This is a genomic window from Salinibacterium sp. SWN1162 (assembly GCF_015864675.1).
Taxonomy (GTDB): Bacteria; Actinomycetota; Actinomycetes; order Actinomycetales; family Microbacteriaceae; genus Rhodoglobus.
On record NZ_JADYWT010000004.1, the window covers coordinates 1 to 56,577 of the forward strand.

Annotated in this window: 52 protein-coding genes, 1 rRNA gene and 1 riboswitch (1 of these 54 only partly in view); of the genes, 22 read left to right on the forward strand and 31 right to left on the reverse strand. The window is 61.6% G+C overall.

Features of this window, described 5'->3' with window-relative positions; all coding sequences use genetic code 11:
* The first annotated feature begins 185 nt into the window (after positions 1–185).
* Positions 186–302: ribosomal RNA gene (gene rrf / locus I6E58_RS12890) — 5S ribosomal RNA — on the forward strand.
* Between the two features lie 161 nt (positions 303–463).
* Here the strand turns inward: rrf and I6E58_RS12895 are convergent.
* Positions 464–1,126 carry a YigZ family protein gene (locus tag I6E58_RS12895; RefSeq protein ID WP_197134435.1) on the reverse strand — a complete coding sequence of 221 codons (663 nt, stop codon included), beginning with the start codon at positions 1,124–1,126 and terminating at the stop codon, positions 464–466.
* A gap of 65 nt (positions 1,127–1,191) precedes the next feature.
* Here I6E58_RS12895 and I6E58_RS12900 point away from each other — a divergent pair, with 65 nt between their 5' ends.
* Positions 1,192–1,410, forward strand: coding sequence for an SCO4848 family membrane protein (locus tag I6E58_RS12900; RefSeq protein ID WP_129071164.1), 219 nt, complete (start codon positions 1,192–1,194; stop codon positions 1,408–1,410).
* 28 nt (positions 1,411–1,438) lie between these two features.
* Here I6E58_RS12900 and I6E58_RS12905 read toward each other — a convergent pair whose 3' ends face one another.
* Positions 1,439–1,801: a DUF488 domain-containing protein gene (locus tag I6E58_RS12905; RefSeq protein ID WP_197134437.1), complete on the reverse strand. Its 363-nt coding sequence runs from the start codon at positions 1,799–1,801 to the stop codon at positions 1,439–1,441.
* A gap of 115 nt (positions 1,802–1,916) precedes the next feature.
* Between I6E58_RS12905 and folP the strand changes: the two genes are divergently transcribed.
* Entirely contained in the window at positions 1,917–2,822 is a 906-nt protein-coding gene (gene folP / locus I6E58_RS12910) for a dihydropteroate synthase (protein WP_197134439.1), read from the forward strand.
* Positions 2,823–2,825: 3 nt separating this feature from the next.
* Complete coding sequence (locus I6E58_RS12915) at positions 2,826–3,569, forward strand: pyrimidine reductase family protein (protein ID WP_197134441.1); 744 nt, start codon at positions 2,826–2,828, stop codon at positions 3,567–3,569.
* Positions 3,570–3,681: 112 nt separating this feature from the next.
* Here I6E58_RS12915 and I6E58_RS12920 read toward each other — a convergent pair whose 3' ends face one another.
* The 7 genes from I6E58_RS12920 to aroA form a co-directional block, all read right to left on the reverse strand.
* Complete coding sequence (locus I6E58_RS12920; protein WP_374189199.1) at positions 3,682–5,130, reverse strand: L-serine ammonia-lyase; 1,449 nt, start codon at positions 5,128–5,130, stop codon at positions 3,682–3,684.
* A 147-nt stretch (positions 5,131–5,277) separates the two neighbouring features.
* Positions 5,278–5,373, reverse strand: a riboswitch (glycine riboswitch).
* A 133-nt stretch (positions 5,374–5,506) separates the two neighbouring features.
* Positions 5,507–6,334 (reverse strand): siderophore-interacting protein, encoded by an 828-nt coding sequence (locus tag I6E58_RS12925; RefSeq protein WP_197134442.1) that lies wholly within the window; start codon positions 6,332–6,334, stop codon positions 5,507–5,509.
* 72 nt (positions 6,335–6,406) lie between these two features.
* Entirely contained in the window at positions 6,407–7,735 is a 1,329-nt protein-coding gene (locus I6E58_RS12930; RefSeq protein ID WP_197134444.1) for a bifunctional alpha/beta hydrolase/OsmC family protein, read from the reverse strand.
* 159 nt (positions 7,736–7,894) lie between these two features.
* Positions 7,895–8,395 carry a septum formation family protein gene (locus I6E58_RS12935; RefSeq protein WP_197134446.1) on the reverse strand — a complete coding sequence of 167 codons (501 nt, stop codon included), beginning with the start codon at positions 8,393–8,395 and terminating at the stop codon, positions 7,895–7,897.
* 95 nt (positions 8,396–8,490) lie between these two features.
* Positions 8,491–9,282 (reverse strand): inositol monophosphatase family protein, encoded by a 792-nt coding sequence (locus I6E58_RS12940; RefSeq protein WP_197134448.1) that lies wholly within the window; start codon positions 9,280–9,282, stop codon positions 8,491–8,493.
* Positions 9,283–9,284: 2 nt separating this feature from the next.
* Positions 9,285–10,346 carry a ribosome small subunit-dependent GTPase A gene (gene rsgA / locus I6E58_RS12945; RefSeq protein ID WP_197134450.1) on the reverse strand — a complete coding sequence of 354 codons (1,062 nt, stop codon included), beginning with the start codon at positions 10,344–10,346 and terminating at the stop codon, positions 9,285–9,287.
* 2 nt (positions 10,347–10,348) lie between these two features.
* Positions 10,349–11,755 (reverse strand): 3-phosphoshikimate 1-carboxyvinyltransferase, encoded by a 1,407-nt coding sequence (aroA, locus tag I6E58_RS12950; protein ID WP_197134452.1) that lies wholly within the window; start codon positions 11,753–11,755, stop codon positions 10,349–10,351.
* Positions 11,756–11,864: 109 nt separating this feature from the next.
* Here aroA and I6E58_RS12955 point away from each other — a divergent pair, with 109 nt between their 5' ends.
* Positions 11,865–12,491: a sigma-70 family RNA polymerase sigma factor gene (locus I6E58_RS12955; protein WP_231595736.1), complete on the forward strand. Its 627-nt coding sequence runs from the start codon at positions 11,865–11,867 to the stop codon at positions 12,489–12,491.
* Positions 12,488–12,721: an anti-sigma factor gene (locus I6E58_RS12960; RefSeq protein WP_129071152.1), complete on the forward strand. Its 234-nt coding sequence runs from the start codon at positions 12,488–12,490 to the stop codon at positions 12,719–12,721. Before I6E58_RS12955 ends, I6E58_RS12960 begins: the two co-directional genes overlap by 4 nt.
* Before the next feature lie 140 nt (positions 12,722–12,861).
* On the opposite strand, the gene I6E58_RS12965 is transcribed toward I6E58_RS12960, so the two are convergent.
* Complete coding sequence (locus tag I6E58_RS12965; protein WP_197134455.1) at positions 12,862–16,716, reverse strand: multifunctional oxoglutarate decarboxylase/oxoglutarate dehydrogenase thiamine pyrophosphate-binding subunit/dihydrolipoyllysine-residue succinyltransferase subunit; 3,855 nt, start codon at positions 16,714–16,716, stop codon at positions 12,862–12,864.
* A gap of 180 nt (positions 16,717–16,896) precedes the next feature.
* Between I6E58_RS12965 and I6E58_RS12970 the strand changes: the two genes are divergently transcribed.
* From I6E58_RS12970 to I6E58_RS12995, 6 genes are all read left to right on the forward strand, one after another.
* A complete protein-coding gene (locus I6E58_RS12970; RefSeq protein ID WP_197134458.1) occupies positions 16,897–18,333 on the forward strand; it encodes a GuaB1 family IMP dehydrogenase-related protein in 1,437 nt (478 codons plus the stop codon).
* Positions 18,334–18,483: 150 nt separating this feature from the next.
* Positions 18,484–19,806: a hemolysin family protein gene (locus I6E58_RS12975; RefSeq protein WP_197134461.1), complete on the forward strand. Its 1,323-nt coding sequence runs from the start codon at positions 18,484–18,486 to the stop codon at positions 19,804–19,806.
* A complete protein-coding gene (locus I6E58_RS12980; RefSeq protein WP_197134463.1) occupies positions 19,806–20,840 on the forward strand; it encodes a hemolysin family protein in 1,035 nt (344 codons plus the stop codon). The genes I6E58_RS12975 and I6E58_RS12980 overlap by 1 nt, the downstream gene beginning before the upstream one ends.
* Before the next feature lie 27 nt (positions 20,841–20,867).
* Positions 20,868–21,725 carry an ADP/ATP-dependent (S)-NAD(P)H-hydrate dehydratase gene (locus tag I6E58_RS12985; protein WP_197134465.1) on the forward strand — a complete coding sequence of 286 codons (858 nt, stop codon included), beginning with the start codon at positions 20,868–20,870 and terminating at the stop codon, positions 21,723–21,725.
* On the forward strand, positions 21,719–23,035 hold the full coding sequence (locus I6E58_RS12990; RefSeq protein WP_197134467.1) for a glycosyltransferase 87 family protein: 1,317 nt from the start codon (positions 21,719–21,721) through the stop codon (positions 23,033–23,035). Before I6E58_RS12985 ends, I6E58_RS12990 begins: the two co-directional genes overlap by 7 nt.
* Positions 23,032–23,343, forward strand: a complete 312-nt coding sequence (locus tag I6E58_RS12995) for a thiamine-binding protein (protein WP_197134469.1) — start codon at positions 23,032–23,034, stop codon at positions 23,341–23,343. The genes I6E58_RS12990 and I6E58_RS12995 overlap by 4 nt, the downstream gene beginning before the upstream one ends.
* Positions 23,344–23,451: 108 nt before the next feature.
* Here I6E58_RS12995 and I6E58_RS13000 read toward each other — a convergent pair whose 3' ends face one another.
* From I6E58_RS13000 to I6E58_RS13025, 6 genes are all read right to left on the reverse strand, one after another.
* The gene (locus tag I6E58_RS13000) at positions 23,452–24,123 is read right to left on the reverse strand and encodes a response regulator transcription factor (RefSeq protein ID WP_129071144.1); all 672 of its coding nucleotides are present in this window, start codon (positions 24,121–24,123) and stop codon (positions 23,452–23,454) included.
* Positions 24,124–24,159: 36 nt separating this feature from the next.
* Positions 24,160–25,413 (reverse strand): hypothetical protein, encoded by a 1,254-nt coding sequence (locus I6E58_RS13005; RefSeq protein ID WP_197134471.1) that lies wholly within the window; start codon positions 25,411–25,413, stop codon positions 24,160–24,162.
* Positions 25,410–26,573 carry a sensor histidine kinase gene (locus I6E58_RS13010; protein WP_129071142.1) on the reverse strand — a complete coding sequence of 388 codons (1,164 nt, stop codon included), beginning with the start codon at positions 26,571–26,573 and terminating at the stop codon, positions 25,410–25,412. Before I6E58_RS13010 ends, I6E58_RS13005 begins: the two co-directional genes overlap by 4 nt.
* 114 nt (positions 26,574–26,687) lie before the next feature.
* Positions 26,688–27,893 (reverse strand): homoserine O-acetyltransferase, encoded by a 1,206-nt coding sequence (locus I6E58_RS13015; protein WP_197134473.1) that lies wholly within the window; start codon positions 27,891–27,893, stop codon positions 26,688–26,690.
* Between the two features lie 162 nt (positions 27,894–28,055).
* On the reverse strand, positions 28,056–29,375 hold the full coding sequence (locus I6E58_RS13020) for a bifunctional o-acetylhomoserine/o-acetylserine sulfhydrylase (RefSeq protein WP_197134476.1): 1,320 nt from the start codon (positions 29,373–29,375) through the stop codon (positions 28,056–28,058).
* Between the two features lie 100 nt (positions 29,376–29,475).
* Positions 29,476–30,567: an acyltransferase family protein gene (locus tag I6E58_RS13025; RefSeq protein ID WP_197134479.1), complete on the reverse strand. Its 1,092-nt coding sequence runs from the start codon at positions 30,565–30,567 to the stop codon at positions 29,476–29,478.
* 32 nt (positions 30,568–30,599) lie between these two features.
* Here I6E58_RS13025 and I6E58_RS13030 point away from each other — a divergent pair, with 32 nt between their 5' ends.
* Entirely contained in the window at positions 30,600–31,373 is a 774-nt protein-coding gene (locus I6E58_RS13030) for an SDR family oxidoreductase (RefSeq protein ID WP_197134481.1), read from the forward strand.
* On the opposite strand, the gene I6E58_RS13035 is transcribed toward I6E58_RS13030, so the two are convergent.
* Complete coding sequence (locus tag I6E58_RS13035; protein ID WP_197134484.1) at positions 31,370–32,857, reverse strand: MFS transporter; 1,488 nt, start codon at positions 32,855–32,857, stop codon at positions 31,370–31,372. The genes I6E58_RS13030 and I6E58_RS13035 overlap by 4 nt on opposite strands.
* A gap of 44 nt (positions 32,858–32,901) precedes the next feature.
* On the opposite strand from I6E58_RS13035, the gene I6E58_RS13040 reads away from it, so the two are divergent.
* On the forward strand, positions 32,902–33,570 hold the full coding sequence (locus I6E58_RS13040) for a uracil-DNA glycosylase (protein WP_197134487.1): 669 nt from the start codon (positions 32,902–32,904) through the stop codon (positions 33,568–33,570).
* A 103-nt stretch (positions 33,571–33,673) separates the two neighbouring features.
* Positions 33,674–34,180, forward strand: coding sequence for a GNAT family N-acetyltransferase (locus tag I6E58_RS13045; RefSeq protein ID WP_197134489.1), 507 nt, complete (start codon positions 33,674–33,676; stop codon positions 34,178–34,180).
* Positions 34,181–34,400: 220 nt separating this feature from the next.
* On the opposite strand, the gene I6E58_RS13050 is transcribed toward I6E58_RS13045, so the two are convergent.
* Genes I6E58_RS13050 through I6E58_RS13060 form a run of 3 tightly spaced genes read right to left on the reverse strand, consistent with a single transcriptional unit; the run spans position 34,401 to position 36,411 of the window.
* Complete coding sequence (locus tag I6E58_RS13050; RefSeq protein WP_197134490.1) at positions 34,401–35,168, reverse strand: ABC transporter permease; 768 nt, start codon at positions 35,166–35,168, stop codon at positions 34,401–34,403.
* Positions 35,165–36,055: an ABC transporter ATP-binding protein gene (locus I6E58_RS13055; protein ID WP_197134491.1), complete on the reverse strand. Its 891-nt coding sequence runs from the start codon at positions 36,053–36,055 to the stop codon at positions 35,165–35,167. Before I6E58_RS13055 ends, I6E58_RS13050 begins: the two co-directional genes overlap by 4 nt.
* Complete coding sequence (locus I6E58_RS13060) at positions 36,052–36,411, reverse strand: GntR family transcriptional regulator (RefSeq protein ID WP_197134492.1); 360 nt, start codon at positions 36,409–36,411, stop codon at positions 36,052–36,054. Before I6E58_RS13060 ends, I6E58_RS13055 begins: the two co-directional genes overlap by 4 nt.
* A 157-nt stretch (positions 36,412–36,568) precedes the next feature.
* Here I6E58_RS13060 and I6E58_RS13065 point away from each other — a divergent pair, with 157 nt between their 5' ends.
* Positions 36,569–37,984, forward strand: a complete 1,416-nt coding sequence (locus tag I6E58_RS13065) for an amidase (RefSeq protein WP_197134493.1) — start codon at positions 36,569–36,571, stop codon at positions 37,982–37,984.
* Between the two features lie 165 nt (positions 37,985–38,149).
* Here the strand turns inward: I6E58_RS13065 and I6E58_RS13070 are convergent, their stop codons facing one another.
* The 3 genes from I6E58_RS13070 to I6E58_RS13080 form a co-directional block, all read right to left on the reverse strand.
* Positions 38,150–38,965 carry a carbohydrate ABC transporter permease gene (locus tag I6E58_RS13070; RefSeq protein WP_197134494.1) on the reverse strand — a complete coding sequence of 272 codons (816 nt, stop codon included), beginning with the start codon at positions 38,963–38,965 and terminating at the stop codon, positions 38,150–38,152.
* A 3-nt stretch (positions 38,966–38,968) separates the two neighbouring features.
* Complete coding sequence (locus tag I6E58_RS13075) at positions 38,969–39,883, reverse strand: carbohydrate ABC transporter permease (protein ID WP_197134495.1); 915 nt, start codon at positions 39,881–39,883, stop codon at positions 38,969–38,971.
* An 82-nt stretch (positions 39,884–39,965) separates the two neighbouring features.
* Complete coding sequence (locus I6E58_RS13080) at positions 39,966–41,216, reverse strand: ABC transporter substrate-binding protein (protein ID WP_197134497.1); 1,251 nt, start codon at positions 41,214–41,216, stop codon at positions 39,966–39,968.
* A gap of 192 nt (positions 41,217–41,408) precedes the next feature.
* Between I6E58_RS13080 and I6E58_RS13085 the strand changes: the two genes are divergently transcribed.
* The 4 genes from I6E58_RS13085 to I6E58_RS13100 are packed head-to-tail and all read left to right on the forward strand — an operon-like array spanning position 41,409 to position 47,749.
* The gene (locus I6E58_RS13085) at positions 41,409–42,443 is read left to right on the forward strand and encodes a LacI family DNA-binding transcriptional regulator (RefSeq protein WP_197134500.1); all 1,035 of its coding nucleotides are present in this window, start codon (positions 41,409–41,411) and stop codon (positions 42,441–42,443) included.
* Positions 42,444–42,481: 38 nt separating this feature from the next.
* Entirely contained in the window at positions 42,482–43,987 is a 1,506-nt protein-coding gene (locus I6E58_RS13090) for a sulfatase (RefSeq protein WP_197134504.1), read from the forward strand.
* The gene (locus I6E58_RS13095) at positions 43,984–46,158 is read left to right on the forward strand and encodes an alpha-galactosidase (RefSeq protein ID WP_307842149.1); all 2,175 of its coding nucleotides are present in this window, start codon (positions 43,984–43,986) and stop codon (positions 46,156–46,158) included. Before I6E58_RS13090 ends, I6E58_RS13095 begins: the two co-directional genes overlap by 4 nt.
* Before the next feature lie 28 nt (positions 46,159–46,186).
* Complete coding sequence (locus I6E58_RS13100) at positions 46,187–47,749, forward strand: sulfatase-like hydrolase/transferase (RefSeq protein WP_197134507.1); 1,563 nt, start codon at positions 46,187–46,189, stop codon at positions 47,747–47,749.
* A 442-nt stretch (positions 47,750–48,191) separates the two neighbouring features.
* Here I6E58_RS13100 and I6E58_RS13105 read toward each other — a convergent pair whose 3' ends face one another.
* On the reverse strand, positions 48,192–48,440 hold the full coding sequence (locus I6E58_RS13105; protein WP_197134510.1) for a hypothetical protein: 249 nt from the start codon (positions 48,438–48,440) through the stop codon (positions 48,192–48,194).
* A 196-nt stretch (positions 48,441–48,636) separates the two neighbouring features.
* Here I6E58_RS13105 and I6E58_RS13110 point away from each other — a divergent pair, with 196 nt between their 5' ends.
* Positions 48,637–48,990, forward strand: coding sequence for a siderophore-interacting protein (locus I6E58_RS13110; protein ID WP_010205043.1), 354 nt, complete (start codon positions 48,637–48,639; stop codon positions 48,988–48,990).
* 40 nt (positions 48,991–49,030) lie between these two features.
* On the opposite strand, the gene I6E58_RS13115 is transcribed toward I6E58_RS13110, so the two are convergent.
* From I6E58_RS13115 to I6E58_RS13125, 3 genes are read right to left on the reverse strand one after another with little or no spacing between them, the layout of a single operon-like run.
* Complete coding sequence (locus I6E58_RS13115; protein WP_307842150.1) at positions 49,031–49,498, reverse strand: hypothetical protein; 468 nt, start codon at positions 49,496–49,498, stop codon at positions 49,031–49,033.
* Positions 49,495–50,907, reverse strand: a complete 1,413-nt coding sequence (locus tag I6E58_RS13120; protein WP_197134513.1) for an NAD(P)/FAD-dependent oxidoreductase — start codon at positions 50,905–50,907, stop codon at positions 49,495–49,497. Before I6E58_RS13120 ends, I6E58_RS13115 begins: the two co-directional genes overlap by 4 nt.
* A 41-nt stretch (positions 50,908–50,948) precedes the next feature.
* A complete protein-coding gene (locus tag I6E58_RS13125; RefSeq protein WP_197134516.1) occupies positions 50,949–51,749 on the reverse strand; it encodes a crotonase/enoyl-CoA hydratase family protein in 801 nt (266 codons plus the stop codon).
* Positions 51,750–51,833: 84 nt separating this feature from the next.
* Between I6E58_RS13125 and I6E58_RS13130 the strand changes: the two genes are divergently transcribed.
* Positions 51,834–52,151, forward strand: a complete 318-nt coding sequence (locus I6E58_RS13130) for a DUF4333 domain-containing protein (protein ID WP_197134519.1) — start codon at positions 51,834–51,836, stop codon at positions 52,149–52,151.
* On the opposite strand, the gene I6E58_RS13135 is transcribed toward I6E58_RS13130, so the two are convergent.
* The 4 genes in view from I6E58_RS13135 to I6E58_RS13150 are tightly spaced (at most 55 nt apart) and all read right to left on the reverse strand, a layout consistent with a single transcriptional unit that may run on beyond the window.
* Positions 52,109–52,984 (reverse strand): arginase family protein, encoded by an 876-nt coding sequence (locus tag I6E58_RS13135; RefSeq protein ID WP_197134522.1) that lies wholly within the window; start codon positions 52,982–52,984, stop codon positions 52,109–52,111. The genes I6E58_RS13130 and I6E58_RS13135 overlap by 43 nt on opposite strands.
* Positions 52,985–53,008: 24 nt before the next feature.
* Positions 53,009–53,746, reverse strand: a complete 738-nt coding sequence (locus I6E58_RS13140; protein ID WP_197134525.1) for a PspA/IM30 family protein — start codon at positions 53,744–53,746, stop codon at positions 53,009–53,011.
* 39 nt (positions 53,747–53,785) lie between these two features.
* Complete coding sequence (locus tag I6E58_RS13145; protein WP_197134528.1) at positions 53,786–55,807, reverse strand: TPM domain-containing protein; 2,022 nt, start codon at positions 55,805–55,807, stop codon at positions 53,786–53,788.
* Between the two features lie 55 nt (positions 55,808–55,862).
* A protein-coding gene (locus I6E58_RS13150; protein ID WP_197134531.1) for a hypothetical protein crosses the window boundary here: on the reverse strand, positions 55,863–56,577 show its 3' portion. Its footprint extends 38 nt past the window's final position; the window shows 715 of its 753 coding nt (coding positions 39–753); its start codon lies off the right edge, out of view; it ends in the stop codon at positions 55,863–55,865.

Sequence of the window (56,577 nt, forward strand, 5' to 3'; positions counted from 1 at the left end):
TGATAACACCCCACCTCACTGACATCTTCGGATGTGAATGGTGACTGAGAAGAATTCTCGCGTCCACTTTGTGGTTCCCGATTTACGGTCGGGAACTGCGCCCAGCTAACACAGCTAGGCACATGTCCTTCGGGGCAGTGTCGGAGCATGTTTCTGGCCCAGACTGATACATAAATCAATAGTGTTTCGGCGGCCATAGCGAGAGGGAAACGCCCGGTTACATTCCGAACCCGGAAGCTAAGACTCTCTGCGCCGATGGTACTGCAAGGGGGACCTTGTGGGAGAGTAGGACACCGCCGGACTTAAATTGTGAGAAAGCCACCCGTGGGGGTACTGAAAAGTACTTCTACCGGGTGGCTTTCTTGCGTTAACGACCGTTCTCAGACGCGACGGTAACCGGACGTGACAGCGCCGAGTTGTAGGTGCCTGGCATTCCGGAAGAAAGGGTGATTGACCCGAGTTCTTACTCGGGCTCAGCATCCACCCATTCCGAGCCAGCGGGCTCGATACGGGCCGCCCCAGCTGTGACAGCCGCGACGCGGGCAGAGAGGTCAGCGGTGCTCCCCGCATCCGTCGCTAGCGTGAGTACGGCCCGCGCGCCATAGTCCGTGCCGAGCACCGTGATTCCCTGGTGACGGAGCTCTGCTTCGATGCGTCCGGCATCCGCATGTCCCAGCGATAAGTGAAAGATATCGCGGCGTTCGCGCGCCACAAGACGGTGTGCTTCACGGGCGGCGTCGACAGCGTGCGCCGCAGCATCAGAGTAGGCGCGAATGAGCCCTCCCGTGCCCAGCAAGGTTCCGCCGAAGTAGCGTGACACGACCGCAACACAGTCGATGAGATTGCGACCGGTGAGAACATCGAGGATCGGCCTCCCCGCGGTGCCAGAGGGCTCGCCGTCGTCGTTGGAGCGCCGCACCTGTGACGGTTCTGTTGTGGAGCCAAGGACGAACGCTGAGCAGTGATGGCGAGCGTCCCAGTGGGTCTTGCGCGCGAGTTCGATGACATCGCGGGCGTCGTCCTCCGTCGCGACCCGCACGACTGTGCAGAGGAAACGGGAACGTTTGGCCTCGAGCTCAGCGTGGATGCTGGCTCCAGGTCCTCCGCGAAGGGTGAATTCAGGCATTCGACCATTGTCGCGCATAGCCAACGCGCCCGGGGGAATCGGGGCGCGGGCGTAGGCTTGAGCGCATGGAGTTGTTTGCGGCAATCGTTCTTTTTGTCAGTGCACTGTTCAACGTGGTGGCCTGGCCTCGCTTCTTCAAGAGAGTCAGTAGTGACTCGCGAGCTCGGGATGCGGCGGGCGGGACGACCGCGTTCTACCGCGTCCACGCGGTGCTCCTCGGCATCGCTCTCGCGATTGCTGCGGCATCCGTTATCGCCGGCGTGTTGCTGCTGTCCCGCTCGTAGCGCACCGCGAAGGGCGCCTAGCTCAGGCCTACTCGACCGCGAGAGCGCGTAAGACATAGTCGCGGAGAATGATCGCGTGGTTGATCTCGGGATCCCGCGCGGCATAGAGCAGAGTCACCGTGTGGTGGGTGCGCAGTTGTTCGATGGCAGCCGCGACCTCCAGACGCTCGTCTAACTCCGCTCGATAACGAGTTGCGAAGTCATCGAACATGTCGGCGTCATGGTTCCACCAGATGCGGAGCGCGGTGCTGGGGGCGAGATCTTTGTTCCACTCGTCGACTTGTGCCGCCCGCTTGCTCACGCCGCGGGGCCACAAGCGATCAACTAGGACGCGGAAACCATCGGCGGCCCGCGGCTGCTCATAGATGCGGGCAATGGTCACGTCGGTCATCCGCAGCCCTTTCTCGCTGAGCGTGGACCTGACGTGGTGCGACAGTGGCCAGCTTCTCGTTGTGAATTCTATGATTCGAATGGAGTTGTCAGTATCGTCGCCCAGTATAGGGAGTATGAGTTTTATGCTCCCCCCGTTGCGAAACCCGCGCCGCACCATCGGTGATCGAACCTTCGACTTTTCGCAGCGCGTGGCGGTGATGGCAATTGTCAACCGCACGCCTGATTCCTTCTACGATGCCGGCGTCAACTACGCCCTCGAGGACGCCGTTTCGGCGTCGTTGCGTGCGGTCCATGATGGCGCGGATTGGATCGATATCGGGGGAGTGCCGTTTGCTCCGGGCGATCAGCTGAGCGTTGAGGACGAGTGTGATCGCGTTGTTCCGGTCGTGGAAGCATTGCGAGCAGAATCCGACGTCGTGATCTCAGTCGACACTTTCCACGCTGAAGTGGCGCGCCGCAGTATCGCCGCCGGGGCAACCGTGATCAACGACACCACGGGACTCAGCGATCCCGATTTAGCTCGCGTCGTAGCCGACAGCGAAGCGTCGTTGGTGTTGGTGCACTCGCGGGCTCAACCGCGAACCCAATTTGCTCGTCCGCAGTACGACGATGTTGCTATCGAAGTGCGTGACTTTCTCCAGAGCCGCGTGGATCGGGCGATGGACGCTGGTGTTCCGGACGACCGTCTCTTTGTCGATCCCGGTCACGACCTCAACAAGAACACTCTTCATAGCCTTGAGCTCACGCGCCGGCTCGACGTTATTGCCGACTTGGGGCTTCCGACACTCGTCGCGCTGTCGAATAAGGACTTCATCGGTGAGGTGTTGGAGAAACCGAAGCGGGAGCGGCTTGCGGGCTCGTTGGCCGCTGCCGTTGCCTGTGTGCTCAATGGCGCGCGCGTCGTGCGCGCTCATGAGGTAGCGGAGACCGTGGATGCCGTTCGAATGGCAGAAGCGATTCTTGGGCTCCGGCAACCGGCGTTGCTCAAGCACAATATGTCCGAAGCCAACGAAAGGTAGACCGTGGCCGCTGCATCCGACATCCATTCCCTTACTGCAGGAGTCGCTCTGACCGATGAGCAGCTGCTCGCAAGCTACGCGGCGGCGGAGCGTGCGAAGCCATGGCTGCGCGCCAACTTCGTCTCGAGCATCGATGGAGCGGCTACTCACGAGGGTGTCTCGGGCGGCTTGGGCACACCGGCCGACGGACGAGTGTTTCCGCTGCTGCGCCGGCTAGCGGATGTCATCGTGGTCGGTGCTGGCACCGTGCGTCACGAGGGCTACCGAAATCTCGCTCTCGACGAGGAGTCAGTAGCCTGGCGTACCGCTAACGGCCTCAGTGCCCAGCCGCCCTTTGCTATCGTGACCGCATCGCTGCGACTGGAACCGAAAGACCTCAAGTCGTACGCCACGCGGCCGTTCGTTGTCACCACCGAGAAAGCCTCGGCCGAGCAACGGAAGCGTATCGAGGAAGTGGCCGACGTGATTATTGCGGGAGACTCCCAAGTCGACACGGTCGAGCTCAAGCATGCGCTGGCCGAGCGTGGGTATCCGCAATTGCACAGTGAGGGCGGGCCGACTCTGTTCGCCACGATGATCGCGCAGGGAGTGGTCGACGAACTGTGCCTGACCATAAGCCCGCGACTCGAAGGCGGCTCAGCGCGCCGGATCGTTGACGCTGCGGAGGCAACGCCTCAAGACATGATGCTCGCCCATGCGTTCAGTGCAGCGGATGGCACACTGCTTCTGAGGTACACGCGCGCCTAGAAGTATCGCCGTGTGCCGCGAATTTCTTCGCGCTAGTCGCGCTAGTCGCGCTGGTCGCGCGGGGCGTGGACCGGCGCGACGGCAGCTAAGGCCCGTCGCGCGTGACTTGCTCCTAGCACTCGACGACGTTGACGGCGAGACCGCCCATCGACGTCTCTTTATAGCGCGAGCTCATGTCTTTGCCGGTCTCGGCCATCGTGATGATGACCTCGTCGAGCGAAACTCGGTGAGTTCCGTCTCCCCACAGCGCCATTTTCGCGGCGTTGATGGCCTTAGCGGCGGCAATGGCATTGCGCTCAATGCACGGAATCTGCACGAGGCCGCCGATCGGGTCGCACGTGAGGCCCAGATTGTGTTCCATCGCGATCTCGGCCGCGTTCTCGACCTGCTCGGGCGTTCCGCCGAGAATCTCGGCCAAGCCTGCAGCAGCCATCGACGAGGCTGAGCCAACCTCTCCCTGGCATCCGACCTCAGCGCCCGAGATGGACGCCATGCGCTTATAGAGCACGCCCACGGCGGCGCTGGCCAGCAAGAAGCGCACGGTAGCGTCATCCTTCATCGCCTGGTCTGCATCTTTCATGCCAGGAGCATAATGTGTCGCGTAGAAGAGCACGGCGGGGATAATGCCGGCGGCACCGTTGGTCGGTGCAGTGACGACGCGGCCACCGGAGGCATTCTCTTCGTTGACGGCCAGAGCCACGAGATTGACCCACTCCTGCCAAAATGCCGGGTCGCGGTTCGGGTCTTCCTTTCGCAGTCGCGCGTGCCAGTCGGGAGCGCGGCGACGAACCTTGAGCGTGCCAGGCAGGTTACCCGTGCGCTCGAGGCTGTTGTTCTTGCACTCGTCCATGACATCCCGGATGTGCAGCAGCCCGGCGCGCACGTCGGCTTCAGTGCGGCGCGCGAGTTCGTTTCGCAGCATCACGCCGCTGAAGGGAAGACCCTCGGAGCGGCAGTGCGCGAGCAGCTGAGCTGCCGTGCGAAAGGGGAGCGGGTCCGCGATGTGGTCAAGGCTGTTGGCGCCATCGCGGTTGTCTCCCTCCCGATAGATGAAACCCCCGCCGATGGAGAAGTAGGTCGCCTCGAGAACGGGCTCGCCGGCATCCGAAAACGCAGCAAAACGCATACCGTTCGGATGCCCGTCGAGAACGGTCAGCGGGTGGAGTGCAATCCCAGACTCGCGCAACGGTACTTCGCGACTCCCCGCCAAGCTGAGCATTCCCGACTCTTCGATTCTTGCCAGAATCTTTTCCATCTCAGCAGGCAGGACCCGGTCGGGAAGGTTGCCTTCGAGCCCTATGAGCACGGCACTCATCGTGCCGTGGCCGGCGCCGGTTGCAGCAAGAGAGCCGTAGAGGCGCACGCTCACTGTGGCGACGGAGTCGAGCATCCCATGCTCTGAAAGATCGGCGGCAAAAGATGCCGCTGCGCGCATGGGGCCGACGGTGTGCGAGCTGGAAGGGCCGATGCCGACAGTGAACAGATCGAAGCTGCTGAGGGGCACTTCTTCGAGAGAGGCGGTCGGGACTTCGGTGGTGGGGGTCAGATTGCGAATGGCCACGGTGACTCCGTTTCTTCACCACACAACGTCGTGCGGGTGTCGTCGAGTCCTCTCCGCTCTGTATCGGGCCTGAGAGTTTCCGCACGCTTGTGGCGTTGCGTTGCCCCGTCGGCGAGTCGGGCTGGGCCGACTACTTTTCAGAGTTGCCTATCCACTGCGGTACTGGGGCCTGAGAGATTCCCGGAGAGGGTTTGCTCCTACGGCGCCAACCCACGATCGGAAGGACTCTCCCGCGGCGGAATGACGGCTGTTCACTTGTGCCCTCAGCATACACTCGGGGCGCATTTCGTGACCGGAGAACTGGACAGCAACTTCGTGCTCAGGCGAGCGCGCGCGAGTGCGCAACGGCCGTGCTCGCGCGTGCCCGCTGTGCTCGCTAGTCTTCGGGGTCGCTCGGATCGATGGGGGCGTGGTGGTCGGCATCGGTCACGCCGCGACGCCAGTAGCCGTCGGCAGTTACTTGCTGTTTGGGCAGTCCCAGTTCACGGCGAAGGTATCGCCGCAGTGGAACGAGGGTCGTCGCCTCGCCTGCGAGGAACACAAAGGTTGTTTCGCCGATCTCGCCGAGGGCACGCAATGCCGCTTCCAGCTGGCCCAGACCGTCGCGACGGTAAAACCATTCAGCTGACATGCGTGCCTTGAGCTCGTCGCTGAAGTAGCTCTCCACGCTTTCGTCAGCGACATCGAACAACCCGGTGATGTGCACCGACGTGGGAAGCATGTCGATCCAGCGCGATGCCGAGGGTAAGGCGGTCTCGTCTGCGATCAGGATGACATGGGTTGCACCCTGGGGAAGAAACTTCGAGCCGCGCGGGCCTGCAATCACAATTTCGTCACCAACGCGAGCTTTGCCAGCCCAAGCGGATGCGGGACCTTCGTCGCCGTGGACCACGAAGTCGATGTCGAGTTCGTAGTGCCCATCGTGGCTGCGGAACCCGAGCGGGGTGTAGTCGCGGGAGAAGACCTTGCCATCACCGACGCGCTTGAGGCCATCTTCAGTCATGATCGGCGCCGTGAGAACGCCAGTGGCGGGGTCCGGAAAGAAAGCTTTGACGTGATCGGTCGGCCCGCTGCTCACAAAGCCTTCGAGCTCACCACCGCTGAGGGTGATGCGGGCGATCGAGGGGACGGGGTAGTTCACAGCGCTCACGGTGAGGCGGCGGGCAGCCATGGGGTGTTTGACGGAGTCGCGTTCGAAAGTCATGGGTGGTGGGCGCGAAGCGCCTTCTCGTTTCAGTAGAAAGTTAGGGTTGCCTAACTACTGTATCTGTCTGGGCTACTGAGTGCCAGTGAGTGTCGTGGTTATTGAGATTTCACCCTCGAGAGAGCGGTGAACGGGGCACTTATCGGCGATCACGAGGAGCGAGTCGCGTTGCTCGTCGGTGAGTTCGCCGTCGAAAGTGAGTTCGCGCGTGAAGTGCTCAACCATTCCCTCAGTTGACGTACAGTGGTCGCAGTCTGCCGCAGCGATTCGTTCGCGCATGAGTCGCACGCTGACGCCGGTGAGCGGTATCTTCTTGCGGTCCGCGTACATACGGATAGTTATCGAGGTGCAGGTACCAAGACCCGCCAGAATGAAATCGTAGGGAGCGGCCCCGTGGTTCTCGCTGAGCGGTTGCGGCTCATCGGCGATAATTTCGTGGCCGGAAGCGAAGACCCGCTGCTCGTATCGCGCCGGACCGCTCTCGGTGACAATGACAGCGCTGCCATCGACGGTCACGGTTGCGCTGGGGTTTACGCTCGGTGCTGCGCCGGTTGCGGTCGTGGTCGCGGTTGTGGTTGAGGGTGCAGGCTCCGCCGGGACTGAGGTGCGCTGTGCGGCTGAGGCCGAAACACCAGCCGAAGCATTGGAGCGATCGAAAGCGTAGCGCGCCGCCCAGGCGGCAATCATGCTTGCTGCGAACGTGGCATCGTCACGGTCACTCAAGAGGTGATCAGCCCCATCCAGAGCCACGAAGGACTTGGGATGCCGTGCAGCGTCGAAGATCTCGCGGGCGTTATCAACCCCGACGGTTTGGTCGATCGGGGAGTGCAGTACGAGCAGGGCTGCGTTCAACTCGCGCAGGCGTGCCGCTTGGGGCTGGGCGGCGATGTCATCGAGTAGTTGTTTGCGGATGCGGAAAGGGCGCCCACCCAACTGCACATTAGCTTCGCCCTCGGCGACGATCTCGGCGCTCGCGTCAGCGAATAGGTTGCTGATGTGGGCCGGATCGCTCGGGCTGCCGAGAGTCGCGACCGCGCGGGTCGAGGGAACTCGGTGAGCGGCGGCGAGTACCGCGGCACCGCCCAAGGAATGTCCAATGAGAATGGTCGGCGCCCGGTAGTTGTCGCGGAGATACTCAGTGGCGGCCACGACATCGTCAATGTTCGAACTGAAGTTGGTGTTCGAAAAGTCTCCATCTGATCCGCCTAGACCGGTGAAGTCGAAGCGCAACACGGCGATGCCATAAGCGACGAGAGCGCGTGAGATGCGCGAGGCGGCGAAGGAATCCTTGGAGCAAGTGAAGCAGTGGGCAAAAAGTGCGTACGCCGAAGGTAATCCCTCGGGAAGGTCAAGGCGGGCGGCGAGCATGGTGCCGGTGGAGCCGGGAAATTCGATCTTCATGGTTCGTTACCGCCCTGTTCTGTCGTGCTTCCAGCGTTTCGTATGGAGGCACACAATGCAACGCTGGCGGCGACGGTGTTCTTCCCGGAACGAAAGAACGGCCGGCGAAGAGAGTTCCTCCGCCGACCGTTCCAAGGTGACTAATTCACCACAGAGCTGTTACAAACCCGAGTCCGCGAGCGAACCGGTGATTTCATTTCCCGCGGGGTCATAGACGAGGCAGAGGATCTCACGATCGCCCTCTGACCAGCTGCCCTCGGTGGGGTAGTACCAAGAGAAGTCGTAGACCGAGTCTTCGTACTCGACGCCCATGAAGCTGCTGAACCCGGCGTAGCAATCATTCGTGGCCTGCTCTTCGATGACACTGTCACCGGGGAAGTCGCCATCCTCGAGGTACGAAGCGGTGTATACCTCGGCATCGTGAGGCTCAGCGCAGTCGATGGTCTTCGTGCTGGAGACCTCTCCACCGTCCTGGTTGCCCACTTCACAGTCGCCAACGACGAGGGTGAAGATGTCCTGAGTGGTGCCGGCGCCCGGATCGACAGCGTCACTGATCTCGTCAGTGACCTGGTCGAGGATGCTGCATCCGCTCAGGACTACAGCGGCGGCGGCAACCGCGGCGATCGCGATCGTGCGGCGCCAGATTGTCTCAGTCGTCATAAAAGTGGGTCTCTTTCGTGTGAATGTGTCGCGCTTAGTACCCGACAATCTTAGCGAACACAGCCTTTTCACAGGTAACGAAAAGGGGTGAACTGCTAATGAGAACGGAGAAAGTTCAACGAATCGTTATGAAGAATGCCGTTGGTAGCGAGCGCGCTGCCGTGCCACGGACCCTCTTCGCCGTCCACCGAGGTGAAGCGGCCACCGGCCTCCTGCACGATCGGGATGAGCGCTGCCATGTCGTAGGGCTGTAAATCAAACTCGCCCACGAGGTCTAATGCCCCTTCGGCCAGCAACATGTACGCCCACATATCACCGATCGCGCGTGAACGCCACGTGGCGCGAGTGAGTGCGACAGCGGCATCCAATCGGCCAGCGCCATCCCAGCCCGACAAGCTGTTGTAGCTGATGGATGCGGCGTCTAACCCGGCCACTTTGCTCACGAAGATCTGCTCGGGCTCTCCATCGCGGGCCTGTGCGAAGGCGCCGTGACCGGTCGCGGCCCACCAGCGCTTGCCGAGGGCCGGAGAGCTGACCACACCAACCTGCGGTACGCCATCAATGACGAGCGAAATGAGAGTGCCCCAAATCGGGACCCCGCGCAAAAAATTGGAGGTGCCGTCGATGGGGTCGATGATCCACTGGCGGTTCGAGTCACCGGCCTCGCCGTACTCTTCACCGAGAATCGAGTCGCCCGGTCGTGCAGCGGCGATGCCCGCACGGATGCTGCGCTCCACAGCTTTGTCAGCATCTGTAACCGGAGTGCGGTCAGGCTTCGTCGTGACCTCGAGATCGAGCGCAGTGAAGCGATCGAGGGAGATGAGGTCAGCGTCGCCCGCGAGAGCGAGGGCAAGGGAAAGATCGTCGGCGAGAGTGTATTCGGTCACAGCTACACGCTAGCGGAACCGAGTGTCGTAATGAGCCGCTGGAATGAGTCCAGACGCAGCCGGCCGACCTCGCCGAGAGCGCCAGCAGCAACAGCCTCGGAAATAGCGCAGTCGGGGGCATCCGGTAAGTGGGTGCAGCCGCGGGGGCAGTCTTCAGCCAGTTCGGCGAGATCGGTGAACGACGAAAGAATCTTGCTCGGGTCGATGTGCCCGAGTCCAAACGAGCGCACGCCCGGAGTATCGACGACCCACCCAGAACCCACTCGATACGACATCGTCGACGATGAGGTATGACGACCGCGGCCGGTCACCGAATTGACGCGCCCGACGGCACGGTTAGCGTCCGGCACCAGCGCATTGACGAGTGTGGATTTGCCGACACCCGAATGGCCAACGGCAACCGTCGTATGGCCTTCCAAGGCAGCCCTCAACTCGTCGAGAGGAACCTCGTCAGAGCGGCTTGCGATGACCTTCAGATCAAGACCGGCGAAATTTTGCAAAAACGGCGCGGGATCCTGCAAGTCAGTTTTGGTAATGCACAGAATCGGATCGATTCCCGCATCGTAGGCAGCAACGAGATAGCGGTCGACGAGTCGCGGTCGCGGCTCGGGGTCAGCCGCGGCAACAACGATGAGCATCTGATCGGCGTTGGCGACAATGATGCGTTCTACGGCATCCGTATCATCGGCGCTTCGGCGCAGCAGCGTGGTGCGTTCGCGAATGCGCACGATGCGCGAGAGTGTGCCTTCGGTTCCGCTCGTGTCGCCCACAAGGTCAACCCAGTCGCCGGTGACGACGGAAACTTTGCCGTGCTGGTTGCGGCCGAGCTCGCGAGCGCGTGCCGCGATGATTTGGCGCTCCTCAGGGGTTCCCTCGGCTACCCACACGCCGTAGCGGCCACGGTCCACGCTGAACACGCGACCCTCGATGGCATCCGAATGCTGCGGACGAATCTTGCTGCGGGGCTTGTTGGCCTTGGGGTTCGGGCGCATGCGCACCGAACTCTCGTCGTATTCGCTGTACGCGCGGTCGTCATCGTCGTCGTCGCCGGTGAGCCAGCTCATCGTTAGAGCAGCCCGAGAGTGTTGGTGGTGAGGGGCGCATCGCCGACGAGTGTGCGCCACAGCTCAGGGAACTGGGGGAGCGTTTTAGCGGTCGCCTCAATGCCCTCGATCTCCACGCCCTCGATCGCGAGGCCAATAATGGCGCCGGCGGTCGACATCCGGTGATCTTCGTAGCTGTGCCAGATACCGCCGTGCAGGGCGGCGGGCTCGATGTGAAGCCCGTCGTCGAGTTCGGTGACGGATCCGCCGAGCGCGTTGATCTCGGTGCGCAGAGCAGCAAGACGGTCAGTCTCGTGCCCGCGCAAGTGGCCGATACCGGTGATCGTGCTGGCAGAGGAGGCCAGAGCAGCTAGGGCGACGATCGCGGGAGCGAGCTCGCCACCGGTCGAAAGGTCGAGCTCGATCCCGGAGTAGCGCTGGCCGCCGACGACGCCAACACCACCATCGATCGTGAGCGCGCCATCTTTGCGAACCACGGTTGCGCCGAAGAGAGGGAGCAGCTGCTCAAGGTCGGCGCCCACCTGGGTCGTGATCTCAGGCCAGCCCTCAATCGTGACCGAACCTCCGGCCACAACAGCGGCAGCCAAGAAAGGCGCAGCGTTAGAAAGGTCGGGTTCGAGAACGACGTCGATCGCGCGAATCGGCCCCGCGGGCACAATCCAAACACCAGGTTCGGGGCTCTCGACGGCAACACCGCGAGCGGCGAGGCACTCAATCGTCATCTCAATGTGCGGCATGCTCGGCAGCTTCTCGCCAGTGTGACGCAGCGTGAGGCCATTCTCGAAGCGGGCCGCTGCGAGCAAGAGCCCGGAAACGAACTGGCTGGATGCCGAAGCATCAATGCTGACTTCGCCACCGGCGACCGTGCCGATGCCATACAGGCTGAAGGGAAGAGTGCCGCGGCCATCGTCGGAAACATCGACGCCCAACGCGCGCAATGAGTCAATAGTGGTGCGCATCGGGCGGCGAAGAGCCGCTTCATCGCCATCGAACGCGACGGGGCCAAGCGCGAGGGCAGCGACGGGGGGAAGGAAGCGCATGACGGTGCCGGCAAGGCCACAATCGATAGAGGTTCCTCCCTCAAGCTCACCCGGAGTGACCTGCAGGTCGGGGCCGAAGGCATTGCCGGTCGGGATCTCCGTTATTGCGACACCGAGCGCCCGCAAGGCTTGGATCATCAGGGCACTGTCACGCGAGTGCAGCGGCGAATGCAGGCGCGAGGGGCCATCTGAAAGAGCCGCCAGGATTAATTCGCGGTTCGTGAGACTCTTACTGCCCGGCAAACTCAGCGATGCCGAGAGGGCGTGAGTAACGGTCGGTGCTGGCCAGTTTCCGGGCACCGTGGTGTCTGGCACCGTCTCGTCGTCATACGGGCTGAACTCTGGGTTGGAATACTTAGATACGAACATCAGTTACTAAGAGTATCGGCGTTTAAGACCCCACGGAGGAGGCGCCCGTATGACAGCAGTACTGAGTACTCAGCAGGATGTGGTTATCAGCGAACTAGAATTGTCGCTAATGACTACCGACAGAGTTGAGCCCAGCGCCACCGAAGCTGCCGCTGACGACAAGCGACGACAGTTCGAAGAGCAGGCGCTGCCCTTTATGGACCAGCTTTTCGGCGCCGCAATGCGCATGACCCGCAACCCCACCGACGCTGCAGATCTCGTTCAAGAGACCTTCATCAAAGCGTTTCAGGCGTTCGGTCAATTTCAGCAAGGCACGAACCTGAAGGCCTGGCTGTATCGCATCCAGACCAACACGTTCATCAATATTTATCGCAAGAACCAGCGCAACCCTTATCAGGGCACTATTGACGAACTTGAAGATTGGCAATTGGGCGGCGCTGAGTCGGTCACCCAATCCGTCTCGACGCGCTCGGCTGAAGCAGAAGCAATCGATCACTTGCCGGATAGTGCGGTGAAGGATGCGCTGCAGTCGATCCCCGAAGACTTCCGCCTTGCGGTCTACTTCGCCGACGTCGAAGGCTTCTCCTATCAAGAGATCGCCGACATCATGAAAACCCCCGTAGGCACCGTGATGAGTCGACTGCACCGTGGCCGTCGCATGTTGCGTGAACTACTGGCCGACTATGCGCGTGACCGCACCCCCGGCACGCCTGCAGCATCAAGGAGCACCAAATGACCGACTGCGGTTGCGAAAAAGCAAAAGCTGAACTCGAGGAATACCTCGACCGCGAACTGAACGAAGCGGATTTTCAGGATGTCTCTGATCATCTGGACAACTGCGAGTCGTGCTCGAGCGAACACCTCGTTGCTCTCGCGTTGAAGCTCAAGGTGAAGCAGGCCTGTCGCGAGACAGCGCCCGATGATTTGCGAAGCGCGATTCTGTCGAAGCTGGCAGACGCGAAGTAAGAACTGTAACGCCGAGCACGCCCAGTGCTCCCGGCACACCGTGCTCACTGAGCGCAGTAATAACTGAGTGCAGTGATCACGACACAGAAAAGCGGGCATCCTCCGAAGAGGATGCCCGCTTTTCGTTAACGCGGTTGCGGTTACGGCTGGGTAATCGCGTGGTCGATCAATTCGGCTTGCTCGAGAGCGCTGCGCTTCGAGGAACCGGTCGCCGGTGAGGCGGATGCCGGACGTGACGCGAGCTTGATGTCACGAGACTGAATGTGGCGTTGCAGCTCCAGACTGATGAACGGCCAAGCGCCCTGGTTCTCAGGCTCATCCTGAGTCCACACAATGTCAGCGTTCGGGTACTGGTCAAGCACTGTGGTCATGTCGGTAACGGGGAGCGGGTAGAACTGCTCCATGCGCACGACGGCGATGTGCTTGATCTCGCGCTTGTCGAGCTCGGCGACGATGTCGTAGTACGTCTTGCCCGATGTGACAATGACCCGAGTAACGGCCGACTTGTCGTCGAGACGCACGTCGTCAAGAACGGGCTCGAAACGGCCACTCGTGAAGTCAGCAACGTCGCTCGTGGCACCGCGCAGGCGAAGCATCGCCTTGGGAGTGAACACGATCAGGGGACGGCGCGGACGCGAGTAAGCCTGACGACGCAGCAGGTGGAAATACGATGCCGGAGTCGACGGGCGAGCCACGATCATGTTGTTCTCGGCACACATCTGAAGGTAGCGCTCGATGCGGGCGGAGGAGTGGTCGGGGCCTTGACCCTCGTAGCCGTGCGGCAGCAGCATGACAACACTTGAGCGTTGTGCCCACTTCTGCTCAGCGCTCGAGATGAACTCATCCACGACGATTTGTGCGCCGTTGGCGAAGTCACCGAACTGGGCTTCCCACATCACGAGAGCGTCGGCACGCTCTACTGAGTAGCCGTACTCGAAGCCGAGAGCCGCGTACTCGCTGAGCAGCGAATCGTAGATCCAGAAGCGTGACTGGTTCTCGGAGAGATTCTGCAGCGGCAGCCACTCTTGACCGTTTTCGCGGTCGTGGAGTACGGCGTGACGCTGAACAAACGTGCCTCGACGAGCATCCTGACCGGCCATACGCACCGGGGTTCCCTCGAGGAGAACAGAACCGATCGCGAGCAACTCGGCGAAGGCCCAGTCGATTCCGCCCTTGCGGCTCATATCGGTGCGCTTCTTGAGCAGCGCCTGAAGCTTCTTATGCACGGTGAAGTTTGCTGGCGGGTTGGCATGAGCGTCGCCAATGAGCTGAACAACGCTTTCGTCGATTCCTGTGGTGATGGGCTCGCCGATGGCGTCGTCACGTTGAGAGCCGGGACGCTCAAGGTCAGAGACTCCGCTGCCGTCCTTGGTAAGGATCGGCATCGAACCGGTCTGAGCGGCATGCGTTTCGGCGAAAGCACGCTCGAGGCGGTCTTGGAAGTCCTGATGGCTGGCTTCGTACTCTTCCTGAGTGATATCTCCACGACCAACGAGACCCTCGGTGTAGAGGGTACGAACGGAGCGCTTGGCCTCGATCAGGTTGTACATGAGCGGCTGCGTCATCGAGGGGTCGTCTCCCTCGTTGTGGCCACGGCGGCGGTAACAAATGAGGTCGATAACCACGTCGCGGTGGAACTTCTGGCGGTACGCGAAGGCGAGCTCCGCTACGCGAACGACGGCCTCAGGGTCGTCACCGTTCACGTGGAAGATCGGTGCCTGAACAGTCTTAGCGACATCGGTCGAGTACTGCGAGGTGCGACCCTCGCTCGGCGGCGTCGTGAAACCAACCTGGTTGTTGATGTTGACGTGGATGGTGCCACCCGTGCGGTATGCGCGCAGCTGTGACATCTGCAAGATCTCCACGACGATGCCCTGACCGGCCATCGCCGCGTCTCCGTGCACCATTACGGGCAGAACCGCGTACGAACCAATGGGGCGGCGGTCTTGCTTGGCGCGAACGATGCCCTCAAGCACACCATCGACCGCCTCAAGATGCGAAGGGTTGGCGGCGAGGTAGACCGGAATCTGACGACCGTCAGCAGCGGTGAAGGTGCCCTCGGTTCCCAGGTGATACTTGACGTCGCCCGAACCCTGCACAGTACGGGGGTCTTGAGTGCCCTCGAACTCGCGGAAGATTTGACCGTAGGTCTTTCCCGCGATGTTGGTGAGAACGCTCAGGCGACCACGGTGGGCCATGCCAATAGCAACCTCTTCAAGATTAGCTTCGGCAGCCTTCTGAATGACGGCATCCAGCAACGCAATCGTGGATTCGCCGCCTTCAAGACTGAAGCGCTTTTGACCGACGTACTTGGTCTGCAAGAACGTCTCGAAAGCTTCCGCTTCGTTGAGCTTGCCCAAGATGCGCATCTGCTCGTCGTGGGTCGGCTTGGTGTACGGCTTCTCGACGTGATCCTGGATCCAGCGACGCTGTTCCGGGTTCTGAATGTGCATGTACTCAATACCGACAGTGCGGCAGTAGGCGTCGCGCAGAGTGCCAAGGATTTCGCGCAGTAGCGCCTGACGCTTGCCGCCGAAACCGCCGGTGACGAACTCGCGGTCGAGGTCCCAGAACGTAAGTCCGTGGCTCGAGATGTCGAGGTCGGGGTGCGAACGCTGACGGTACTCGAGCGGATCGGTGTCAGCCATGAGATGACCGCGAACGCGGAACGAGTTGATGAGCTCGTGAACGCGCGACGTCTTGTTGATGTTGTCGGCGAGGTCGACGTTGATGTCGTTGGCCCAGTGGATGGGGTCGTACGGGATGCGCAACGCCGCGAAGATGTCTTCGTAGAAGTTGTTGCCGCCGATGAGCCGCTCATGAATCTTCTTGAGGAACTCACCCGAACCAGCACCCTGAATGACGCGGTGGTCGTAGGTGCTCGTGAGGGTAACGGTCTTGCCGATACCGAGTTCGGTGAGGGTTCGAAGGCTCGCTCCCTGGAACTCGGCCGGGTACTCCAGCGCTCCAGCGCCAACGATTGTTCCTGAGCCACGCATGAGGCGGGGGACCGAATGCTCGGTGCCGATACCGCCCGGGTTGGTGAGAGAGATCGTGTTGCCCATGTAGTCGGGGCCGGTCAGCTTGTTAGCGCGGGCACGCGAGACAACGTCTTCGTAAGCGGCGAGGAACTCGCCAAAGCCCATGGTCTCGGCATTCTTGATGCCGGGAACTACGAGCGCGCGAGTGCCATCAGGTTTCGGCATGTCAATGGCGATGCCGAGGTTGATGTGGGCCGGAGTGACAACCGAAGGCTTGCCGTTGGGCTCATCGTAGAAGACGTTCTGGCTCGGAAACTCTTTGAGAGTCTCGATGATCGCCCAGGCGATGAGGTGGGTGAACGACACCTTTCCACCGCGAGCACGCTTGAGGTGGTTGTTGATGACAATACGGTTGTCGATCATGAGCTTCGCCGGAATAGTGCGAACGCTCGTGGCGGTGGGAACGGTGAGGCTCGAGTCCATGTTCGAAGCAAGAGCCTTCGCAGCGCCACGCAGCGGGGCAACAACGTTCTCGGTTTTCGGCTTGGCGGCAGCCTCAGCCTTCAGCGTCTCGATCGGAGTCGTGGTCGGCGCCTCGGCGGGGATCGGTTGGGGCTTCGCCTCGACCGACGTGGTGCGGGCGATGGGCTGGCTACCCGTGCTGGGGTTCGCCTCATCCACGAAGGGCTTGTCGGCGGGTGCCGCTGCCGGTGCTGCCGGCGCCACGGGTGTTGCGGCGGCTGCGGGGGAAGCTGCGGTGGCGGGCTGCGGAGCGGCGGGCGTCGTCGCCGGTGCTGCGGCCGCGGCAGTGGGCGTCGTCGCCGCGGGAGCCGTCGTGGTGGGAGTCGAATCTTTCGACGGATGATAGTTCTCGAGGAAGGGCCACCAGGCCTCATCCACAAGGTTCTTGTCTTCGAGGTACTTTGCGTACATCTCGTCAACCAACCATTCGTTGGCCCCGAAGTCGCCCGAGGAGTCTCCGTCCGCTGCGATTCCGGTTACTTGGCCTGACACGTCAAACCGCCTACTTTCAGTTCTGGTGTTCACAAAAACGACGCGCAATCTGCGCGCCAGACATCCCCACCAATGTTAATCGCTTTGTTGTGCGTCTGCTGGCCGTGAGGCGGCGATCTTCGTTATTTTCGTGACTTTTTTGCAGATTGTTTTCGAGTGGTGACCTTTAGGCTCGTGACCATGGATTTCTACGAGACCACGCCCACCCATGATTTGACCTACTCGGACGTGTTTTTGGTACCGAGCCACTCCGCGGTGGGGAGCCGAATGTCGGTCTCGCTCGCGCCAGGAGATGGCACGTCGGCCACGATCCCTCTCGTCGCTTCAAATATGAATTCGGTCACCGGGCCGCGCTTGGCCGCCAGTCTCGCTCGTCGTGGTGGGCTCGGCGTGCTGCCGCAAGACCTTAGCGATACTGAGATGGCGGATGCTCTGGCGTGGGTGCGCGCTCAACCCACCGATATCGACTCCGCCGTGTTCTTGACCCCGCAGGACACCGTCGAACACGCCCTACTCGTGGTTCCGCCGCTCCCGGGTCATGGTGTCGTATTGATGAACGATGGTGCGCTCGCCGGAGTTGTGCACGCCGAACGTTTGGCCACGGCACTGCCCGGTGCTGAACTGGGCGATATCGCCGACGGAGACCTGCGCGCCATCGATCGCGCAGATTTTGGCAATGCCCGCGAGCTTTTTGACCTGCTTGTCGAGCGTGACCTCGATTTCGCCCCTGTTGTGGATGCGGGCACGGTCGTCGGCACCACGAGCAAGACGAGCGCGCTCCGTTCCACCCTCTACACGCCCGCGCTCGACAGTGAAGGCAAGCTCGCAGTCGCTGCAGCACTCGGAATCAACGGTGACGTTGCGGCGAAGGCCCGCGCTCTGGTTGCTGCCGGCGCGAGCACGCTCGTTCTCGACACCGCGCACGGCCACCAAGAGGGAATGGTGCGGGCTGTTGAGAGTGTTGCAGCGCTCAACTTGGGCGTACCTCTGGTCGCGGGCAACGTCGTGACGAGTGCCGCGGTGCGCGACCTCGTGACGGCGGGCGCCACAATTATTAAGGTCGGCGTTGGCCCTGGCGCTATGTGCACGACGCGCATGATGACCGCGGTCGGTCGGCCACAGTTCTCCGCCGTTCTCGAGACCGCAGCGACCGCACGCGAGCTCGGCGCCCATGTGTGGGCCGATGGCGGGGTACGGTACCCCCGCGACGTTGCCCTCGCGCTCGCCGCCGGCGCAGCATCCGTCATGATTGGCTCATGGTTTGCCGGCACGATCGAAGCGCCGGGAGAATTGCGCACCGACGATACTGGCGCTCTCTACAAAACCAGTTGGGGTATGGCATCCACGAAGGCAGTGCGGGCTCGTTTCGGAGGACTCGATGCCTACGAACTTGCTCGCAAGGAACTCTTCGCAGAGGGAATTTCGGGTTCGAAGATCTACCTCGACCCCGCCCGCCCTTCTATTGACGACCTAGTGGACATGATCACGTCAGGGGTGCGCAGTTCGTGCACCTATGCTGGGGCGGCAAATCTGCGCGAGTTTCGTGAGCGCGCTCTCGTGGGAATCCAGTCGGCAGCAGGGTACGAGGAGGGTAAAGCGTTGCCCGTGAGTTGGTAAAGCTGTCGTTTATTCCCCAGCAATTTGTCCTATACTCAAGGCCATAATGGACGACCCTCCCTCTAGTGGTCGCCCGGGCTTTGTTCCGCGCGACCTCCCCTTGTTCTTCGCCCGTTCTCTACCTACCTCCGCGGCTGGAGGTGAACTGTCATGAATGAATGGCTTCTCCTCGCCGCTGGCCTCGTGTTGACTGTCGGCACCGGCCTCTTCGTCGCCTCCGAGTTTGCACTCGTCAACCTCGACCGCTCTGATCTCGAAGCTCGCCAAGAACGTGGCGAGAAGCGACTTGCGACCACCATCGCAGCGCTCAAGCACACCTCGACGCACCTCTCGAGCGCGCAACTGGGAATCACTCTCACCACGCTGCTCGCTGGCTACACTCTCGAGCCTGCGTTCAGCACCTGGCTTGAGATCCCCTTAGCGGCCATACTGCCGTCGACGGCAGTGACCGTCATCGCCAGCATCCTGGCCATCACCTTCGCCACGCTGCTCTCGATGATCGTCGGCGAGCTCGTGCCGAAGAACTTCGCGCTTGCGCTCCCACGCGCCACAGCTAAGTTCGTCGTTCCGTTCCAGGTTCTCTTCACCACCGTGTTCAAGCCGGCCGTGAGCTTGCTCAACAACACGGCAAACGGCATCCTGCGTTCCGTGGGCATCGAACCCAAAGAAGAACTCTCTGGTGCGCGCACCGCTGAAGAGCTGACCTCGCTCGTGCGTCGCTCAGCGAGCCAAGGCAGTCTCGAAGCAGACACCGCCACGCTGCTCGCGCGCACGCTCGCCTTCGCCGACCACACCGCGCAAGACGTCATGACCCCGCGCCCGCGAGTAGACAGCATCGACCGCACCGACAGCGCTCAAGACGTCATTGACCTCGCGAAGCGCACGGGATTCTCGCGCTTCCCCGTGATCGACGACAGCATTGACGACGTCGTGGGATTCGTGCACATTAAGCAAGCCGTTGCCGTGCCTCATAAGAAGCGCGCCGACGTGCCGGTCTCTGCTCTGCAAACTGAAGCGCTCCAAGTGCCAGAGACGATGCGGTTGGATGCCCTACTCGCCGAATTGCGTGGCCGTGGCTACCAAATGGCTGTCGTCGTTGACGAATATGGCGGAACGGCGGGAGTCGCGACTCTGGAAGATCTCGTGGAAGAACTCGTCGGTGAAGTTTCCGATGAGCACGACCGATCGAAGGCCGACGTGGTTCGTTCTCGTGACTGGTTTACCTTCCCGGCGATTCTGCGCCCCGATGAGCTTCTCGAGCGCACGGGCGTCGAAGTTCCCGAAGAAGGTCCCTACGAAACCGTGGCCGGGTGGCTCATGAGTGAGCTCGGTCGCGTTCCGCGCACGGGTGACACGATTACCGCCGCTGGCGGAGTGTTCCGCATCGAACGATTGGAAGGTCGACGCATCGACCGCGTGAGGTTTACCCCGGATCCGATTGTTGCCGCTGCCGATGCTGAGGTGGTGAACTAATGGACGTCTGGGGAATCATCTGGCTATTCGTATTGCTGCTGATCAACGCCTTCTTTGTTGGCGCGGAATTCGCCGTCATTTCGGCTCGTCGCTCGCAGATTGAGCCGCTCGCGGCATCCGGTTCACGGTCAGCGAAGACTGCGCTGTGGGCCATGGAACACGCCACTCTCATGCTCGCTGCCTGCCAGCTGGGCATCACGGTGTGTTCGCTGCTGATCCTGAACGTCTCTGAGCCTGCAATTCACCACCTGCTCGAGGTGCCGCTTGCTTTCACCGGTTTGAGCGAGGAGCTTATCGGCACGATCGCGTTCATTCTGGCGCTCATCATTGTGTCGTTCTTGCACGTTGTGCTCGGCGAAATGGTGCCGAAGAACCTCTCGTTCTCGATCCCGGATCGCGCCGTGCTCGTGCTCGCTCCACCGCTCGTGTTTATCGCGACGGTGTTCCGCCCGATCATCGTCGCGCTGAACGCAATTGCCAACGCCATTCTGCGCCTCTTCAAGGTCGAACCCAAGAACGAAGCGAACAGTGTCTTCACGCTCGACGAAGTCGCGACAATCGTGGCTCAGTCAACGCGCGAAGGCGTGTTGACGGATGCCGGTGGCACGCTCACTGGCGCGTTCGAGTTCACCTCGAAAAAGGTTCGCGATGTCGCCATTCCGATGTCTGGGCTTGTGACACTGCCGGAAGATGCCGCCCCCGCCGACCTCGAAAAGGCCGTCGCGCAACGCGGATTCTCGCGCTACATTCTGTTGAACGACGCGGGGGAGCCCACCGGCTACCTGCACCTGAAGGATGTAATCGACCTCGAAGAGAGCGAGTTTCACGAGCCGGTTCCGCCCAAGCGGATTCGCCAGCTCATCTCGATGTATTGCGAGACTGACCTCGAAGATGCTCTCGCGACGATGCGTCGCTCGGGGGTGCACGTGGCACGCAGCTTCGATGCCACCGGCGAGACAACCGGTGTGCTGTTCCTCGAAGACATCATTGAGGTTCTTGTCGGCGAAGTGCAAGACGCCACCCGGCGTCGCTAGCGGCGTTCTCAACTATCGTTGTCATCCATGGATGCTGAGTCGATGTGGAGTGCTGCTGACGCGGCACGCCACATCGCTCTGCCCCGGGAAAGCGACGACAAGTACAGCCGGGGCGTTCTCGGCCTGATCACCGGTTCGGCCCTGTATCCGGGCGCCGCGGTGCTGGGAGTCGAGGCGGCCGCGCGCACCGGCGTGGGCATGGTGCGCTACCTCGGAGCGCAGCGCGCCCAGGACCTCATTCTGCAGCGTCGCCCCGAGGCTGTGATGAGCGATGGTCGGGTGCAAGCGTGGCTCATCGGTTCGGGGATGGATCATGCCGCACGAGAACCTGCTGCCGATCGCCACATTGCGGCCGCACTCGGACAGCACGTACCGCTCGTGCTCGACGGGGGAGCCCTCGATGTAGTTCGCCGCGCGACCACCCCGACCGTGATCACGCCGCACTACCGCGAACTCGGGCGACTGCTCGGCGAGCGAAAAGAAGCTATTGCGGAGGCTCCGCGTGACTGGGCGGAATCCGCCGCCACCCAACTCGGCTGCACCGTGCTGCTGAAGGGTCACACGACGTACGTGTCTGACGGCACATCGACGGCCGCGATCGCGGCTGCTCCCGCGTGGCTGGCTACCGCTGGCGCTGGAGACGCACTCGGCGGCATCCTGGGCGCGCTCGTCGCTACCCACAGTGACGAAGTACTCGCCGACCCGAGCCTGCTGGTCGGCCTCGCCGCTACGGCGTCGTACGTGCACGGGCGCGCAGCTACTCTCGCGAGCGATGGCGGCCCCCTCACCATTCTGGATCTCTGCGCCAGTGTCTCGCGGGTCATCGCTGAACTTGTCGAGACCTCAGCGGACGCCGCTGCGGCTGACTCCCGACCGCAGTGCTGACCCGTCACTCCGTCAGCGCCATCGGGCTCTGGCTGCTCTTCATTGCTGCCCACCTCGTTCTCGGACTACTCAACCTCCACGGCCCGGGCAATCCCTTTGGCGATGTGACGGTCGTTTACGCCGGCTGGGCTCAGCAAGCGTATGCCTCGGGCATCGTGGCTGGCGTTGACATTCCGTGGGTGTATCCGCTGCTCGCCATCGTGCCCATTCTGGCGTCCGTGACCTTCGGTGTTGAATTGATCGGGGCAACGTGGCTCACGCTTGTCATGCTGCTCAACCTCGTGGCGCTCGGCTTCATCACCCGCTGGGGGCGCTCTCATTCGGGAGTGAATATCGGATGGTGGTGGCTAGCCTTCATCGTCGCCCTTGGCCCGATTGCGTTGGGCCGTATCGATGCCATCACCGTGTCCATCGCTCTGGTGGGGGTGCGCTTGCTGAGTACGCACCCTCGTGTCGCCGGAGTAGTTTTAGCCTGCGCCACGTGGGTGAAGGTGTGGCCTGCGGCTCTGGTCTTAGCTGCATTCATCGCAGTGCGTGAGCGGTGGGCGATCGCGATTGCCGCGGCGGCCACCACCGCGACGGTCGTCGTGTTTGCCTTATTGGCGGGGTCAGGCGGCAACGTGTTCAGCTTCGTGACGGAACAAACCGGCCGCGGCATCCAAGTTGAATCGCCGGTCGCTGGTTTCTGGCTCTGGCAGATTGTGGCGGGAGCGCCCGATTCGTTCGTTTACTACGACTCCACGATTCTGACCTTCCAAGTGGCTGGGCCGGGAGTGGATGCCGTAGCCGCGTTCATGACACCGCTACTGGCCGGAGTGGTGCTCGCGATCGCTGCGCTCGGAATCCGTGCTGCCCGAGCCGCAGCACGCGCCGGGATCAGCGCAACACGGGTACTCGCACCCCTCAGCCTCGCGCTGGTTCTCGCGCTCATCGTCGTGAACAAGGTTGGCTCGCCACAGTTCGTGTCTTGGCTGGCGGTGCCAGTCGTGCTGGGGCTTCTGAATTCCGCACTGAATTCCAGTTCTAGCGCGCACGTGCGTGACGACAGGCGCTCCCACACGAGCTTTTTGCTGCCCGCCACGCTGAGTATCGCCATCGCCGTGCTCACGCAGCTCGTGTACCCATACTTCTACTACCGTCTGTTGGTCGCTGATCCGCTGTTGGTAGCGATCGTGAGCGCGCGCAATCTATTGCTGCTGGCCCTGTTGGTCTGGGCAATAGTAGAGCTTGTGAGGCTTGGCCGCCCAGTGTCGAGCCTTCAACCACCTGCATCATTCTCAGAACGCCTTACGGCAAAGGAGCCAGCATGATCGTCGCATTCTCAATCGCACCCAGTGGCGGTTCCGATGGAACTGATTCCGTTCACGATGCGGTCGCTGCCGCAGTCAAGGTTGTGCGGGACTCGGGGTTGCCCAACCAGACCGATTCGATGTTCACGACAATCGAGGGTGATTGGGATGAAGTCTTTGCAGTCGTCAAAGCGGCGACGGAAGCGGTCGGCCGATTCGGGTCGCGCGTGTCGCTCGTGCTGAAGGCCGACATTCGCCCCGGTCATACCGGCGAGATGACGGGTAAAGTCGAGCGCCTAGAGCAGGCGATCATTCGCGCCGAGAGTTAGCCCACCGGCCGACACCGGCCGACGCCGGCCCCGCAGAGCACTATCGCCCTGCCCCACCGGAGTGGGTTCAGGGCGATTGGCGTGGTGCGAGGTGTGGAACGGCGCTGCTTAGAGGTGGTGCATTGTGTCGGTCTCGATAAGAATGCCGTCTTCGAGTGCCCGCTTGCGCAGTGCAACCTTGGTTCCGACATCGAAGCCTGCGACACGGTACTTCTCGCGAATGCGCTTGAGGTAGCTCTTGGCGGTCTCTTCAGAAATGCTGAGTTGATAGGCCACGGACTTGACGGGCTCGCCGCCGCCGTAGAGCGCCATTACGCGACGTTCTTGAGCGCTGAGCTTGGGGGCGCCACCGATCTCGTCGGCGTTGATCGCCAAGTCGAGTTCCGCAGAGATGAACGATTCGCCCTTGGAAGCCGCACGGATCGCTTCAACGATCATGTCGGCGTCTTCGCTCTTTACGAGGTAACCGAGCGCGCCAGCAGCGAGAGCTTCGCGAACCACGTTCGGTTCGGAGTAGGTGCTCATGAGAACGACGCGAACGTTCATCGACTTGAGAGTGTTGATTTTGAGCGAGACCGGAATATTGTCTTTGAGATCGAGGTCGAGCAAGACGACGTCAACGGGGAACTCGGGGTGAATCGTGAGCTCGGGCCACGTGGGAACCGCAACGACCATGTCGATGTCTTCGGCTGCTTTGCGGATCCACTCGGTGAGAGCGCCGAGCAACATTCGGTGATCGTCGACGATTGCGAGCCGGATGCGCGGTGTTGATTCAGTCACGATAATTCCTCTGGTAGATCGTCTTATCTTACGAATTTATTGGTCTGCTGGGTTATCGACAAGACATTCAATGTCGAGACGCACGCTTGAGTTCTCGATCGAGTCAGCATACGTGCCGACTTTCGCGATTGCTTCCCACGTTGAAGCGTCGACGCGATTGCGAGCCACTCCACTTGACGTGATCGAGATACCGACCGCTACTTTGTCTTCGAAGCCGGGCGCCACAACGGTAGTCGAGGGTGCGATCGTAATGTGAACGGAGTTTTTGGCTCCGCGCTTCGGGGTGTCTGTGACAAAGAGCCAGGCCGTCGAGAGTAAACCGTCGCGTTGTGCCGGGTCGAGGAGACCGGCGAGGCTTCCCTTATCGGTAAGGGTGACCGACTTGCCGAGAAGGTCAGACTCGGTGATCGCGTGATAAAGCCAGGTTTCACGGCGTCCCTCAATGAGGTGAAGCCGCAATTCTGTAGCGAGAGAGGCGGCTGTCGACGCGATTTTGGGTTGGAGCGGCAATTCGATAGCCCCGTTTGCTACGGAGTCCAGAAGTTTCTCGGCAGCGAGGTCGAGGCGAGCCAATTCTTCGGATGCCATCATGCCGACCGCAAAGCGGGGTGCCGTCAGCGTGCTCTGCACCAACACTCGATCGAGCTCAACCTGCACGAGTTGCCGAAAGTTCGTGATGAGCGAGAGCCCGATCACGGTGGGCAGCACGGCGAATGCGACCGTGGTAACTTGCGGCGCGAGGTTATCGGTTGTCAGCGGAACGTTGACCACGATGACGGCGATCAGGCCCACGCCCACGATTGAGACAGCAACGATGAGCTCAGCGGGCGGCCGAACAGTGAGAACCAGCAGGAGCGCCATACCGGCTGCTACTGCGGCGGTGGCATAGCCGCCGATGTCGTGGAGATCCCAGATCGCATAAATATCGAGGGCAATGACGGCGGCCAGACCCGCGACAAAGACGACGAACATCCAGTGAGAAAGCTGGCCGCTCGTGACTTGAACCACAGTGATGGTGGCGGCGATCAGCAGAATGAGCAGGCCCCAAGCGAGGGCGGCCACGATCGGATTAGGGTAAACATCCCATTGGATGACGAGCCAGACGAGGCCATAGATTGCCCGCAAGCTGACGAGGATAGCGGCACCGACACCGACGAACCCGGTACCGAGACTCGTGAGGCGCGGGCTGTCATCCCGGGCCAGACGTCGCACCGTTTCGCTTCTGGCGTGGCGTCCTTTGTTGCCGACGATCACGCCGAGGGTGTTTTCTTCGGGGGGAGCATACGTCATCGAGGTACCTCCAAGACCACAGTGGTTCCTGAGCCCGGGGTCGAGAACAATCGCGCTTGACCGCCGACTTCTTTCAACCGGGCGACTACTGATTCTTTGAAACCGAGGCTGGCTGAATCGACATCGTCGAGGATAAAGCCGACTCCAGAGTCAGTGATCATCGCGCGAACAGTGGTGTCGTCTTCGGTGATCGTCACATGCGCTTCCGTGACCCCGGAGTGTCGGCGGACGTTCTCGAGGCACTCGGCGAGGGCGAGCAAGAAAGCGTCGAGAACGTCGCTGGGGAGCAGAACCTGACCGGTGCCGTGCCAACTGACCTCGAGCCCCATCCGGCCGAACCGCTGTTTCACTGACTCCAGCGTGGTGCCGAGAACTGTTTCGCTGACAGGGCCGCTGAGGTTGTAGTCACCAGAAGCCTGCGGGGTGGGAGTTGCTCCAAGGCGCAATTGGCGCAGCAATCGCGCATCATCTCCGGACTGCTGGCGCATTGCTTCGGCCGAGACGCCGATTCCTGAGTGAGCGAGCAGGGTGAGAGTCGCTAAGACGGTGTCGTGCAAAAGCCGGGCACCTTGGCGGCGCTGTGCTTCTGTCTCGCTCGCCTGTCGTTCCGCACGATGGGCGCGACCGATGCTGGCGATACGGCGAACGGCCTGCGGAACTCCCGAACTGATCCAGAATCCGATGAGGGCCGCGAGAACCCAACCGAAAACCAGAAGTGCGAGAGTGCGCACCGGCGGCTGGAATGGCGCTAGTGAGAGAACGGTGACGCTCGAGATCGTGACGAAACTAATCAGCAGCACGATGCGCCGCACCAGTGTGGTCGTCAGCACGATTGCGAGGCACGCCAGTGAAGCGGACGATAATTGAGCGATCGCGGAGAGGCCTGCTTGGCTGGGGCCTCCTGGGGTGCCAGCCACGAGAAGAATCACGATGCTGCCAGCGATGAAGGGCGGGATGACCCACCCGAGCGAGCGACTATTGCCCATTTTGAAGTGAAGAACAGCCATCACCGCATACAGCGGCAGGCACATGAAAAGAGTCAGGGTTGACACCGCGCCGGGAATGCTCAGGCAGATGGCCGATACGGTCAAAAAACTGAGGGTCGCTACGCGCGCTGTGCGCTGCAGTAGGCGATCCCGTTCTTTTGCAGTGAGGTCCATTGGGGGCAATGTTTGCACATCCAGTCCCTCAATTAGGGGTGACGCACCGCTTTTGCCATGAGGAAACGCCAATTTTTGACTAACACGCACACCATCGGGCGATTCCCAGCAGTCTTAGAGCTCGAGCAAACGCGTCAATTGTGCACTCATCAGCTCGTCTTCGATGAGAAACCCATCGTGGCCGAACGGCGAGTGGATGACGTGGGGAACGTTGCCGTCGAGATTGCCGGGCACGTACTCGGCAATGATCTCTTGGCCTGACACCGGGAAAAGTCGGTCGCTGTCGATGCCGAGTACAAGCGCGGGCATCGTTACTCGGGCGAGCGCTTGCTGAACTGTTCCCCGGCCGCGCGCAATGTCATGAGAACTCATCGCCTCAACGAGCGTGATGTAGCTGTTGGCATCAAAACGGCGGGCGAACTTGTTGCCGTGAAAATCGAGGTAGCTCTCAACCGCGTAGCGGCCGCCCTTGCCCCAGGGGCTGACTTCGCTCTGCCACGTGCGCTCGAAGCGGTCGTTGAGCTCGTCGGAGGAGCGGTAATTGATGAGGGCCAGACGGCGCGCGAGGGCCAAGCCGCGGTGGGGACCATCGCCATCCGCTGAGTCGTAGTAGGCACCGTCGGCGAAGGCGGGGTCGGTGCGAATGGACTCGACCTGCACCGAGTTGTGTGCGATCTGGTCGGCGGTGGACACGGGCGGTGCGGCCAAGATGGCCACTTTGGCGAGACGCTCCGGATGCCCGACCGCCCACTCGAGGGCGTGCATGCCGCCCATCGAGCCGCCGATCACTGCGGCCCAACGGTCAATGCCGAGTGCGTCGCTCAGTGCGACCTGTGCGGTGACTTGGTCGCGGATGGTGACGAACGGAAAGCGGGCGCCGAATTCGGCTCCGTCGGGGGCGTGAGATGCGGGGCCAGTGCTGCCTTGGCAGCCGCCCAAGATATTGGGGGCAACGACGAACCAGCGATCGGTGTCGATAGCTTTACCGGGCCCCACGAGATCGTTCCACCATCCGCCCGTAGCGTGACCGGCCCCGGGAGCTCCGATGATGTGGCTGTCGCCGGTAAGGGCGTGGGCAATAAGAATGGCGTTCGAGGCATCATCGTTGAGCGTGCCGTGGGTTTCGTACGCGATACGCGCCGAGGGCAGCTTTCCGCTGAACTCGAGCGACAGGTCGGTGACGGTGACGAACTGACGGTGCCCGGCGGGGTCTCCTTCTCGCCACGCGCCGGTTGCCGGGGGCTTGCCGAGGAGCGAACGCACGTTTGCGTCAGTGATGAATGCCGAAGGAACAGTGTCTTCAGGTGTCTGCCAGTCCATGTCACTCCCAGTATCGCGAACGAACCTGTGCGGCACGAAATTATTACGGCGGTACCGGAAAGAATTTTGCGTGATGAGGTCTGGCCGGCGCGTTAACGCGACGGTGGCGGTGACCCCCGTGAGGAGTCACCGCCACCGTTAGCAGTGCGTACGCCGAAGCGACTAAGCGCTCGCGCGGAGCTCTTCCGTCTTCGCGCGGGCAGCATCGAAGCCGGACTGAAGGTCGGCCTTGATGTCCTCGATGTTTTCGAGGCCTACCGAGAGACGCACCAGTCCTGGTGTGACTCCGGCGGTCAACTGCTGCTCGGGGGAGAGCTGTGAATGGGTGGTGGAGGCCGGGTGAATGATGAGGCTGCGAACATCACCAATATTGGCAACGTGGCTGAACAGCGAAACGCCATTCACAAACGAGCGGCCGGCGTCAACGCCGCCCTTGAGTTCGAAGGAGAGAACTCCGCCGACACCCTGGGGAGCGTATTTGTTGGCGGTGGCGTACCAGGGGCTCGACGGGAGGCCCGCGTAGAACACGGTGTCGACATCCTCGTGAGCGTCGAGCCATTCAGCGATCGCCTGAGCGTTCTGAACGTGACGCTCAATACGCAGGCTGAGGGTTTCGATGCCCTGGATGAGCGAGAACGCGCTGTCGGGGGAGATAGCGGCGCCGAGGTCGCGCAGCAGCTGCACGCGCGCCTTGATGATGTACGCGATGCCGTCGCCGAGCACTCCTGTGTAGCTCGCACCGTGGTACGAGGGGTCGGGCTCGGTGAGGCCGGGGAACTTGTCGACGTTCTTCGACCACTCGAACTTGCCACCATCCACGATGACGCCGCCGAGAACGGTGCCGTGACCGCCGAGGAACTTCGTCGCCGAGTGCACGATGATGTCGGCGCCGTGCTCGAGCGGGCGAATGAGGTACGGGGTGGCGATGGTGTTGTCGACGATCAACGGAACGCCGGCGGCGTGGGCAACGTTGGCCACGAGTTCGATGTCGAGCACGTTGATGCGCGGGTTACCGATGGTTTCCGCAAAGAGGAGCTTGGTGTTGGGGCGGATGGCGGCGGCCCACTCGGCAGCGTCATCCTGATTCTCGACGAACGTGGTCTCGATGCCGAGCTTCGCGAGGGTGTACTTGAAGAGGTTGTAGGTTCCGCCGTAGACAGACGACGACGAGACGATGTGGTCGCCGGCCTGGGCAATATTGAGAACGGCGAACGTGGTGGCCGACTGGCCCGAGGCGAGCAGCAGTGCCGCGGTTCCGCCTTCGAGAGCAGCAACGCGCTGCTCGACGACATCCTGGGTGGGGTTCTGGATACGGGTGTAAATGTTGCCGAACTCGGCGAGCGCAAAGAGATTCTTGGCGTGATCTGCGTCGTTGAAGACGTACGCGGTGGTCTTGTAGATCGGGGTGGCCCGCGAGTTGGTCGTGGGATCAGGCTGCGCGCCCGAGTGGATCTGCTTGGTTTCAAAGTTCCAGTCGCTCACGGCGGCCTCCTAGGTCGGTTGGTGGATCGGGATGTCCGCCACACTGTGAGCCTAAGCAGGCCCCCGAGAGCGGTCAATCATCCGTGAAATATGTCGTAACTCAACGCTTCGGGGTAGACAGATTCGTCTCTTTGGGCAAGGGGATAAAGATCCAGTGCGGTTTCGGCTCAATGATCGGGCGGAAAATCTTCTTCACGATCGGGGTGGAGAGCGCGAGCGCAATGCCGATGGACGCCAACACCATGCTCACGAGCCACATGGCCGAAGCCCGGTCATCCAGCAGCAGCCCGCTCTCTCGGAGGGGATAGAGGATGAAGCTGTGCAGGAGGTAGACGTACATCGTGGCCTGGCCGGCATCCGATACCCACGTGTGACGACGCGGAACAAGCGCGAAGAAGGCGGCGCTGAGAATGACCGCGAGCACGATGAGGCCGAGTCGCACTCCGCCGGCCCACCATTGGTCTTCGCCAAGGCCATGGTACGAGGCATCGTAGAAGAACCAGAAACGGAGGTCGATCGTGCGCCAGAGCTCGATGTTGACTAGCAATATCGCCATGAACCCCAGAAGAATCGCTACGGCAAGAGTGCGAATCAGCACTAGTCGCTTGGCCACATTCCAACGGTCCATGAGGCCCCATTCGCGCAGCTTCCAGCCAAGAACGAAGAAAGGCAAGATGCCGATGGCGCGCGAAAGCGAGAACGTGCTGTCGACGTTGTCGAGATACCCGACACCGATGGAGGCGACGACGGCCCAGAGCAGCGGCCACCGCACTTGCGAGAGATACGGCAAGATCAGGCGGAAGATACCGAGGGCGAGCAAGAACCAGAGAGTCCAACTCGGCTTCGACGGGTTGAGATCGGTTTCGCCTTCGACGAGAAACTTCACGAAGGTCCAGATGGTCTCCATGATGAAGTACGGCAGGATGATGTCGGTGATGACCCGGCGCATCTGAAGCGCAGTGGGGGCTCCCGGCTTTGAAAAGTAGCCGCTAATGATCGCGAACGCGGGCATGTGGAACGCGTAGATAAAAAGGTAAAGCGCGAGGGCGTTGTCGGAGTCGTAGGTCATCCGCTGGATGCCGTGCCCGATCACGACCAAGGTGACCGCAAGAAAGCGGGCGTTATCCCAGTGCGGCAGGCGCGCCTTGGCGGTGCGGGAGGGCTGCGGGGTGGTGAGAGAAGCTCCGGTCATTCGTCGAAGTGTAATACCGCTACTTTGGAAGAATGGTGAATCGGCGAGTAGTAGTGACAGGGGCAAGTTCGGGCATTGGCGAGGCGACCGCGCGTCGGTTCGCTAAACACGGCTGGCAGGTGGTCGCTGTCGCGCGTCGCGCAGACCGACTTGCTGCGCTCGCGGCCGATACCGGCATCGAGACATTCGTAGCTGATGTGACGAAACAGGATGATGTAGAGGCGCTCGCCGCCTTCCTGCGTGAGCTTGGCCCCATCCACGCTCTGGTCAACAACGCGGGTGGTGCGCTCGGCGTTGCCAGTGTTGAAGACAGCGATGCGGATGACTGGATTCGGATGTTCGATGTCAACGTCGTGGGCACCAAGCGAGTAACGAGCGCGCTCTTGCCGTTGCTCCGCGAAGAGATCGTGGAGGGCGATACGGCCAGTATCCTCATGGTCACCTCGATTGCGGCGACCGTGCCGTATGAAGGTGGCAGCGGCTACAACGCCGCGAAGTTTGCCCAGCATGCGCTCACGGCTGTGCTTCGGCTTGAGCTTGCGGGGGAGCCGATTCGGGTAATCGAGGTCGCTCCCGGCATGGTGAAGACCGAAGAATTCGCGCTCGTTCGTTTTGGCGGCGATGCTGCTAAGGCAGACACGGTGTACGACAACGTTCCCGACCCGCTCGTCGCTGACGACATCGCCGAAACGATCGTGCACGCGATTGAGCTGCCGCCGTTTGTGAACCTTGACCTCATTACGATCAAGCCCGTGGCTCAGGCTGCGCCGCACAAGATGATTCGCGGCGAGCTCAAGCCGCGCTAGCGGGCTGCGTCGGTCTCGGACGTCTCGTCGGCCGGCTCGATCTCCTCGATGTCGTCCACGACATCCGCGAAGGCCAGTTTCGGCACCAAGAACAACAGCACAGCCGCAACGAGGGCGCCAGCGCCACAGATCGTGAAGACCGTCAGATAGCCGAAGAGGCTTGACGCGGTTTCAGTCACGGCGGATGCCGCCCCGGCCAGCAGCACGATGGCGAAGATGGCGGAGGCGAACGATCCACCAATGGTCTTCGTCGTGTTGGTGAGGGCGGTGGCGATACCGGTCTGACCGCGCGGGGCGGCCGCGGCGGCAGCGGCAGGGAGCGCGCCGACGAGCGCACCCGAGCCGAGGCCCGCGATGCTCATGTTGAGGAACACGCTCAGCACCGTCATGTGGAACGGCAAGAACATCAGGTAGCCGGTCGCGACCAAGAACGTGGCGACGATGAGCGCCACGCGAGGGCTCTTCCACTTCGACAGGATCGGGAAGAGCAGGGCTCCGACGATCATCGAAACCAAGTAGGCGCCGATGATGTACGAAATCTCATCCGATTCCATGCCAAGGCCGTACCCGTTGATCGGGTCGGTGCCGGCGAAGGTCGCAAGCGGAGCCTGGGCGCCGAGCAAGCTGATACCGACAAGCCCTGCAGTGAGTTGGATGGGCCACATGCTCGGGTCGCGCAGCATCCGAAGATCGATCGCGGGGTCTTTCTGGCGTAGCTCGTAGCGACCCCACGGGATGAAGGTCGCGACACCGGCGAGCATGACGAGGTAGACCCACCACGCGCCGGGGCCGTTGATGCGCAAGAACGTGAGGCCCGACGTGATGAGCAACAGGCCGATGGTGAGGAGCACGAAGCCCCAGAAGTCGAGGGTGCGGCCGGGCAACGGTTTCGATTCGGGCACACCGAAGAGGATGACGAAGAAGACGATGGTGACCGCGATGGCGGGGATCATGAGCGTCTGCTGCACGTTTTCGCCGAAGGCCTTGAAGATGCGGCCGCCACCGAGCGCGCCCATTATGGCACCCGCTTCGAGGGCGACGACGAGGAAGCCCGCAGCGCGGCGGGTCTGGGATGCGCCCATTCCCGTGGTGCGTCCGCGGTCAAAGATCAGTGCGACTTCGAGCGGGAGCCAGACAACGTAGAACCCCTGCAGAGCCCACGCAATCAAGAAGCTCGTGAAGTCACCCGTGAATGCCAGCCACCAGGTTGCGCCGGCGGTCAGAACGGTCGAAATGAGCAGGATGCGCTTGTGGCCGTGCATATCGCCAAGCTTCGCCAGAATGGGCACCACAATGGCGCTCAACAGCAGCTGGGCGGCCTCAAACCAGTTGAAGTCAGCATCGCGGATGCCTAAATGTTCGACGAGATCGGGGATCAGGGGGATGTAGTACCCCTGAATGATTCCGCTCACCAGTTCGACAAAGAAGAGGTAGCCGATGAGGCCCATCGTGATGGCCCCGGATTTTCCGCGCAGGAATGACATGAACGGATGCTATCGGTAGACAGGGCGCGCGTTAGCGTAGTGACATGGATTTCAGCAGTGTCGACCCCGGATGGGCTCGCGAATTGCACCCGTTCGAGGGGCCGTTGGCGGCGGTTGGTGCGTTTCTTGATGCAGAGAGCGCAGCCGGGCGACCGTGGCTTCCTCAGCCGGATGCGGTACTGCGAGCCTTCACAACACCGTTCGATGAGGTGCGCGTGCTCGTTGTCGGCCAAGACCCGTATCCGACGCCGGGGCACGCCGTGGGGCTCGCTTTCTCGGCCGAACGGATGGTGCGACCGCTACCGCGGAGCCTCAGCAACATTTTCAAGGAATTGCACGACGACCTCGGCATCCCGCCAGCATCGCACGCTGATCTGAGTGCGTGGCAGAGCCAAGGCGTGCTGTTGCTCAACAGGGTGCTGACGGTGCAGGCCGGGGTGACGGGCTCCCACCGCCGTCACGGCTGGGAAGAGATAACGGCCGCTGCGATTCGGGCGCTCGCAGCTCGGCCGCAGCCCCTTGTTGCTGTGCTGTGGGGCAAAGATGCGGCAGCCGTCGCGCCATTGCTGGGGGATACACCGGTGATTGTGAGTGCTCACCCGAGCCCGCTTTCTGCACGCCGCGGGTTCTTCGGCTCGAAGCCGTTTAGTCGAGTGAATGCGGCGCTTGAAGCGCAAGGCGCTGCCCCTATTGACTGGCGCGTTGACCGCTAACTCGACCTCTAAAATAGGAGTCGCGATACCCACGACACGGGCAAGCGTCACCACGTGCAGTCTTCGCTAATCGCATTTTTGTCACGACACCTCAGGAGCAGCCATGGCACACCACTTCAGAGACGCCATCGCAGCGGACGATGCGGCGCTCGCCGAAATCTATGGCCACTACGTGAGCACGACCGTCGTGACCTTCGACATTGTTGAGGTCACTCCCGAGATCATGACCGCTAAGCGGGTCGCCGTGGAAGAGTCGGGGCTGCCCTTCATCGTCGCTGTCGACGACGATGAGCGCGTGCTCGGCTATGCCGCCATGTTCCCGTGGCGCCCCAAGGCCGCCTATAAGCAGACGGTCGAAGGCTCAATTTACCTTTCGCCAGCAGCTACCGGGCAGGGTGTTGGCGGTGCGCTGCTGAACGAACTTATTGAACGCGGGCGCCAGTCCGGCATCCGCGAGATCATCGCCGTGATTTCGGATGACGGAGCCGACGCCTCCATTCACCTCCATAAGAAACTGGGTTTCGAATCCATCGGCCACCTCACGCGCGTCGGCTTCAAGTTCGACCGCTGGGTCGGCACGTATCTGATGCAGAAGTCGATCGACGCGTAGCGGTTCGACCGCGAAGGGTCCGCGCGCGAACATTGCACGGCCAAACGGTTCGCGAAGGAGCATCGCGTGAACATCGTGCGGGCAAATAGCTCGCGAACGCCCCCCTACGAATGAACGGATGCCCGGCCTCCCGCGAGGGGAGAGCCGGGCATCCGCCGTTCTGATGGGTGGTGAGGGACAGCGCGTTGGCTGCCGCGTACGGGTTAGGCCGCGTTACGAGCTAGGCCGCGTTGCGCGGAGTTGCGCGCCGTAGCAACGTGAACCCAGCCACACCGCTGATCGCGGTGAGCACGAGGCTCCAGGCCGCGACTCCGAGCACGCCGAGGTCTACGAACGTGTCGCCGACCGCAAACCATGATTCGGTGAAGGTCACCAACGCAGCCAGGCCGACGAGTAGCGCCCCGACGACGATGAAGAACACGGTGACGCCGGTTGCCTTCCACCTCACCCAGACAGCAGCAATCGCCGAACCGAAGAAGAGGAAGAACAGGAACAGCACGAACGTGACGAAGATGCGCTCGGGCAGGTTGTCGCCGAAGTAGACGGGGGCGAACATCGTGCCACCCATGCCCCAGCCTTTGGTGGCGTTTTCGATCACACCGAGAATGGCGAGGCCTGTCGTGTAAATCACGGCGAGAATCACAAAAGCGAGTGCGCTGCCGAGGTAGTAGTCGCGACGAGTGACGCCATAGCCGAGTGCAAACGGGAACGTGATGCTGATCGCTTGAATCGCCACCACCATCATGTAGATGAAGATGAAGAAAGTGGATCCACCGAATTCTGTTCCCTGCAGTGCGCCTACTCTTTGCTCCGGTGAGAGTGCCGAATAAATGAGCCACCAGATCGTGAGCGACCCCACAAAGATCACGCCGAGAATGATCCACGGCAGCCCAAGGGTCGTCCAGGGGTTGGCGAAATGCAGTTTGGCTACGTTGGTAATGCGCTTCAGGGGGCTTGCCGGTTGGGCGAGAGCCGTTGTGGTGGTCATGCGCTGGCCTCGAATTCGTTGGTCTCGGTGCGGGTGAGTTGGATGATGAGCTGCTGCAACGACACCGGTGACAGTTCCAGCCCGGCAGCGTGTGCGTCGCGGCGCTCGCTCTCGCTGAGCCCGGCAACGGTTACCGAGCTGAGCCCGCCGATGCCGTCGCGGTGCAACACTTCGCGGTTGCCGATGAACGCCTCGACGGCGGTCTTCATGCCGACAACGTTCGTGGCGCGGTTGCGGAGAGTTTCGGCATCCTCGTTGATGATGAGCTTGCCTTCGTCGATCACGAGAACGTGTTCGAGCAGGTTGCTGACCTCGTCGATGAGGTGAGTGGAGAGGATCACAGTGCGCGGGTGGTTGGCGTAGTCCTCGAGAAGGCGGTCATAGAAGATTTGGCGAGCCACGGCATCCAACCCCAGGTACGGCTCGTCGAAGAAGGTGAGCGGTGCGCGTGAGGCGAGGCCCACGATGACGCCGATGGAGGAGAGCTGGCCGCGCGAGAGCTTTTTGATGCGGCGGTCGAGGGGGAGGCGGAAGTCGGCGATCAGACGATCGGCGAAGTCTTGGTCCCAGTTGGCGAAGAACCAGGGGGCGGTCTTGAAGACATCCTTGGGGCGGAAGTCTTCGGGGTAACGCTGACTCTCTTTGATGAAGCAGGTGTTCTGCAGAACCTTGGCGTTCTCGACCGGGGCTTGTCCGAACAGGGAGATCGTGCCGCTGGAGGCGAATTCTTGGCCCGTGAGCAACTGCATGAGCGTGGTCTTGCCGGCGCCGTTACGACCGAGCAGGCCGTAAATCTTGTTCTCGGCAACGGTGAAGCTCACGTCGTTGACGGCGTTCACCTTGCCGAAGTGCTTGCTGAGGTTAGTTACCTCAATGGTGGAGGTCATGAGTTGTTCGCCTCCTTGGCGATCATCTGGGTGAGTTGGGCGGAGTCGATGCCGAGCTTTTCTGCTTCGGCCAGGAGGGGGCGAACGTACTCGCTGCTGAAGCTGTCGCGGCGAGCACGTTTGAGTTGTTCTTGAGCGCCGGTGGCGACAAACATTCCGATTCCTCGTTTCTTGTAGAGAATTCCGGCATCGACGAGCACGTTCACGCCTTTGAGGGCGGTCGCGGGGTTGATGCGATAGAAGGCTGCGAACTCGTTGATCGAGGGAGCCTGGCCTTCTTCGGGCAGTGCGCCGGAGATGATGTCGTTCTCAATGTTCTCGGCGACCTGCGCGAAAATGGGGCGGGAGTCATCCATGTGAGCCTCCTTTCTGGGTGCGGGCTGTGGTCTAGCGGTGCCGCGGTGTTGCGGTGCTGCGGTGAAGCAGCAACAGTGCGGCGGCTAGTTGGTTAGTTGGTGATGTAGCTAACCAACCAGCATCGCGGGTTGTTGTCAACCCCCTTAGGCTGAATCCGTGTCAGAACTTCATCGCCTCACCGCCCTAGAGCAGCTCCATCTCGTGCGAGCGGGCGAGCTGAAGCCCAGCGAACTCGTGGAGTGCTACCTCGATCGCATCGAACGCCTCAACCCCGAGTTGGGCGCCTTCACGGTCGTGACTCCGGATGCTGCGCGCCAGCGTGCTGCCGAGCTCGAGGCCTCTGGCTCCCGCGCCGCCACCCTCTGGGGCTTACCCTCGGGCGAAAAAGACTTGTGGGCCCGCGCCGGAGTGCGCACCGCCTTCGGATCGCGCGCCTTCGCCGACTACGTGCCCGAGGAGTCGGATGAGATCGCCGACGTTCTCGACGCGGCCGGCGCGATCAGCCTCGGCAAAACAGCAACCCCCGAATTCGGTCTGCCTGCCTACACCGAGCCGCTCTCGGACGCCCCGGCCGTGAACCCCTGGGACACCTCTCTCGGCTCCGGCGGCAGCAGCGGGGGAGCGGCCGTCGCCGTCTCGGCGGGGCTCTTGCCTTTCGCGCCGGGCTCCGACGGCGGTGGCTCGATTCGCATCCCCGCCGCCGCGACCGGACTCGTCGGACTCAAGCCGTCGCGTGGTCGCGTGCCCGCGGGCAGTGGTTTCGGTAGTCTCGGCCAGCTTCCGGTGACCGGACCGCTGGCGCGCACGGTGGCGGATGCTGCGTTGCTCCTCGATGGAATCGCTGGCGCTTCGCCCTTCTCTGTTGGACCGCCCACGTGGGACGGTGGCGCCTTCCTCAACGCCGCGATCCGCGGTGAAGGCACCTTCAACATCGGCGTCATGACAACCTCGCCATGGGACGACACCTACGAGATCAGCGTCTCACCCGAAGCTCAGGATGCTCTCACCCTCGCCCGCACCGCGCTCGACCAGCTCGGCCACGGCAGCGAAGACTTCGCCCTCGACCCCTCTCCCGAATACGCCGAAGCCTTCACGGTGCTGTGGCAAGCGGGAGCCGCCGGAATCCCGCTCGATGGCGAACAACTCGAGCTCGTGGAACCCCTCACGAAATGGCTCATCGAAAGCGGACGCCGGATGAGCGCGCGCGACGTGGGCGTCGCCATCGCGACGCTGTCTCGGTTCGAGCGCAGCGTCATCCGCCAGTTCTCGACCTACGATGCCGTGCTGACCCCTGCGATGGCGATGACGCCGCGCCCCCTCGGCTGGTTTTATGCCGAGGATGCCTTCGAGAACTTTGCGAAGCAAGTGCAGTACACACCCTGGACGAGCTTCGTCAACGTCTCCGGCCTGCCCGCGATCAGCCTCCCCGTGCACGAAACCGCGGAAGGACTGCCGATGGGCGTGCAGCTCATTGGCCGCCCCGGTCGCGAAGACGTGTTGCTCGCGATCGGTGCGCAGCTGGAGCGGCGCTTCCAGTGGGGCTCACGGCATCCCGCGTCGTTTGGGGCGTAGCAGGGTTCACAATTTCGGTATCTCAGGGCAAACCTGGGCTACCGTGACCTCATCGACAACCGCTCTTTTCTAGCGCGCCGTGTGATCGACGACGTAAGGGCACGCCCACACACGCGCCCGGACACCGACACACCCGATTTCTAGACCAAGTTCTGCGTGAGCGGTCTACTTTTCTGCGCCGGCAACCATGCCCTTCATGAAGTATTGCTGCAGGAACAGGTACGCAATTAAGACCGGAGCAAGCGCGAGTAGCGCAGCGGCCGCAGCGGCTCCCAGATTGCTGGATTGCAACGAAAAGAACGAGGCAATCGCGGGTGCAATCGTCTGCACGTCGGGCTTTGTCAATATGAATGATGACAAAGCGTATTCGTTCCACGTTGCGATTCCCGTGAGAATGATGACCGTCGCTGTCACTGGCTTCAGCAGCGGGAACACGATGTAGAAGAGAGTCTGTAGGAGGTTGGCGCCATCAAGTTTGGCTGCTTCTTCCAGCGAACTAGGAATAGTGCGAAGGAAAGCAGCATAGAGAAAGACGCTCAGCGAGAGGTGCGTCGCGATCATCACCAAGATGATGCCCCAATAGGTGTTGACTCCACCCATCTTGCTCAGCATTGTGTACAGCGGCACCAAAATGCTAAGTGGTGGCACCATAATCATGCTCAGAATCACGAGCATGATCACCTTGTTTACCCACGTGCCTCTGCGTGCCAACGGGTACGCAGCGAGCGCACCCAGCACGCAAACGAAGAATGTCGAGACAGCCGTGACAATGATGCTGTTCACGATCGCCCGCAAAATATTGCCATCGTCTAACGCGCTAGCGAAGTTTCCGAAGAAGATTTCGCTCGGCAACGCAAGCTGGGACGACAAGTCAGTCTTCGGCTTCAGCGAGGTCGTCAACGCCACGTAAAACGGCAGTAGCTGCACAAAACAGACAACAGCAAGCCCGATTCCGATAAGTGCTTTTGAGAGTCTGGACATGATCTATGCCTCCACCTTCCGGCTGCCGAGGAGCTTGTTCATGATGATGGTGATCACGATGATGATCGCAAAGAGCGCAACTCCCATCGCCGACGCATAGCCAGCGCTTTGGCTGTCGAAGTAGGTCGTACTGATCAGCGTCGATACCGACTGGGTCGAATATCCCGGGCCGCCGTTCGTTAAGATTTTGATGACGTCGAACAGTTTCAAACCACCGATGAGGTTGAGCACAATGCTGGTCGCAAAGGCCGGTTGCAGTAGGGGAACAGTGACGTATCGGAACTGTTGCCAGGTCGTCGCTCCATCGAGGCTCGCGGCGTCGTAATACATTTCAGGGATTGATTGCAATCCGGCTAGATAAATGATCATTGAGATCCCCATGAACTGGAGGCTATTGACGGCGACAATGATCGCGATCGCCATCGAAGAGTCAGCCAACCACGCCATACGCTCACCACCGAACGCAACCACGACGTCGTTGAATGCGCCGTCGTTGTATTGCAGGAGGAGGTAGTACATCGTGCCCATGATGATCGGAGAGACGAGCACGGGCAGATACACGATTGCTCGCACGGTCGAACGTCCACGCAACGGCTTATCCAATGCGATGGCCAGCCCCAGCCCGAAGACTTGTTGAATAATCGTGCACCCGATGCCGAATATGAAGGTGTTGCGCACCGCTGTGCCAAAGACGGGATCGGCGAATAGCCGCGCAAAATTGTCAAGTCCGACGAAGCTGCGGGCTTCGCTGTACCCGTTCCAGTTCGTGAATGCTAAGCCGATGCCACTGATGAGCGGGTAGATCATAAAAACTGCGAATATCACGAGCGCAGGCATATACAGCAGGTTGACGTAGCCAGCGCCACGGGTGGCGCTACGGCGCAGGCCGCGGGACGGCTTGAGCGGTGCAGTGGTCATGAGAGTCGGCTCCTTTGTCGACGAGGGGGTGGTGCCCCGGGTGGGAAGTATCTGCGCAACCCACCCGGGGATTTTTGGCGTCCTACTCGGACTGGCCCTGGAGACTGTCGAACGTGGCCTTCATCTGCTCAGTCGCCTGCGCGGGTGTGCCCTGTCCGGTAATCACGACGTCTGTTGTGACCTGCATGGATTCCCACGAACCGTTGGGAAGGTACACGCGGTCGAAGTAGGGAAGCACAGGCACTTCTTCTTCAGTCATCCATTTTTCGAAGCTCGACTGCAATTTTCCCAGCTCCATAGTCGCCGTCGTCAGGCCGGGAGGTGAAGTGGATGCTGCGGCGAGCGCCGTGTCGTTCTCCGCGAGGAAAGCAATGAATGCCTTCGCCACGTCTGGGTTCTCGGTCTTCTTCGAGATGCCGAACGCCGTGCGCTCGCCACCCACAAGGTAGCGCGGTGCTCCCGTAGTGCTGGGGATTGGCATGAAGCCGAGGTTGGCATCGGGGTTGAAGCTCCATGCGTTATCGAACAGTAACGAGGGGCCGTACATGAACGCAGCCTGGCCCTGAGCCAGCGCCTTCGCCATGTCGTCGCGGCTGGCTGAGGAGTAATCAGGGTTGAAATACCCAGAGTTGCCCCAGTCTTGTACCAAATCAAGCATCTCTTCGTAAGCCGGGGTCACGAAAGACCCATCGAGCATCTCGGCGAGATCATCGTCGTCGAACGTGCCGCTAACGACTCGATCAGCCAGCGCTCCCGCGAGCGGCTTGCCTCCCTGGTAGATCGGCGAAACCGTATCGGAGTTGACCGCGTCAGCTGCGTCGTCGAAGTCATCCCAGGTTTCGATCCCGTACGGGTCGACTCCGGCCGCTTCAAGAACATCTGCGTTGTAAATCAAGCCTGAGATATCGATGTTCGTGGGCAAAGCGAAAATTTCGCCCGCATCGTTGCGCATCGTCTCGTCAAGCGAGTCAATAACGTCGTCCGCCCAAGGCTGATCTTCTAAGGGCAGAAGAAATTCGCTGTATCGCAGCAGCGACCAGCCGTGCGTGTTCCAGATGTCTGGCGCTGTGCCCGCAGCCAGGCGAACCTTCATATCCGACTCGTAGTCGGTACCAGCCGCGATTAGATCGATCGTGACGCCCTGGTTGCTGGCCTCAAACTCAGAAACAAGCTCCTTCATCAGCGTCATCTCGCCGTCATCGACGGCGAATCCCGTCTGGAATTCGATCGTGACGTCGCCGCCAGCGTCGCCTCCATTAGCTCCGGAGGAGCATCCGGCGAGAGTAAGGGTTGCGACGAGCGCAACAGCCGAAATTGCCTTTATTGACTTCATTGTCTTTCCTTTGCAATCGAGGTGCAAGTCTGCTGTGCCAAGACGTTACACGAGTAACTTTTTATTGGCAAGAGTCTCTTTGTAGCTGGACTTTCAGGGTGTTTCGACATTTGACTGGAGTAAATAGCTAGTCCATACTTTGGTAGAAATGCCAACGCAGTCACGACAACTGCCGATTGAGATAGGAAACTCATGACCACGGCGAGCACATCAGCTGCCCCTGGCCGCGCTACCCGCGCGGACGTGGCGAAACTAGCTGGCGTCAGCACAGCTGTCGTGAGTTACGTTACGAACGCCGGGCCGCAGTCAGTGGCGCCCGCGACGCGTAAACGCGTGCTCGAAGCAGCGGCGGCACTCGGGTATCGGCCTAACGCCGCCGCGCGAAGCCTCAAAACTGGTGCGACCCAACTCCTCGGCATGGTTATCCCCGATGCCACCAACCTCTACTTCGCTGAACTTGCGGTCGCCGTGGAGACGGCCGCGGTCGCCCACGGCTTCGACCTACTTGTCGCGCACTCACATTCGAGCCGCGAGCGCGAAGCACAACTGATGCACAGCTTCACGTCGCGACAAGTTGACGGCATCATCATGTTGAGTACCGTCGCGGACCAAAGCGCAACCACGCTCGGTGCAACGAAGACACCTTTTGTAGAGTTCGGGTGCAACATTGGAACACCCGGCGGTCTCGCGTTCACCGTCGATCACCGCGCGGGAGCCCGCGAAGGGGTGCAACACCTGATTGAGCATGGCCACACTCAGATCGGCCTCGTTGTTGGCCCAGAGATGGCAGGGATCGCGCACTCTAGAGAAGTTGGGTGGATGGATGCGCTTGCTGAGGCGGGGCTTCGCAGAGGCCCCATCTTTCGCGCAGATTTCTCGCGTGCCGGGGGGTTCGAAGCCGGGCGGGCGCTTGTCGAAAGCGCCGCAGCACCCTCAGCTGTTTTCGTCGCATCCGACGTGCAAGCAACCGGAGTTATCCGGGCCGCCCACGAAGCGGGAGTGCGGATGCCCGATGAACTCGCGATCGTCTCGTTCGATGCCTCCCCCGAATCTGAATACACCTGGCCCGCATTGACCGCAATGCAACAGCCCATCGATGAGATGGCAGGCGCCGCCGTCGAAGCCATTGTTCGACTGCGTCTTTCAAAACCGGCTGAATCTCGCATGTTCAGCACCACCCTCGTGCGACGTGCGTCTTGCGGGTGCCCACCTACCGTCGCGCAATGACGCGCCACGCTCTCTGACGATACTTGAACGGACTTCTGATGCCCAAAAATCCCAACATCTTGCTCATTACGACCGATCAGCAACACTTCGACGCCCTCGGGAGCAGGACTCCACTACTCAAGACCCCGAACCTCGACCGTTTGGGGGAAGCAGGCGTTGTTCTTGATCGTGCATACTGCCCGAACCCGCTCTGCTCGCCGTCACGATCGTCGATGATCACGGGTCAGTATCCGTCACTTCACGGTTGCTGGACCATCGGTACCAAACTGGACGAGGACAAACAGACTGTCGGCGAGATTCTTGGTGCCGCCGGCTACTCCACAACACTTATCGGTAAGGCCCATTTCCAGCCGCTGGCATCCCATCCTGATCAGACATCGCTCGAGGCCATGCCCACGCTGAGAGATCTCGATTTTTGGCGCTCCTTCACCGGACCCTATTACGGGTTCGACCACATTGAATTGGCGCGAAATCATGCTGATGAACGATGGGCTGGGCAGCATTACGCCCTCTGGATGCAAGACAAGGGACTCACGAACTGGCGCGACTACTTTCAGAACGAAGACGGATCCAATCCCCGCAGACATTCATGGGATCTACCTGAGGAATATCACTACACAAACTTTGTACGGGAACGCAGCGCTCACGCTCTCGATATGGCGGCAGAGAGCGACTCGCCGTTCTTCCTCTGGGCGAGCTTCCAAGACCCTCACCCGCCGTATGTTGTGCCCGAGCCCTGGGCCTCCATGTACGATCCAGCCGACGTAACACCCGGCTCGCTCGCTCCCGGCGAACTTGATCGCATGCCTGTGTGGCACCGGCTCACTCAAGAAGAGGCACCCGACTACTCGCCGTGGCAAGAGACGCCGTACGAGAATCATGGGTTTGGCAGCCATCTCATCGACGACGACGAGCTACGCCGCAACATCGCGATCTACTACGGCATGATGTCGTTCATCGATGACGCAGTCGGCACCCTGCTCGACCGACTTGACGCGCTTGGCCTCACGGAGGACACCCTCGTCATCTTCACGACGGATCATGGTCACTTTTTGGGGCAGCATGGGTTAATCGCAAAGGGAGCATTCCACTACGAGGATCTGCTGAGAGTTCCGATGATGGCCCGATTCCCTGGGCGCATCCCCGCAGGCTCGCACTCAACAGCACTGCAAAGTCTCGTCGATCTCACCCCCACCATGTTGGCGGCCGCGAACCTGCCGATTCCCCTTTCGATGCAGGGAGTCAACCAACTGCCCGTGTGGAAAGCCGAGCAAGAACACGCGCGTGACCACGTCTTGGTTGAAAACCGCCACCAACCCACGCGCGTGCACATCCGCACCTATATCGACGATCGATACAAGCTCACGATCTACCGGGATGAAAACTATGGAGAAATGTTCGATCTACACACTGATCCTGGCGAGACCCACAACCTCTTCGACGAAGCAGAGCACAGAGAACTTCGCGCTGAACTGCTGGGCAAGTTCATGAACGCAGAGCTCACGCGCGAGGTAAGCCGCTACGCCCGAATTGCCGTCGCGTGAGTGCGTTGAACGAATCGGGAATCGTCGTGCTGCGTGGGGGAGGTGCCAGCCTCATATTCGATGCGACCGGCGCCGTTCCCGCGGTGATTCACTGGGGAGCGGATCTTGGCCATCTCGATGACGACGCTCGACGCATGCTTGCACTCACTGCCGTTCCCGCTCAGCTCAACGCCGCGCCCGACGTGCCACGCGTGTTCGGAATTCTCCCCAGCGAGCAGACCGGCTGGTTGGGGCGTCCAGGTATCGCGGTATCGCGCGACGGTTACCAGCTGACCTGCCGCTTCAGTACGACGCAGATCAGCGCGAGCCCCGAGGGTGACTCCGTTGCGTTCACGCTTTCCGACGAAGAGAACGGGGTGCGGGTTGTCGCCACGTACGCCCTGAGCATGCAGGGCGTAATCTCCGCGCAAGCCGAAGTCACCTCCATAGTTGGCAGCGTTCTGAGCGTTGAGCGATTGTCTTTGAGCCTCCCCTTGCCCTCTCGGGCGACGGAGATCCTTGATTTCAGCGGCAAATGGATCCGAGAACGATCTCCACAACGCCAACAATTAGCGGATGGCATCCATGCTCGCGAGACGCGTCGAGGAAAGACCGGATCCGACAGCCCGTACGTCATGAGTGCGGGGACACCCGGCTTTAACCACCGCACCGGCGAAGTATGGTCGATGCACATTGCCTGGAGTGGCGACTCAACATGGCACGTCGAACGACTCCCGGAAGGTGCCGGAGCCTTGACCACCTCTCTAGGCGGAGCCGAACTCTTACGCACAGGAGAAGTGCGGTTGCACCCGGGCGAGACCTACGCGACGTCGACCATCATGTTCGTATGGTCGGGTAACGGTCTCGATGGCATCCGGTCGCGGTTTCATGCGCACCTGCGTGCACGTCCGCACCACCCAAGCTCGCCACGACCGCTCACGCTCAACTCGTGGGAAGCCGTGTACTTCGACCACGACTACGAGACCCTGACGCAGCTGATCGACCGCGCTGCCGAGGTTGGTGTGGAGCGATTCGTGCTCGACGATGGCTGGTTTCACGCGCGTCACGATGACACTGCGGGATTGGGCGATTGGTGGATCGATCCGATCACGTGGCCCCAAGGCTTTGGCCAGCTCGTCGCGCACGTGCGCAAGCACAACATGCAGTTCGGGCTCTGGTTCGAACCTGAAATGGTCAACCTCGACTCCGACACCGCACGTGCGCATCCCGACTGGGTGCTCGCACCGGCGTCAGGAGTCGGCTTACCTGCGCGTTCACAACACGTGCTCAACCTGGCCAACCACGATGCGTGGGAGTACATCCTCGGATTCATGGACGCGCTTATCACCGAGCACGCGATTGACTACATCAAGTGGGACCACAACCGCGATCTCGTCGAAGCTTCCCGTCAAACGTCTGACGGCGACCGTGCGGGGACCCGAGACCAGACCCTCGCGGCTTACGCTCTGATGGATGAACTGCGGCGGCATCACCCTCGGCTAGAGATTGAGTCGTGCGCCGGCGGTGGCGGCCGCATCGATCTCGGCATTCTCGAACGGACAGATCGCGTTTGGGGTTCGGACTGCAATGATCCTGTTGAGCGCCAGGCGATTCAGCAATGGACGACACTCTTGATCCCGCCCGAGCTTATGGGGGCGCATATCGGTGAGCCCCGCGCCCACACAACCAAGCGAACCACCGAGCAATCGTTCCGAATGACCACCGCGTTGTTTGCGCATTCTGGAATCGAAAGCAACCTGACGAAGTTCGCGCAGCCCGAAATCGATATCTTCCATACTTGGGCCGATCTCTACAAAGAAATGCGTTCGTTAATCCACAGCGGTGTTGCGGTAAATGCGGACCTCGCCGACGATGCCGCGGTACTCCATGGCGTCGTCGCGCACGACGGCTCTCATGCACTGTTTGAGCTCGCGCAAGTGCGAACGTCTTCTCTCGGGCAGTATGGGCGCGTTCCCATTCCCGGGCTTGACCCCGATAGCCGATATCAGGTTCGTGTGCGATTCGACGTGGGAGCGCCAATGACCCAGTCGTTCGCCCACCCCGCGTGGATGCTCGCCGGCGAATCAGACCCCCTCATTCTCGATGGGAGCGCCCTGACGGTGTTAGGTCTACCCCTGCCGTCGCTCGATCCTCAGCAAGCGGTGATCATCGAGTTCCAGCGCGTCACGTAGACGTTCGAGTCCACATGAGAGGGCAACAGTGACCAACGTTCTTGTTTTTATGACGGATCAGCAGCGTGGTTCAACCATCGATCCGGCGCACCGTGTGAGAGCGATCACTCCGCGAATCGACAAGTTTCGAAACACCGGCGTCACTTTTACCCGCGCGTATGCGCCTTCGCCGCACTGTTGCCCGTCGCGAGCGAGTTTCTTCACAGGCCGATATCCGTCCGAACACGGCGTGTGGAACAACGTGAACGTTTCGAACGCCCTCTCAAGAGGACCGCGGGAACACGTCGCTTTCTGGTCTCAGGATTTCGCTGAAGCGGGTTATCAGCTCGGTTTCTCTGGAAAATGGCACGTAAGTAATTCGCAATCGCCCGAAGTCTTCGGCTGGGATGAATTGCTATTGCACCCGCCGATGCCGGCTGCGGCATCGAGCAAAGAAAGCGAACACACCACCGCAAGAAATGCGGAGTGGGCAGAGCTGAAGAACTCGCTCGCGCCTTCAGACGCGAGCGAGCGAATGCCGGGGGAGATCATTAGACCGGGGTGGCCCCGATACGTGCAGTACGGCGTTGATGAAGCCCCCTTCCGAGACGACGCCGTGACAGATCAGGCCGTGTCGTTCATTGCGGAGAGAGCCGACGGTGAGCGGCCGTGGATGCTGTACGTCGGAACATTGGGTCCCCACGACCCGTACACACCACCGCAACGATTCCTCGACATGTACGACCCTGAAGAAATAACCCTGCCAGCGAGTTTCATCGATCCGTTGGACGATAAGCCCGCGCTTTATCGTCGAACACGCGACCCGTTCGACCAGCTCTCGCTCGAAGAACACCGAGAGTCCCTGCGGCACTATCTTGCGTTTTGTTCGTACGAGGACTACTTGTTTGGGCGACTTCTTGACGCCCTTGAATCATCGGGTGAGCTAGAAAACACTCTCGTGCTGTATGTGTCCGACCACGGCGACTACACCAGCGAGCACGGACTGTGGGCAAAAGGACTACCCTCCTTCGACGCGGCGTACAACGTGCCCTTAGTAATCGGAGGGGCGAATATTTCGACGCGCGCTGCCGGCACCACGTGTGATGTCCCCGTCAGCCTCGTCGATCTTGGGCCCACCCTGCTAGAGGAATGCGGCGTCACCAGCCGCACCCGACCCTCGGGTTTCTCATTGTCTGCCGCACTACGAGGACAGGCGTTGAACCTGCCGCGCAATGAACTTGTCTTCCAATCGAATGGAAATGAAGCGTACGGTATCCAGCGCATCGTGATGACAGACAGCTGGAAACTTGTCTACAACATGTTCGATGATGATGAGCTCTATGACCGCGTCGCCGACCCCGACGAGATGACGAACCTTCTCGCCTCTACCCCCGGCAGATCACTCGGAACAGCCCCGAGTGCGCGTATCCCGGCGCACTTACGAACAACTGTGCGGGATCTTTATGAGCGGCTATGGCGGTTTGCCAAACAACATGAAGACGACATCATCAACTCGTACATTGTTACCGCACTCGCCCACTTCGGGCCCACGACCACCGCGCACACGTGGAACGTCTCACCCCCGCAAACGCCGGCGGCATCGGAGGCTTAGCCGCTCGCGCTCGCTTTTTCGGGCTTACTTCGCGGGCCCATCGCTTGCGTCTGTGCTCTTGCGGCGACTAGTTGTCCACACCACCGCTGCGGCCAAGAAGCTGGCTGGCACACCGAGCCACCATGCGGTACCGAGATCCTTTTCTACAACGACTTAGTCTGGATTTTCGGATGCTGACTCGGCGTAAAACGAGCACTCAAGCGCGAGCGGTAGAAGTGTCACCCGTGATTTGGTTTGCACGACATATTCCGAATCGCTCAATCTCGCGGGAACATGATCAGCGCAGGACGAGTGGCTGTTTCGCTCCGCCAAGCTCGCGTATGCAGAGAGCGAGCCAATCCAGAGGAGTCCCAGTGCTGCCAAAGAAATCGCAACTGAGCGGAGGACCGGTGCTCGTTGATTCGGCACAGCATCGCGTGCGCGGATTTGCGAAGAGTGCGCGTCAGCTGCGCGACCACGATCGTGGCAGGTATGCCCAGACAATCTGCGCAGCGATCAAAACCACGATCAGAAGTGCGCTAGCGGCCATGAGCCAGATCGACCAAAACCAGACTGTCGATATCCATTCAGTCGCGGTATTGCTCCAGTCGAGTCTTTGCGCGCGCGCAACCGAAGTGAATCCGAGGACGCCGAGATAGAGCGCAAGGTTGATCCCCAAGCTCCAAAACGCGCCGATTGTTGCTCGCTTCATGGAACCAGCGTAAGTTCCGAACCTCTTTTGAACAAGATGAATTCTCACAATGACGTGTTGTGGCGCGAGGGAAACTGAAGCCGAAGCATGCGGCTTTCACCGACCCGGGACATCCAGATAGACCATTGAAAGTCGCGGCTTGGAGTCCGCCGAGAGGGCTTCGTAATTTAGGTAAGGCATGCCTATACTGGGATCAATGTTTCCCGAACTCTTCACCCCGCAGATCGCCTGGAATCCCCAGTCGGCTGACCGCGTGCTGCTCGCGGGAGACGAGACCTCGATCGATGCAATCTCGATGATCCTCGCGACATTACCGGCCCGTTCGCGTGGCCAAGTCTTCATCGAAGTCGACTCCGCCGACGACATCCAGCCGCTATCGGCTCCCGGTCGTTTCAGCGTGTGCTGGTTGCTGCGCGAACGCGGCCAAAGTGTTGCCCGTTCGGTCGACGCGTGGCTCAGCGAAATGCTGCCCGTCAGTGCGTTCGGTGAAAGCACCGTCTACGCGTGGGTTGCTCATCAGGGCCCCGCGCGCCTGCTCAGCTCCAACTAGCTCGCGCCCCTCCGACTAGCTCGCGCCCAGCATCCGCCTGCTAGTCCTCCGTGCTGGCTTTCGGTGCACGCGTCGATTTCGCGCGCACATAGCCGCCCAGCTCAAGCCCTGCCTCCACCTCAAAGCGATTCGTCAGCGGATTCTGCCCCGCCAGCAGATACAACGGGATAAACCACAACCCGTACTTTCGCCACTGCTCGCGGTGAACAGACTCATGCTCCAACACAGCATCGCTCGCGATGCCGCCGGTCAAAAACACGGCGCCAATCGTCGTACCACCGCGCCCAAAAGCCCACTTCGGCAGTGGCGTCGCCACCAGCACGCCACCCTGCGACTTCAGCCCGCGCTTGCTCAGCGCCGCGCCCCACAGCGCTCCGGATGCCGTAGCAAACCAGTAGCCGGGTCGCGTGACGACGGGGTGCAGCAGCACTCGCTGAGCCCGCGGATTGTGTTCGGCGCGCGCCAGGCCGTGCCCGAGCCGCGTGCCCAGCGCTAGTGCTCGGCTCACGGGCGCCCGATGGTTTCGAGTAGGCGCAGCCACACCTCACTGATCGTGGGGTACGAGGGAACCGCGTGCCACAGGCGCGCGATGGGAACCTCGCCCACGATGGCGATGGTGGCCGAGTGCAGCAGCTCCGCAACATCCTGGCCCACAAAGGTCGCGCCGATAATGACCTGACGCTCGCGGTCGATCACGAGGCGAGCATGCCCTTCGTAGCCGTCGGCCTGCAGACTCGCGCCGGCAACCCAGCCGATGTTGTAGTCAACGATCTGGGCGTCGATGCCCTGCTTCTCGGCATCGTGAGACATGACTCCGACCGAAGCGACTTCGGGATCGCTAAACGTGACTTGCGGAACAGCACCGTGGTCGGCGGTCGCAACATGCGCACCCCACGGGGCGTCATCCACGGTCTCGCCCTTGGCGCGGGCAGCAATCACGTCACCGGCGGCCCGCGCTTGGTACTTGCCCTGATGGGTAAGCAGCGCGCGATGGTTGACGTCACCGACGGCGTAGAACCAATCGGTGTCAGGTACGAGCATGGTGTCGTCAACCCGGATCCAGTCACCCGGCGTGAGGCCAACGGTCTCCAGCCCAATGTCGTTCGTGCGAGCGGCGCGACCGGTGGCAATCAAAATTTCGGATGCCGTGAAGCTGCCGTCCGGAGTCTCAATCACGACGCCGTCAGCGGTGCGCTCCACGCGCGTGGGGGAGGTGCGCACGATCGTGACGTCGCGCTCTTTCAGTGCCTTCTCGACCATCTCGCCGGCGAAGTCTTCTTGGCCGTTGAGCAGACCGCTGCGGGCAAACATGGTGACTTCAGCGCCGAGGTCGCGGTAGGCGGTGGCCATTTCAACGCCGACAACGCCGCCGCCGATGATGGCGAGGGATTCGGGAACAACCTTCACCGCGGTGGCTTCACGCGGAGTCCAGGGCTGAGCTTCGATCAGACCGGGAATGTCCGGCAGTTGCGGGTCAGATCCCGTGCTCACGACCACGGCGTGGTTCGCGGTGAGCGTGGTGACGGTGCCGTCGTCGGCCGTGACCGTGACGGTCTTCGGGCCCGCGACGCGCGCGTGCCCGCGTTCGAGGCCGATACCCGCTTTCTTGACCCACTTCACTTGGCCGGCGTCATCCCAATTGCTGGTGAAGCTGTTGCGTCGAGCGAGCAAAGCCTCGACGTTGATGCCACCGGTCACGGCCTCAGCAGCGCCGGGAAGTTTTTCGACCGCCCGCAACGCCAAGCCGCTGCGGATGAGGGCCTTCGACGGCATGCAGGCCCAGTACGAGCACTCGCCACCCACGAGTTCGCTCTCCACGAGCACCACACTTAGCCCGCCTTGAACGGCGCGATCCGCCACGTTCTCACCGACCGCTCCGGCTCCGATAACAATGACGTCCCAGTTGTTCTCGGTCATGAGTGAACTCCTTCGCGTTGGTGGTGCGGATGCTGCTTCTGCTACCTGCCGATGAACTCGGCGGTGGTGCGCGTCATAAACGCTTCCATGCCAATTCTGGCATCTTTACTCTGAGCGACCGCTACGAGGGCGGGCTGAAGGCCAGCCTCGGCCGCTGCATCGCCCTCGCGAATCGCAAGGTTCGCATTCGCTAGCGCCGCTTGCACAGCGAGCGGAGCCTGGGCGGCAACGCGGTGAGCCAGCTCAAGACCACGCGCATACTGCTCGCCGTGGGGCACAACTTCTTGCACCATCCCGATTCGGTACGCCTCCGCGGCATCAAAGCTGTCACCGGTGAGAATCCAGCGCATGGCATTCGACCAGCCGACCTGGCGGGGGAACCGAATCGTCGCACCGCCGAAGGGGAGGATGCCGCGAGAAACCTCCACCTGACCGAACACCGTGGAGTCCGCGGCAACCGCAATGTCACTCGCCAACAGCAACTCAATGCCGAGCGTGAGGCACGTGCCCTGCACCGCAATCACGACGGGCTTCGAGAGCTTTTCGCCCGAGACCTGCCACGGGTTGATGCCGCCCTCGGGAACCATGTCGAGCCCGTCCGCGCCAATGCGGGGGCCAATGTCAGCGAGGTCGAGGCCGCCCGTGAAGTGGTCGCCGTGGGCAAAAACGAAGCCGGCCCGCAGTTCGGGGTCGCGCTCCAGTTCGCCATACGCGAGCGCCAGCTGCTGCAACATCTCCATGTCGGCGGCGTTGCGCTTGTCCGTGCGATTGAGGCCAATAAGCAAGACGTGACCGTCTCGCTCCACAGTGATCTTGGGGGTGCTCGAGTTGGAGTCAGTCATGGCCCCAGACTACGACCGCGCGGCTGCCAGTGGGAGGGATGCTGGCGATAAGCTCATACCCACCCCAACTTTTCGGAGGCTCCTGTGTTGCGATCCGCAATTCTCGTGTGTGCTGTCGCGACGGCGGCCCTTCTCAGCGGCTGCAGCAGCGAGCCGCCCGTCGAAGTGTCCGCGAGTGACATCGCCGCGACGGCGGTTTCGGCACTCGAGCAGTCGACGGGCGAAGCACCCGCAATGAACTGCGGCACCGACACCATTCAGCTCAAGAACAACGCGAAGCTCGACTGCGTTCTTACCGACACCACGCTGGGCGAAGACTTCGACAGCGAAGTGACGATCACGGATGTCGACGGGGCGAACTACTCGGTGTCGGTCGCGGTGGCGGAAGAACCGCGCGAATGACTGCCGGCGCTCGCTAAAGCGCCAATCAGTCGCAGGATCGTGGGGGAGTCATCTACCGCGGCCGCCATTGACGCGGGAGCAAATTCGGTAATGCCCGCGCCCGCCAGCGGATACTTCGCCACGACAGCGCGAATCGCGTCGATGAGCACTCCCGCTTCGATGCCGAACGGCACGGGGGAGCCGAGTCCTGCAAAGTCCGCGGGATCGAGCACATCTAAGTCGACATGGAGATACACCGAATCGGCGCCCGTCGCGGCGATGGCCTCAAGCAACGTCTCCGCCGAGAAATCGACGGGACCGAGCATCCGGATGCCGGACTGCGCGATGTAGTCATCTTCAGCAATATCGACCGAGCGCACGCCCGCGAGAATCACCCGATCGGCGCGAACAGGATGCGCGGGTACCAGTTCAGAGGGCCCATCACCCAGAAGGGTGCGCAACACCATGCCGGTAAATGCACCAGAGGGGCTCGTCGCAGCAGTGTGCAGATCCGGATGCGCGTCGAGCCACACCACGGCAGGTTCGCTCGCGCTCACATGTTCGATCGCCGCGAGCTCAACACCACAATCGCCACCGATGGTGACATGAGTGTCAACACCAGCTTCGGTGCCCTCGGCGAGAGCGTGGCGTAGCCGGTCGCGCACGAGCAACAGCGAACTGTAGCGGTGCACGCCCGTGCCCTGATGGTCGCCCGCTTCGAGGGGAATGTCGACGGTGCGAGTCAACGCAGAGGGAAGATCTCCCCGAATTGACTCGGCACCGTCCACAAGCTGCATCGCGCGGGACGAACCCGAGCCCTGCCACTGCGGAACGACAACGTAATTAATTGTCATCCGTTTAACTTTCGAGTTGCTGAGCTATTCGCCAGCGGTGAGGGCCTGGGTTCCGCCAGCCTTGAGAGCCGCGAGACGAGCCTCAATTTCGGTCTGCTTGCCGAGGTCTTCGAGGCCTTCGAACTGAGCGTCGAGGCTGGATGCCGCGAGCTCCTGCTGGCCGAGAACCTTGGCCTCTTCGCGGCGAATCTTGTCCTCGAAGCGGCCGAGGTCGCTCGTCGGGTCGAGGAGATCGATCGACTTGAGGGCGTCGTGAACTTGCGACTGCGCTTCGACCGTCTTGGAGCGAGCAACGAGCTCGTCACGCTTGGCGGTGAGTTCGCTCAGTTTGGCGCGCATGCCATCGAGACCACTCTTGAGCTGGTTGACGACCTGAGTTTGCGACGCGATGGTCGGCTCCGCGGTGCGGGCTTCGTTCTCGGAGGACACCTGGCGACCGATCGCGACCTTGGCGAGGTTGTCGAACTTGTCGGCATCCGCACTGTTGCCACCGGCACGCAGTTCGTCAGCCTTGGCGCTGGCCGCGAGAGCCTTGCGGCCCCAGTCAGCAGCAGCGTTCATGTCTTCGGTGTGATCCTGCTCCATGAGGCGCAGGTTGCCGATGGTCTGAGCTACCGCGCTCTCCGCATCCGCAATGGAGTTGGTGTAGTCGCGCACGAGCTGGTCGAGCATCAACTGAGGGTCCTCCGCCGAGTCGAGGAGCGAGTTGATGTTCGCCTTCAGTAGTTGTGAGATTCGTCCGAGAATTGACTGCTTTGCCATGCGACGTGCCTTTCGTGAGTTTTCTGAAGGAAACCGTAATTAGAATCTACCGCCGCGGCTGCGGCCACCACCACTGCGACGAGACGATCCGCCCGAGCTGCGTCCGCCAGAGCGCCCGCCACCCGAGAATCCGCCGCCAGATGGACGTGACGAGCGCGAGCCGCCGCCCCAGGAGTATCCCGAGGACGGTCGTGAGGAGCGCGAGCCGAGGCTGCCGCCGATGAGCCCGCCGATGATGCCGCCGAGCAGATCTCCACCACCGCCGGAGCCCGAGCCACCAAGCAGCCCGCCCAGGCCCGCGTTGGAGCCGCCGGAGAACTGCGACACCTCGCGCTGAGCGATGTCATACGCGCTCGCCGCCAGATGGTCGGCCGAGCGCGCGTGCGTCAAAGCAGTGACCGGGTCGGATGCCTGCAGCGCGAGCGCCTGCTTGAGCTGACGATCAGCCTCGGCGATCTTCGTTCGCGCCGATGAGCCCACGCCACCACGACGCGTCGTGATGAACTGCGCGGTCGTCGTGATGCGAGATTGTGCTGCGGCCAAGGCCGCCGCCAACTGCGTCGCCGCTTGAGCGATTGCGGCTTGCTGATCGCGCACGCCCAGGAAAACAGTCTCGAGAGCAGCGTTGGCATCGCCGAGCGAACTCAAGCTGGCGACAGGGTCGGCTGTTGCCGACCGAGCGGTTGCGAGCGCCGCTTCGGCCCTCGCGATCGACGGCTGCAGAGTTGCTGCCGTGCTGTCGGCGGGGAGCGCCCGCGCTGCAGCGATGTCGTTCGTGGTGTCGGTGATCGCGGCGGCAAGCTTTTGCTCTGCCGCCTGGAGCTCTGCGGTCAACGAATCGACGGCATCCATCAATTGGATGGCCTGACCAAGTTCCGCCTGAGCGGCGCGCACAGCGACGGCAGCCTCACTCGGCTTCTGGGCTTCGATGGAGGCCTGCGCCGCCGTTGACGTATGAACTGCCGAACTCAGCAGGGCCTGTGCCCGGGCACCGTTGTCGGCCACAGCCTCAATGGCGGCGGGAGCATAGCGCGCGCTAAGCGCCGCGAGGGCTGCCTCGGTGGCAGGGAGGCGTTGGGCTGCGGCAGCAATCGCGGTGGAGGTTTCAGCGAGAACCGCGGGCGCGTTGATTTCAAGTTGCCGAAGGTCGTCGAACGCCGCAGCCTGCTCGTCGAGCAAGTCGTCGGCGTGCTCGCACAGCTCGATGATCTCGATCGTCATGGCGCGCTTCTGCTCGGCCGTTTCGGGCTCACTGTCATCGAGTTGCTGACGGATGCGGAACGCCTTCGTCACCGCGGCATTCGCTTCGTCGAGCGACTTCTGGAACCCGGCGGTCGCCGCCGAACCGAACTGCGCTTCCGCAAAGCCGAGCTCTTGTTCGCTGGTCTTGACTGCGTCATCCAGGTCGACAAGGGCGCTGCCGGCGCGACGGTCTAGCTCTTCCTGCGAGACCTCGGCGGCGGGAGCGGCGCTGCGGCCACCCTTTCCGCCGCGTCGTACGCGATAAATCACGAACGCTCCGGCACCGAGCACCGCGATGCCGCCCACGATGGGCAAAACCGGGATGCTGCTCGATGCTTCGGAGCCCGCCGCCGCGGAGTCTTCGCCGGCGAGAGAATTGGCCCCCGCAACGGCCGCCTGACCCCAGTTGTCGTCGCGCAGCTCGGATTCGATCGCGCTTTCCGCGGCATCCAACTGCGCATCCGTTACCCCGGCATCAGCGGAAACAGAAAGCGCGTACTGACGCTGCGAAACGGCAACGGCCAGCAACAGGTCGTTGTCGCCGAGCCCACTGTTGTTTGCGGTCGCATCAGCCCAGTCGACGGGATCGCTGGGGTTGGTGAATTCGTCGACGTAAACGACGAAAAGTTGGATGCCTTGGCTGTCATACAGCGAATCGACGGCGCCGTCGATGGCGCTCGAATCACCATCAAGCACACCCACCGAGTCGACGACATAGCCGCCGTCGAGGCTCACGGGGTCGCTGGCGAAAGCAGGCCCTGCGGTGAGCAAAGCGAGCGTTGCAGCGAGCGCCAGGGTGGCGTTTAGTCGAGCCTTCACGGGTGCTCCTTCGTCGACGACAGTGACACGGGGAGTCTAGCGAAGGCGGCTGTGGTCACTGCAGCGTGATTACTGACTTTGCGCTGCGAACTTCGACAGTATCGCCCCCGGCGGGATCCTCGGGCACGAAGGCGAGAGTCGCGTTGACAGCGTAGGTTCCGGGTTCCACCATGCCGCCGGTGTCGATAGTGGTGCAGTCGAAAACGTCGATTGCGACATCGAATGCGATGCTCTGGCCCGGCTGCAGATTCACCGGCATGACCGACAAAATCTGTACATCCGGGCTGTGAGAAATCACGATTGAGTCGCGCAGCAGGTTCACGTCGGGCACGTTCGCGGTCGTTCCGGTAACCGGCTCATCCGAGGTATTAGTCATGAGCACCGTGCCGTAAGCGCTACCCGAGGCCACAACCTCGGCGCGAAATTGCAGTTCGAGTGACAGCCCGAACGGCGTTGCCGCATCGGTGCGGATGCTGGTGCCACACGCCGCGGTGATCGGGCTTGTGTCTTGGGCGGCCTGCGGGGCGTCTGACAGAGCGGCGTCGCTCTCGGCGTCGAACTGACTTTCTGCTTCTCCCGAATCCTCAGCGACCACTCCTGCCGTGGTGCTGATCAGGTCTGCCTGCTGATACGTGTTGATCCCCGCGAACACGAGCGCGCTCGCTGCAAGCACGCTGATGGCGCCCACGGCAAACTGACGGGGACGACGGCGACGCTTGCTTCCGGAAATCACAGCGGCGGTATCAATATCGATTGGGGGCAGCTCGGTG

Bases quoted from the DNA above. Each gene is read 5' to 3' on its own strand.
- I6E58_RS12895 (WP_197134435.1), bottom strand. From the start codon at position 1,126: ATGCCTGAATTCACCCTTCGCGGAGGACCTGGAGCCAGCATCCACGCT.
- I6E58_RS12900 (WP_129071164.1), top strand. From the start codon at position 1,192: ATGGAGTTGTTTGCGGCAATCGTTCTTTTTGTCAGTGCACTGTTCAAC.
- I6E58_RS12905 (WP_197134437.1), bottom strand. From the start codon at position 1,801: ATGACCGACGTGACCATTGCCCGCATCTATGAGCAGCCGCGGGCCGCC.
- folP (WP_197134439.1), top strand. From the start codon at position 1,917: ATGAGTTTTATGCTCCCCCCGTTGCGAAACCCGCGCCGCACCATCGGT.
- I6E58_RS12925 (WP_197134442.1), bottom strand. From the start codon at position 6,334: ATGACTTTCGAACGCGACTCCGTCAAACACCCCATGGCTGCCCGCCGC.
- I6E58_RS12930 (WP_197134444.1), bottom strand. From the start codon at position 7,735: ATGAAGATCGAATTTCCCGGCTCCACCGGCACCATGCTCGCCGCCCGC.
- I6E58_RS12935 (WP_197134446.1), bottom strand. From the start codon at position 8,395: ATGACGACTGAGACAATCTGGCGCCGCACGATCGCGATCGCCGCGGTT.
- rsgA (WP_197134450.1), bottom strand. From the start codon at position 10,346: ATGAGCTGGCTCACCGGCGACGACGACGATGACGACCGCGCGTACAGC.
- aroA (WP_197134452.1), bottom strand. From the start codon at position 11,755: ATGTTCGTATCTAAGTATTCCAACCCAGAGTTCAGCCCGTATGACGAC.
- I6E58_RS12955 (WP_231595736.1), top strand. From the start codon at position 11,865: ATGACTACCGACAGAGTTGAGCCCAGCGCCACCGAAGCTGCCGCTGAC.
- I6E58_RS12960 (WP_129071152.1), top strand. From the start codon at position 12,488: ATGACCGACTGCGGTTGCGAAAAAGCAAAAGCTGAACTCGAGGAATAC.
- I6E58_RS12970 (WP_197134458.1), top strand. From the start codon at position 16,897: ATGGATTTCTACGAGACCACGCCCACCCATGATTTGACCTACTCGGAC.
- I6E58_RS12975 (WP_197134461.1), top strand. From the start codon at position 18,484: ATGAATGAATGGCTTCTCCTCGCCGCTGGCCTCGTGTTGACTGTCGGC.
- I6E58_RS12980 (WP_197134463.1), top strand. From the start codon at position 19,806: ATGGACGTCTGGGGAATCATCTGGCTATTCGTATTGCTGCTGATCAAC.
- I6E58_RS12985 (WP_197134465.1), top strand. From the start codon at position 20,868: ATGGATGCTGAGTCGATGTGGAGTGCTGCTGACGCGGCACGCCACATC.
- I6E58_RS12995 (WP_197134469.1), top strand. From the start codon at position 23,032: ATGATCGTCGCATTCTCAATCGCACCCAGTGGCGGTTCCGATGGAACT.
- I6E58_RS13005 (WP_197134471.1), bottom strand. From the start codon at position 25,413: ATGACGTATGCTCCCCCCGAAGAAAACACCCTCGGCGTGATCGTCGGC.
- I6E58_RS13010 (WP_129071142.1), bottom strand. From the start codon at position 26,573: ATGGACCTCACTGCAAAAGAACGGGATCGCCTACTGCAGCGCACAGCG.
- I6E58_RS13015 (WP_197134473.1), bottom strand. From the start codon at position 27,893: ATGGACTGGCAGACACCTGAAGACACTGTTCCTTCGGCATTCATCACT.
- I6E58_RS13025 (WP_197134479.1), bottom strand. From the start codon at position 30,567: ATGACCGGAGCTTCTCTCACCACCCCGCAGCCCTCCCGCACCGCCAAG.
- I6E58_RS13030 (WP_197134481.1), top strand. From the start codon at position 30,600: ATGGTGAATCGGCGAGTAGTAGTGACAGGGGCAAGTTCGGGCATTGGC.
- I6E58_RS13035 (WP_197134484.1), bottom strand. From the start codon at position 32,857: ATGTCATTCCTGCGCGGAAAATCCGGGGCCATCACGATGGGCCTCATC.
- I6E58_RS13040 (WP_197134487.1), top strand. From the start codon at position 32,902: ATGGATTTCAGCAGTGTCGACCCCGGATGGGCTCGCGAATTGCACCCG.
- I6E58_RS13045 (WP_197134489.1), top strand. From the start codon at position 33,674: ATGGCACACCACTTCAGAGACGCCATCGCAGCGGACGATGCGGCGCTC.
- I6E58_RS13050 (WP_197134490.1), bottom strand. From the start codon at position 35,168: ATGACCACCACAACGGCTCTCGCCCAACCGGCAAGCCCCCTGAAGCGC.
- I6E58_RS13055 (WP_197134491.1), bottom strand. From the start codon at position 36,055: ATGACCTCCACCATTGAGGTAACTAACCTCAGCAAGCACTTCGGCAAG.
- I6E58_RS13060 (WP_197134492.1), bottom strand. From the start codon at position 36,411: ATGGATGACTCCCGCCCCATTTTCGCGCAGGTCGCCGAGAACATTGAG.
- I6E58_RS13070 (WP_197134494.1), bottom strand. From the start codon at position 38,965: ATGTCCAGACTCTCAAAAGCACTTATCGGAATCGGGCTTGCTGTTGTC.
- I6E58_RS13075 (WP_197134495.1), bottom strand. From the start codon at position 39,883: ATGACCACTGCACCGCTCAAGCCGTCCCGCGGCCTGCGCCGTAGCGCC.
- I6E58_RS13080 (WP_197134497.1), bottom strand. From the start codon at position 41,216: ATGAAGTCAATAAAGGCAATTTCGGCTGTTGCGCTCGTCGCAACCCTT.
- I6E58_RS13085 (WP_197134500.1), top strand. From the start codon at position 41,409: ATGACCACGGCGAGCACATCAGCTGCCCCTGGCCGCGCTACCCGCGCG.
- I6E58_RS13090 (WP_197134504.1), top strand. From the start codon at position 42,482: ATGCCCAAAAATCCCAACATCTTGCTCATTACGACCGATCAGCAACAC.
- I6E58_RS13105 (WP_197134510.1), bottom strand. From the start codon at position 48,440: ATGAAGCGAGCAACAATCGGCGCGTTTTGGAGCTTGGGGATCAACCTT.
- I6E58_RS13110 (WP_010205043.1), top strand. From the start codon at position 48,637: ATGTTTCCCGAACTCTTCACCCCGCAGATCGCCTGGAATCCCCAGTCG.
- I6E58_RS13120 (WP_197134513.1), bottom strand. From the start codon at position 50,907: ATGACCGAGAACAACTGGGACGTCATTGTTATCGGAGCCGGAGCGGTC.
- I6E58_RS13125 (WP_197134516.1), bottom strand. From the start codon at position 51,749: ATGACTGACTCCAACTCGAGCACCCCCAAGATCACTGTGGAGCGAGAC.
- I6E58_RS13135 (WP_197134522.1), bottom strand. From the start codon at position 52,984: ATGACAATTAATTACGTTGTCGTTCCGCAGTGGCAGGGCTCGGGTTCG.
- I6E58_RS13140 (WP_197134525.1), bottom strand. From the start codon at position 53,746: ATGGCAAAGCAGTCAATTCTCGGACGAATCTCACAACTACTGAAGGCG.